The organism is Klebsiella sp. NPDC088457 (assembly GCF_044900465.1).
In the GTDB taxonomy this organism is placed as follows: domain Bacteria; phylum Pseudomonadota; class Gammaproteobacteria; order Enterobacterales; family Enterobacteriaceae; genus Klebsiella.
Genome location: NZ_JBJDNH010000009.1, coordinates 1 through 50,441, shown reverse-complemented (window position 1 = coordinate 50,441; position 50,441 = coordinate 1). Strand labels below are relative to the sequence as shown.

44 protein-coding genes, 1 rRNA gene, 1 pseudogene and 1 riboswitch are annotated in these 50,441 nt (G+C 56.7%); of the genes and pseudogenes, 24 read left to right on the top strand and 22 right to left on the bottom strand.

The features are described 5' to 3' along the window. Window positions 1-177 precede the first annotated feature (177 nt). The 3 genes from pspG to ACI2JR_RS07720 all read right to left on the bottom strand — a co-directional run bounded on the left by pspG (window position 178) and on the right by ACI2JR_RS07720 (window position 2,152). Window positions 178-420, bottom strand: coding sequence for an envelope stress response protein PspG (gene pspG, locus ACI2JR_RS07730; protein WP_132730305.1), 243 nt, complete (start codon window positions 418-420; stop codon window positions 178-180). A 141-nt stretch (window positions 421-561) separates the two neighbouring features. Beyond that, a complete protein-coding gene (dusA, locus tag ACI2JR_RS07725; RefSeq protein WP_132730306.1) occupies window positions 562-1,560 on the bottom strand; it encodes a tRNA dihydrouridine(20/20a) synthase DusA in 999 nt (332 codons plus the stop codon). A 103-nt stretch (window positions 1,561-1,663) separates the two neighbouring features. After that, on the bottom strand, window positions 1,664-2,152 hold the full coding sequence (locus ACI2JR_RS07720; protein ID WP_462478264.1) for a cupin domain-containing protein: 489 nt from the start codon (window positions 2,150-2,152) through the stop codon (window positions 1,664-1,666). A gap of 114 nt (window positions 2,153-2,266) precedes the next feature. On the opposite strand from ACI2JR_RS07720, the gene zur reads away from it, so the two are divergent. Further along, window positions 2,267-2,782 carry a zinc uptake transcriptional repressor Zur gene (gene zur, locus ACI2JR_RS07715; protein ID WP_132730308.1) on the top strand — a complete coding sequence of 172 codons (516 nt, stop codon included), beginning with the start codon at window positions 2,267-2,269 and terminating at the stop codon, window positions 2,780-2,782. A gap of 94 nt (window positions 2,783-2,876) precedes the next feature. Here the strand turns inward: zur and ACI2JR_RS07710 are convergent, their stop codons facing one another. From ACI2JR_RS07710 to ACI2JR_RS07695, 4 genes are all read right to left on the bottom strand, one after another. Continuing rightward, window positions 2,877-3,086: a CsbD family protein gene (locus tag ACI2JR_RS07710; protein WP_462478263.1), complete on the bottom strand. Its 210-nt coding sequence runs from the start codon at window positions 3,084-3,086 to the stop codon at window positions 2,877-2,879. A gap of 126 nt (window positions 3,087-3,212) precedes the next feature. After that, window positions 3,213-4,529, bottom strand: a complete 1,317-nt coding sequence (gene dinF, locus ACI2JR_RS07705) for an MATE family efflux transporter DinF (RefSeq protein WP_462478262.1) — start codon at window positions 4,527-4,529, stop codon at window positions 3,213-3,215. Between the two features lie 71 nt (window positions 4,530-4,600). After that, window positions 4,601-5,209 carry a transcriptional repressor LexA gene (lexA, locus tag ACI2JR_RS07700; RefSeq protein WP_004856448.1) on the bottom strand — a complete coding sequence of 203 codons (609 nt, stop codon included), beginning with the start codon at window positions 5,207-5,209 and terminating at the stop codon, window positions 4,601-4,603. A gap of 222 nt (window positions 5,210-5,431) precedes the next feature. Continuing rightward, window positions 5,432-5,800, bottom strand: a complete 369-nt coding sequence (locus tag ACI2JR_RS07695; protein ID WP_132730311.1) for a diacylglycerol kinase — start codon at window positions 5,798-5,800, stop codon at window positions 5,432-5,434. Window positions 5,801-5,929: 129 nt separating this feature from the next. Here ACI2JR_RS07695 and plsB point away from each other — a divergent pair, with 129 nt between their 5' ends. Continuing rightward, window positions 5,930-8,353, top strand: coding sequence for a glycerol-3-phosphate 1-O-acyltransferase PlsB (plsB, locus tag ACI2JR_RS07690; RefSeq protein WP_132730312.1), 2,424 nt, complete (start codon window positions 5,930-5,932; stop codon window positions 8,351-8,353). A gap of 57 nt (window positions 8,354-8,410) precedes the next feature. Here the strand turns inward: plsB and ubiA are convergent, their stop codons facing one another. The 5 genes from ubiA to malK all read right to left on the bottom strand — a co-directional run bounded on the left by ubiA (window position 8,411) and on the right by malK (window position 13,563). Further along, the gene (gene ubiA / locus ACI2JR_RS07685; protein ID WP_132730313.1) at window positions 8,411-9,280 is read right to left on the bottom strand and encodes a 4-hydroxybenzoate octaprenyltransferase; all 870 of its coding nucleotides are present in this window, start codon (window positions 9,278-9,280) and stop codon (window positions 8,411-8,413) included. 12 nt (window positions 9,281-9,292) lie between these two features. After that, window positions 9,293-9,790 carry a chorismate lyase gene (gene ubiC / locus ACI2JR_RS07680; RefSeq protein WP_132730314.1) on the bottom strand — a complete coding sequence of 166 codons (498 nt, stop codon included), beginning with the start codon at window positions 9,788-9,790 and terminating at the stop codon, window positions 9,293-9,295. A gap of 188 nt (window positions 9,791-9,978) precedes the next feature. Next, a complete protein-coding gene (gene malM / locus ACI2JR_RS07675; protein WP_132730315.1) occupies window positions 9,979-10,917 on the bottom strand; it encodes a maltose operon protein MalM in 939 nt (312 codons plus the stop codon). Window positions 10,918-11,028: 111 nt separating this feature from the next. Next, entirely contained in the window at window positions 11,029-12,354 is a 1,326-nt protein-coding gene (locus tag ACI2JR_RS07670; RefSeq protein WP_132730316.1) for a maltoporin, read from the bottom strand. A 99-nt stretch (window positions 12,355-12,453) separates the two neighbouring features. Next, entirely contained in the window at window positions 12,454-13,563 is a 1,110-nt protein-coding gene (gene malK / locus ACI2JR_RS07665; RefSeq protein ID WP_132730317.1) for a maltose/maltodextrin ABC transporter ATP-binding protein MalK, read from the bottom strand. 369 nt (window positions 13,564-13,932) lie between these two features. Here malK and malE point away from each other — a divergent pair, with 369 nt between their 5' ends. The 3 genes from malE to malG all read left to right on the top strand — a co-directional run bounded on the left by malE (window position 13,933) and on the right by malG (window position 17,818). Continuing rightward, window positions 13,933-15,123, top strand: a complete 1,191-nt coding sequence (gene malE / locus ACI2JR_RS07660) for a maltose/maltodextrin ABC transporter substrate-binding protein MalE (RefSeq protein WP_462478261.1) — start codon at window positions 13,933-13,935, stop codon at window positions 15,121-15,123. Between the two features lie 120 nt (window positions 15,124-15,243). Continuing rightward, on the top strand, window positions 15,244-16,788 hold the full coding sequence (gene malF, locus ACI2JR_RS07655; RefSeq protein ID WP_462478260.1) for a maltose ABC transporter permease MalF: 1,545 nt from the start codon (window positions 15,244-15,246) through the stop codon (window positions 16,786-16,788). A 139-nt stretch (window positions 16,789-16,927) separates the two neighbouring features. Next, complete coding sequence (malG, locus tag ACI2JR_RS07650) at window positions 16,928-17,818, top strand: maltose ABC transporter permease MalG (protein ID WP_041143584.1); 891 nt, start codon at window positions 16,928-16,930, stop codon at window positions 17,816-17,818. Window positions 17,819-18,011: 193 nt separating this feature from the next. Here the strand turns inward: malG and psiE are convergent, their stop codons facing one another. Next, window positions 18,012-18,422 (bottom strand): phosphate-starvation-inducible protein PsiE, encoded by a 411-nt coding sequence (gene psiE / locus ACI2JR_RS07645; protein WP_132730320.1) that lies wholly within the window; start codon window positions 18,420-18,422, stop codon window positions 18,012-18,014. 146 nt (window positions 18,423-18,568) lie between these two features. On the opposite strand from psiE, the gene ACI2JR_RS07640 reads away from it, so the two are divergent. Together ACI2JR_RS07640 and ACI2JR_RS07635 are read left to right on the top strand one after the other, a co-directional pair. Beyond that, a complete protein-coding gene (locus tag ACI2JR_RS07640; protein ID WP_462478259.1) occupies window positions 18,569-19,078 on the top strand; it encodes a GNAT family N-acetyltransferase in 510 nt (169 codons plus the stop codon). An 8-nt stretch (window positions 19,079-19,086) separates the two neighbouring features. Continuing rightward, window positions 19,087-19,545 carry an acyltransferase gene (locus ACI2JR_RS07635; protein WP_132730322.1) on the top strand — a complete coding sequence of 153 codons (459 nt, stop codon included), beginning with the start codon at window positions 19,087-19,089 and terminating at the stop codon, window positions 19,543-19,545. 67 nt (window positions 19,546-19,612) lie between these two features. Here ACI2JR_RS07635 and pgi read toward each other — a convergent pair whose 3' ends face one another. Next, entirely contained in the window at window positions 19,613-21,262 is a 1,650-nt protein-coding gene (gene pgi / locus ACI2JR_RS07630) for a glucose-6-phosphate isomerase (protein ID WP_462478258.1), read from the bottom strand. Window positions 21,263-21,612: 350 nt separating this feature from the next. Continuing rightward, a riboswitch (Lysine riboswitch) is annotated at window positions 21,613-21,845 on the top strand. A 173-nt stretch (window positions 21,846-22,018) separates the two neighbouring features. On the opposite strand from pgi, the gene lysC reads away from it, so the two are divergent. From lysC to ACI2JR_RS07615, 3 genes are all read left to right on the top strand, one after another. Continuing rightward, window positions 22,019-23,368: a lysine-sensitive aspartokinase 3 gene (gene lysC / locus ACI2JR_RS07625; protein WP_132730324.1), complete on the top strand. Its 1,350-nt coding sequence runs from the start codon at window positions 22,019-22,021 to the stop codon at window positions 23,366-23,368. A gap of 97 nt (window positions 23,369-23,465) precedes the next feature. Beyond that, entirely contained in the window at window positions 23,466-24,395 is a 930-nt protein-coding gene (gene panS / locus ACI2JR_RS07620; protein ID WP_132730325.1) for a ketopantoate/pantoate/pantothenate transporter PanS, read from the top strand. 127 nt (window positions 24,396-24,522) lie between these two features. After that, window positions 24,523-24,795 carry a DUF3811 domain-containing protein gene (locus ACI2JR_RS07615; RefSeq protein ID WP_462478257.1) on the top strand — a complete coding sequence of 91 codons (273 nt, stop codon included), beginning with the start codon at window positions 24,523-24,525 and terminating at the stop codon, window positions 24,793-24,795. On the opposite strand, the gene rluF is transcribed toward ACI2JR_RS07615, so the two are convergent. Beyond that, the gene (rluF, locus tag ACI2JR_RS07610; protein ID WP_462478256.1) at window positions 24,792-25,661 is read right to left on the bottom strand and encodes a 23S rRNA pseudouridine(2604) synthase RluF; all 870 of its coding nucleotides are present in this window, start codon (window positions 25,659-25,661) and stop codon (window positions 24,792-24,794) included. The two genes, ACI2JR_RS07615 and rluF, sit on opposite strands and share 4 nt — an antisense overlap. Before the next feature lie 343 nt (window positions 25,662-26,004). Here rluF and ACI2JR_RS07605 point away from each other — a divergent pair, with 343 nt between their 5' ends. From ACI2JR_RS07605 to pepE, 9 genes are all read left to right on the top strand, one after another. After that, window positions 26,005-26,958 carry a sugar-binding transcriptional regulator gene (locus tag ACI2JR_RS07605; protein ID WP_132730328.1) on the top strand — a complete coding sequence of 318 codons (954 nt, stop codon included), beginning with the start codon at window positions 26,005-26,007 and terminating at the stop codon, window positions 26,956-26,958. 67 nt (window positions 26,959-27,025) lie between these two features. Further along, complete coding sequence (locus tag ACI2JR_RS07600) at window positions 27,026-27,829, top strand: SDR family oxidoreductase (protein ID WP_462478255.1); 804 nt, start codon at window positions 27,026-27,028, stop codon at window positions 27,827-27,829. A 9-nt stretch (window positions 27,830-27,838) separates the two neighbouring features. Next, a complete protein-coding gene (locus ACI2JR_RS07595; RefSeq protein ID WP_462478254.1) occupies window positions 27,839-28,246 on the top strand; it encodes a mannose/fructose/sorbose PTS transporter subunit IIA in 408 nt (135 codons plus the stop codon). After that, window positions 28,246-28,740 carry a mannose/fructose/sorbose PTS transporter subunit IIB gene (locus tag ACI2JR_RS07590; RefSeq protein ID WP_462478253.1) on the top strand — a complete coding sequence of 165 codons (495 nt, stop codon included), beginning with the start codon at window positions 28,246-28,248 and terminating at the stop codon, window positions 28,738-28,740. Before ACI2JR_RS07595 ends, ACI2JR_RS07590 begins: the two co-directional genes overlap by 1 nt. Window positions 28,741-28,831: 91 nt before the next feature. After that, the gene (locus ACI2JR_RS07585) at window positions 28,832-29,629 is read left to right on the top strand and encodes a PTS mannose/fructose/sorbose transporter subunit IIC (protein ID WP_132730332.1); all 798 of its coding nucleotides are present in this window, start codon (window positions 28,832-28,834) and stop codon (window positions 29,627-29,629) included. Window positions 29,630-29,640: 11 nt separating this feature from the next. After that, the gene (locus ACI2JR_RS07580) at window positions 29,641-30,465 is read left to right on the top strand and encodes a PTS system mannose/fructose/sorbose family transporter subunit IID (protein WP_132730333.1); all 825 of its coding nucleotides are present in this window, start codon (window positions 29,641-29,643) and stop codon (window positions 30,463-30,465) included. Between the two features lie 74 nt (window positions 30,466-30,539). Beyond that, window positions 30,540-31,769: an L-sorbose 1-phosphate reductase gene (sorE, locus tag ACI2JR_RS07575; RefSeq protein WP_462478252.1), complete on the top strand. Its 1,230-nt coding sequence runs from the start codon at window positions 30,540-30,542 to the stop codon at window positions 31,767-31,769. Next, window positions 31,762-32,574 (top strand): shikimate 5-dehydrogenase, encoded by an 813-nt coding sequence (locus ACI2JR_RS07570; RefSeq protein ID WP_462478251.1) that lies wholly within the window; start codon window positions 31,762-31,764, stop codon window positions 32,572-32,574. Before sorE ends, ACI2JR_RS07570 begins: the two co-directional genes overlap by 8 nt. A 214-nt stretch (window positions 32,575-32,788) precedes the next feature. Beyond that, window positions 32,789-33,478: a dipeptidase PepE gene (gene pepE, locus ACI2JR_RS07565; RefSeq protein ID WP_462478250.1), complete on the top strand. Its 690-nt coding sequence runs from the start codon at window positions 32,789-32,791 to the stop codon at window positions 33,476-33,478. Between the two features lie 95 nt (window positions 33,479-33,573). On the opposite strand, the gene ACI2JR_RS07560 is transcribed toward pepE, so the two are convergent. Further along, the gene (locus tag ACI2JR_RS07560) at window positions 33,574-35,205 is read right to left on the bottom strand and encodes a Na/Pi cotransporter family protein (RefSeq protein WP_132730337.1); all 1,632 of its coding nucleotides are present in this window, start codon (window positions 35,203-35,205) and stop codon (window positions 33,574-33,576) included. Window positions 35,206-35,437: 232 nt separating this feature from the next. Continuing rightward, complete coding sequence (gene metH, locus ACI2JR_RS07555) at window positions 35,438-39,121, bottom strand: methionine synthase (protein ID WP_132730338.1); 3,684 nt, start codon at window positions 39,119-39,121, stop codon at window positions 35,438-35,440. Window positions 39,122-39,316: 195 nt separating this feature from the next. On the opposite strand from metH, the gene iclR reads away from it, so the two are divergent. Beyond that, window positions 39,317-40,144: a glyoxylate bypass operon transcriptional repressor IclR gene (gene iclR, locus ACI2JR_RS07550; protein WP_462478249.1), complete on the top strand. Its 828-nt coding sequence runs from the start codon at window positions 39,317-39,319 to the stop codon at window positions 40,142-40,144. Window positions 40,145-40,160: 16 nt separating this feature from the next. Next, the gene (locus ACI2JR_RS07545; protein WP_462478248.1) at window positions 40,161-40,583 is read left to right on the top strand and encodes an ASCH domain-containing protein; all 423 of its coding nucleotides are present in this window, start codon (window positions 40,161-40,163) and stop codon (window positions 40,581-40,583) included. Here ACI2JR_RS07545 and aceK read toward each other — a convergent pair. From aceK to metA, 4 genes and pseudogenes are all read right to left on the bottom strand, one after another. Continuing rightward, window positions 40,521-42,333 (bottom strand): annotated as a pseudogene (aceK, locus tag ACI2JR_RS07540) (bifunctional isocitrate dehydrogenase kinase/phosphatase). The gene ACI2JR_RS07545 and the pseudogene aceK sit on opposite strands and share 63 nt — an antisense overlap. Window positions 42,334-42,382: 49 nt before the next feature. Then, a complete protein-coding gene (gene aceA / locus ACI2JR_RS07535; RefSeq protein WP_462478247.1) occupies window positions 42,383-43,687 on the bottom strand; it encodes an isocitrate lyase in 1,305 nt (434 codons plus the stop codon). Window positions 43,688-43,721: 34 nt separating this feature from the next. Then, window positions 43,722-45,323 (bottom strand): malate synthase A, encoded by a 1,602-nt coding sequence (gene aceB, locus ACI2JR_RS07530; protein WP_462478246.1) that lies wholly within the window; start codon window positions 45,321-45,323, stop codon window positions 43,722-43,724. Window positions 45,324-45,583: 260 nt separating this feature from the next. Then, window positions 45,584-46,513, bottom strand: coding sequence for a homoserine O-acetyltransferase MetA (metA, locus tag ACI2JR_RS07525; protein ID WP_132730343.1), 930 nt, complete (start codon window positions 46,511-46,513; stop codon window positions 45,584-45,586). A gap of 390 nt (window positions 46,514-46,903) precedes the next feature. On the opposite strand from metA, the gene ACI2JR_RS07520 reads away from it, so the two are divergent. From ACI2JR_RS07520 to ACI2JR_RS07510, 3 genes are read left to right on the top strand one after another with little or no spacing between them, the layout of a single operon-like run. Then, complete coding sequence (locus tag ACI2JR_RS07520) at window positions 46,904-48,016, top strand: mandelate racemase/muconate lactonizing enzyme family protein (protein WP_462478245.1); 1,113 nt, start codon at window positions 46,904-46,906, stop codon at window positions 48,014-48,016. Window positions 48,017-48,075: 59 nt separating this feature from the next. Continuing rightward, window positions 48,076-49,446, top strand: a complete 1,371-nt coding sequence (locus tag ACI2JR_RS07515; protein ID WP_462478244.1) for an MFS transporter — start codon at window positions 48,076-48,078, stop codon at window positions 49,444-49,446. Window positions 49,447-49,498: 52 nt separating this feature from the next. Further along, a complete protein-coding gene (locus tag ACI2JR_RS07510) occupies window positions 49,499-50,245 on the top strand; it encodes a Crp/Fnr family transcriptional regulator (RefSeq protein ID WP_462478243.1) in 747 nt (248 codons plus the stop codon). Window positions 50,246-50,353: 108 nt separating this feature from the next. Here ACI2JR_RS07510 and rrf read toward each other — a convergent pair. Continuing rightward, window positions 50,354-50,441, bottom strand: a 5S ribosomal RNA gene (gene rrf / locus ACI2JR_RS07505); the annotation flags it as partial.

Here is a 50,441-nt window from a genome sequence, read left to right as displayed (position 1 = left end):
GACGGGAGAGAGGAAAAGTTTAGGGCTTCCATACGGAAGCCCTGACTTTTTTAGTTCGGCTGTATGTAGGGTACAGCGCGATGAATTCGTTAACGCGCTAATAGTGACAGATTTAATAAGCAAAACCTACGCTGTTTTATGCAAAATTCTTCAGGTTGTGACAGACCACTCACTCCCTTAATAACGCCAGCGATTGTTGCTGCGATAGCGCGTCGTTTTTGGCGAATTTATCGCCCGAATCACCCACACCACCGCCACCGCTAACAGCAGCCATGGCAGCAGTTTAATCATCATCGCAAACAGCCCGCCGACAAACATCAGCGCCGTTGCCACGACGATCGCCGCCAGGATACCCAACATGGACACACCGGTAACCAGCAGCATGACAAAAAATCCAATGACAAATAAAAGTTCCAGCATCGTCTTCTCCCCAAAAGAAATGACGTCTTCACTCATTGGGTATTACAAGAAGCGTGCCAACTTTAATTTATTGAATTTAAACAAAAATGCCCTGTTACGGAGAACAGGGCGTGGCGTATTTGACTAAATTTTAGCGCAAGATTAGCGTTTATCCGCAACCAGCCGCAGGGCATGCTCCAGCACGTTGATATCCGCACCGGCCTTATGCGCATTTTCACTCAGGTAGCGGCGCCACTGACGCGCGCCGGGGATCCCCTGGAACAGACCCAGCATATGCCGCGTGATATGGCCCAGATAGGTGCCGTTGCTCAGCTCACGTTCGATATACGGATACATGGCGCGCACCACGGCAACCGGATCGCTATCTGCGCCGTCCAGAGCAAAGATTTCCCGGTCGACCGAGGCCAGGATCCCCGGATTCTGATAGGCCTCGCGCCCCACCATCACGCCATCCATATGCTCAAGATGCTGCTTTGCCTCGGCTAACGACTTGATTCCGCCGTTGATCGCCATAGTCAGGTGGGGGAAATCACGCTTGAGCTGATACACCCGCGGGTAGTCGAGCGGTGGAATCTCCCGGTTTTCTTTTGGACTCAGACCAGAGAGCCAGGCTTTACGTGCGTGAATGATAAACATCTCACACTCGCCTTTCCCGGCGACGGTATTGATGAAATCGCACAGGAATTCATAGCTGTCCTGGTCATCAATGCCGATCCGGGTTTTCACCGTCACCGGAATCGAAACCACGTCGCGCATTGCTTTAATGCAGTCCGCCACCAGCGGTGCATTGCCCATCAGGCAAGCGCCAAACATCCCGTTCTGCACGCGGTCAGACGGACACCCGACGTTGAGATTGATCTCATCATAACCGCGTTGTTCCGCCAGTTTCGCACACTGGGCCAGGGCCGCCGGATCGCTGCCGCCCAGCTGTAAGGCCAGCGGGTGCTCTTCATCGCTATAGGCCAGATAATCGCCTTTGCCGTGAATAATCGCTCCGGTGGTCACCATTTCGGTATACAGCAGCGCCTGGCGCGACAGCAGGCGCAAAAAGTAGCGACAATGCCTATCGGTCCAGTCGAGCATCGGCGCGATGGAAAAACGATGAGCGGCAAAAGCGTGAGATGTTGATTCTGGCATCATGGCGAATAAACAGGCATCCGGATAAAAAGGGGCGCTACTATAGCACAAAGATAAACCACAGGCGCGTCACACCGGGTCGGGCGCTTCACGCCTGCTAAGACGGCTATTTTCTCCGCGGCCTGCCGTCATGCGGACCGAAGAATTGCGGCGGGTGATCGACCCAGCGATCCTGGCGCGTGGCGGCATACTCCGGGTTAAGCGGGTAGTAAATACGGTTAAATTTCTTGTTCGACTCGCCCACCACCAACAGGCGAACTTCCTGCTCGGTGTTATTCAGGAAGGTATGACACACCCCGGTTCCCGCCGGAAACCCAACGCTATCACCCGGCTCCAGTTTCCACAGATAGCCGTTAATCCACACTTCGGGATAGCCCTCCAGCACGTAGATAAACTCTTCCTCATCACTTTCAGCATGAGGGTAAGAGGTGCGGCGGCCCGGCGGTAAACGTTCATGATGGATGCCCAGCCGGTTGAGTCTTAAGCCACGCGCCAGCGGCGCGCCAATGGAAAAACGCTCGGAGGTGTTGGGATAAGTGGCATCATCTGGACCTTCCAGGTCGCGCCAATGTCGAATGCAATCAGGTCGTTTCATCGTTTTCTCCCGAAAATGAGATGCATCAGGTATAGCACAAGCCGCCGGTTCTCGGCGTTTTGCCTGGATCGTGATAAAGTAACAACTTCATACTCACGCAACCAAAGGATGCTCATGGATAAGACCACTTCGCAACAAATGTTAGCGCATGCTGAAAAGCTCTGTGCACAACGTGGCGTGCGCCTGACTCCGCAACGCCTTGAAGTGTTGCGTCTGATGAGCCTACAGGAAGGGGCAATCAGCGCCTATGATCTGCTCGACCTGCTACGCGATAAAGAGCCGCAGGCTAAGCCGCCGACGGTCTATCGCGCGCTGGAGTTTCTGCTGGAGCAGGGGTTCGTGCATAAGGTGGAATCGACCAACAGCTACGTGCTGTGCCATCTTTTCGATCAGCCGACCCACAGTTCGGCCATGTTTATCTGCGATCGCTGCGGCGTGGTGAAAGAAGAGTGCGCGGAAGGCGTTGAAGACATTATGCATACGCTGGCGGCCAAAATGGGCTTCGCCCTGCGCCATAACGTGATTGAGGCGCACGGCCTGTGCGCTGGCTGCGTCGAGGTCGAAGCCTGCAGCACGCCAGGGCACTGCCATCACGACCATACGATTCAGAGCAAAAAGAAAGCCCGCTGAGGCAATCGCCGCAGCGGGAATCAAAGGGTCGTCGGCACATCCCTGTACCGCTCTGGCAGGCAACAACAAAGGGGTAATACGCTAAAACTCTTCGCTACCAGCGGTGGTCGTTTTTGCTTTCCCAGTCAGACACTTCTTTCTCAGCCTGATCTCTGGCGTATCCGTAACGCTCCTGGATTTTCCCCACCAGCTGGCCACGCTTACCTTCAATGACCGTCATGTCATCATCGGTCAGCTTGCCCCATTGTTCTTTTGCTTTACCTTTCAACTGTTTCCAGTTACCGCCGATTTCGTCTTTGTTCATAGTGCCATCCTCATCGTTCGGTGGGTTTACAGCCCGCTGTGTGCCGGACGTACTGTTAACTATAGATGAGAATTCTGGATTAAATTTATTATTCGGAATCTTTAACCAGTTACCTGGGGAAAATCGTTACGAAAACCAGGTTCCGCGCTGCCAGTGCCGACGCCAGATGATCGCCAGCGACAGACCGCGTAGCGCCAGGAAAACCGCCAGCGCCAGCCACAAACCGTGGTTACCGAGAACCGGCAGCGTCAGCAGGGTTACGGCAAAGCCCACCGCCGCCACCGCCATGCTGTTACGCATCTCGGCCCCGCGCGTTGCGCCGATAAACATGCCATCGAGCAAATAACACCAGACGCCAATGACCGGTAAAATCATCTGCCAGAACAGGTAGCGATCGGCCAGCTGCTGAAGCGAAGGCAACGAGGTTAGCAGTGCGATAATCTGTTGCCCCGCGACGGCATAAATCAGGGCAAAGAGCAGCGCCACCATTCCCGACTGGCGGCAGGCCGCGCGCCAGACCTCAAGCAGCCGGCTGCCGTCGCGTGCGCCGTACGCCTGCCCGGAGTGGGCTTCCACCGCATAGGCAAAACCGTCCAGCGCGTAGGCGGTGAAGGTCAGCAAGGTCATCAGGAGAGCGTTGACGGCGACAATCTCGCCGCCCAGTCGGGTGCCGAAGACGGTCACCGCGCCAAAGCAGAGTTGCAGCAGCAGGGAGCGCAGCATGATATCGCGGTTCAGCGCCAGCAGGCGGCGCAAATCTCCGCGCCAGGCGCTTTTCAACATGGCAAATGAGACCCCGCGCAGCGCCAGCACACGCCTTGCCATCAGCAGCCCGATGAGAAAGGTGGCATATTCGGCCGTCACCGTCGCCAGCGCGGCCCCTTGCACATTCATATGCAGGCCCATCACCAGCCACAGGTCGAGGACGATATTCAGCAGGTTGCCAACGACCAGCAGGATTACCGGCGCACGAGCGTACTGTACTCCCAGCAGCCAGCCGAGCAGCACCAGGTTTGCCAGCGAGGCCGGGGCGCTCAGCCAACGGATGTCAAGGAAGCGCCGCGCCTGTTCCAGTACCGCGTCATTGCCGCCGACAATATGCAGCGCCAGATCGATTAGCGGAGTCCGGAACAGGACAATCAGCAGACCGGCCGCTAATGCCAGCCCAAGCGGCTGTACCAGCGCCCGCGCCAGGCGGAGGGGATCTTTTGCGCCAAAGGCCTGGGCCGTCAGCCCGGTGGTGCTCATCCGCAGGAACAGCAGCAGCATGAAGAGAAAACTGGTCGCCGTCGCACCGACCGCCACGCCGCCGAGGTAAACCGGGCTATCGAGGTGGCCAATCACGGCGGTATCAACCAGCCCCAGCAGCGGGACGGTGATATTGGAGAAAATCATCGGTAGCGCCAGGCGCCACAGGGCCTTGTCAGCGGCGTGAAAGAACATGAGAAAGAGCCTGACCGAGGAGGAAAGACGGCGCAGCATCATGCATCAGATGATGCTGCGTGGGGAAGGCGTTACAGCCACTCGCCGTTGCGAATTACGCCAACGGCCAGCCCTTCAATAGTGAAGTTTTGTTCGCGCAGATTCACCACGATAGGTGAAAATTCGCTATTTTCTGGCAGCAGTTCGACGATGTTACCCTGCTTTTTCAGCCGTTTAACGGTAACTTCTTCGTCAATGCGCGCCACGACAACCTGCCCGTTACGCACGTCCTGCGTTTTATGTACCGCCAGCAGGTCGCCATCGAGAATTCCGATGTCTTTCATCGACATGCCGCTAACCCGCAGCAGAAAATCGGCGTTCGGCTTGAACATCGCCGGGTCAACCTGGAAGTGACCTTCGATATGCTGCTGGGCCAGCAGCGGCTCACCGGCAGCGACGCGGCCAATTAGCGGCAGACCGGGTTCTTCTTCCGTCAGCAGACGAATACCGCGGGAAGCGCCGGAGATAATCTCGATCGCGCCTTTACGCGCCAGCGCTTTCAGGTGTTCTTCCGCCGCGTTGGGAGAACGGAACCCCAAGCGCTGAGCAATTTCCGCACGCGTTGGCGGCATGCCCGTCTGGCTGATGTGATCCCGAATGAGATCGAACACCTCTTGCTGCCTGGTCGTTAACGCTTTCATCCCGCCCCCTGGGTGTATATACAGTTATGCTGTGAGTATATACAGCTAACGGTGATTTTGGAATCAAATTTCACACAAAAATCAGCAGATTCTTTCCATTCTGCGCCCCTGGGAACCTATCCTGGCCGGCGTTCTGCCGCCGACGCGTGCGCACCGCGCCGCCGGGGATCGCGCTCGCCCCTGAACCAACGAGCCGACAGCAAAGCCGCGCGGGCCGCAATTTTAGTGATAGCGAGCCCACAGTAAGAGCGCCCAGGTTATTAGCGCGATCCCGATCGCCAGCAAGACCGCCGCGGACCCCATATCTTTTGCGCGTCCGGACAGCTCGTGGTGCTCCGGGCCAATTCGATCCACCACCGCCTCAATCGCGCTATTAAGAATTTCGACTATCATCACTAACAGGACCGAGCCGATCAGCAGTACCCGCGTGATGGCATCAACGTCCAACCAGCAGGCGATCGCCACGGCAATAATGGCAGCGACGCCTTCCTGACGAAATGCGGCCTCATTCATCCATGCCGCACGGAACCCTTTCCAGGAATAACCTGCCGCTTTAATGATTCGGGTTAACCCGGTGGTATTATTGGCCATCAAAAGAACCTTTTTATGTAAATGACGTCAATGAGTGTACGCGTTTGCCGCGTGGCAACGGAAATTCTGCGCGCTTTCTGTTATTCTTGCCGCGCATTTGCATGATTAACCAGAGGCTTCACATCGTTTATGTCCGGCTGGCAACGAATTTACTATAAATTACTGAATTTACCATTGCGGGTGCTGGTAAAAAGCAAGTCTATTCCCGCAGAACCTGCTCAGGAACTAGGGCTGGATACCTCGCGTCCTATCATGTACGTCCTGCCCTATAACTCGAAGGCGGACCTGCTGACCCTGCGCGCCCAGTGCCTGGAGCACGATTTACCCGATCCGCTTGAACCGCTGGAGATCGACGGCGCCCTGCTACCACGCTACGTATTTATCCACGGCGGCCCGCGCGTATTCACCTACTACACGCCGAAAGAAGAGTCCATCAAGCTGTTCCACGACTACCTGGATCTGCACCGCAACCATCCCAATCTGGACGTGCAAATGGTGCCGGTGTCGGTGATGTTTGGTCGTGCGCCAGGACGGGAAAAGGGCGAGGTGAATCCACCGCTGCGTATGCTGAACGGTATTCAGAAATTCTTCGCCGTCCTGTGGCTGGGCCGCGACAGCTTTGTCCGCTTCTCGCCGCCGGTCTCGCTGCGCAGAATGGCCACCGAGCACGGTACCGATAAAATTATCGCCCAGAAGCTGGCCCGCGTCGCACGTATGCACTTCGCACGTCAGCGCCTGGCCGCCGTAGGCCCGCGTCTGCCGGCGCGTCAGGATCTGTTCAATAAGCTGCTGGCGTCGAAAGCCATCGCCCGGGCGGTGGAAGATGAGGCGCGCAGCAAGAAAATTTCCCATGAGAAGGCGCAGCAGAACGCCATCGCGCTGATGGAAGAGATCGCCGCTAACTTCTCCTACGAGATGATTCGCCTGACCGACCGCGTGCTCGGCTTTACCTGGAACCGCCTGTATCAGGGGATTAACGTCCATAACGCCGAGCGCGTGCGTCAGCTGGCGCATGAAGGGCACGAAATTGTCTATGTCCCGTGCCACCGTAGCCACATGGACTACCTTCTGCTCTCGTATGTGCTGTATCACCAGGGTCTGGTGCCGCCGCATATCGCCGCCGGTATCAACCTGAACTTCTGGCCGGCAGGGCCGATTTTCCGCCGCGGCGGCGCGTTCTTTATTCGCCGTACCTTTAAGGGCAATAAGCTCTACTCGACGGTGTTCCGCGAATATCTCGGTGAATTGTTCAGCCGGGGTTACTCCGTAGAGTACTTCGTTGAAGGCGGGCGCTCGCGTACCGGCCGTCTGCTGGATCCGAAAACCGGCACGCTGTCGATGACCATCCAGGCGATGCTGCGCGGCGGTACCCGGCCGATTACCCTGGTGCCCATCTATATCGGCTACGAGCACGTGATGGAAGTCGGCACCTATGCGAAAGAGCTGCGCGGCGCGACCAAAGAAAAAGAGAGCCTGCCGCAGATGCTGCGTGGGCTGAGCAAGCTGCGTAATCTCGGCCAGGGCTATGTTAACTTCGGCGAACCGCTGCCGCTGATGACCTGGCTCAATCAGCACGTTCCGGACTGGCGCGAGTCTATCGACCCTATCGAAGCCGTGCGCCCGTCGTGGCTGACGCCGTCGGTGAACAGCATTGCCGCCGATCTGATGGTGCGCATCAACAACGCCGGCGCGGCGAATGCCATGAACCTGTGCTGTACCGCCCTGCTGGCTTCTCGCCAACGTTCGCTGACCCGCGAGCAGCTGACGCAGCAGCTGGAGTGCTACCTCGATCTGCTGCGTAACGTCCCGTACTCGCCAGATGCCACCACGCCAGCGGCGTCCGCCGGTGAACTGATCGATCACGCGCTGAAGATGAATAAGTTCGAGGTCGAGAAAGACACCATCGGCGACATCATCATTCTGCCGCGCGAGCAGGCGGTGCTGATGACCTACTATCGCAACAACATCGCCCATATGCTGATGATGCCGTCGCTGCTGGCGGCGATAGTGACCCAGCATCGTCGTATCACCCGCGCGGAAGTGCTGCGTCACGTTGAGATGTTCTATCCGCTGCTGAAGGCCGAGCTGTTCCTGCGTTGGGAGAAAGAAGAGCTGGCGGGCGTTATCGATGCGCTGCTGGCTGAAATGCAGCGCCAGGGGCTGATTATTCTGAGCGATGATGAGGTAAGCATCAATCCGTCTCACTCCCGCTCCCTGCAGCTGCTGGCCGCCGGCGCGCGTGAAACGCTCCAGCGTTACGCCATTACCTTCTGGCTGCTGAGCGCGAACCCGTCGATTAACCGCAGCTCGCTGGAGAAAGAGAGCCGCACCGTGGCCCAGCGTCTGTCGGTGCTGCACGGCATCAACGCGCCGGAGTTCTTCGATAAGGCGGTATTCAGTACGTTAGTGCTGACGCTGCGCGACGAGGGCTATATCAGCGATACCGGCGATGCTGAGCCGGAAGAGACGCTGAAGGTTTATCAGATGCTGGCAGCGTTGATTACCTCTGACGTTCGTTTGACGATTGAAAGCGCCACCCAGGATGAAGCGTAACGCCTGAGGCTTGCTCTCCTCTCCCCCCGCTAGCCGGGGGGAGAAGGCAGAGAGCGGCTACTGCAGATAGCTCATCGCCAGACCGAGAAACAGCACCAGCCCGACGTAGTTATTGTTTAAAAACGCTTTAAAGCAGTCATCACGTTCCCGACGGAAGATCAGCTTCTGCTGCCAGAAAAACAGCCCCGCCGCGATAAACAGCGACCAGTAATATTCCCAGTGCAGCCCATTCAGCCAGCCGATGGCGGCCATCAATACCAGCACCCCAACCTGCAGAATGCCGATAATCAGGCGGTCATGCTCACCAAACAAAATCGCCGTCGATTTAATACCGATTTTGATGTCGTCATCCCGATCGACCATCGCATACTGGGTATCATAGGCCACCGCCCACAGAATATTGGCGAGGAACATCAGCCAGCAGCTGAGCGGTAACGCTTCGCTGACCGCCGAGAAGGCCATCGGAATCGACCAGCCGAACGCCGCCCCCAGCACCACCTGCGGCAGGTGGGTATAGCGTTTCATGAACGGATACACCCACGCCAGCGCCAGCGCCGCCACCGAGAGCAGGATAGTCATAGTGTTTAAGGTCAGCACCAGCAAAAACGAAAGCACAACCAGAACGACAAACAGCAGCCGGGCTTCTTTTTCGGTGACGTCACCGCTGGGCAGCGGACGGCGGGCGGTGCGTTTAACATGGCCGTCAAACTTCCGGTCGGCATAATCATTCACCACGCAGCCGGCGGCGCGCATCAGCCAGACGCCAGCGACAAAAACGGCCAGGATCCACAGCGGCGGGATCCCCGGCGTCGCCACCCATAGCGCCCACAGCGTCGGCCACAGCAGCAGCAGCGCGCCGATCGGTTTGTCAGTCCGCATCAGGCGATGAAACGCCAACAGCTTATTCTGCGTCAGACTCCTCTCCATTTTCTCTTCCTCTTAATACAACGGCGACGCAGGCAGAAAAAGCTCTGTCAGCAGCAGCGGTTTGCCACTCAGCCGCAGGCGGGAACGACGCCCCCATAGCTCTGCATCGCGCCCAATTTCAATAAAATCGCGGGTTAACGTCGACGATGTAAACAGATAACGCCCCAGCGGCGTCTGACCCAGCTGCTGCAGAGCCAGTTCGGGACCGCACAGCGTCGACTCCGGTACGACCGTGCGCCCGGCCAGCCAGGGTTCGCCATTCGCGCAAAGAATAATTTCCCGCAGCCAGTAACGCGCGTCCTCTGGCAACAACGCCGCTTCATCAACCAACGCTTCACGTCCGACGAAACCTTCGTTGACCATGATAACGCTGACCTTTTTCCCTTGTTGCTCAAAGCGTTTGGTCATTGAGTCTTCCAGCAACAGCCAGTCACGCAGGTGCGCTTCCAGCGGGGGGATCGCGGCAAAATAGCGCAGCGCACGCAGTTGCGTAAGCGCAGGATGTGACATGCCTGATTCTCCGGTACATAACATGAGAGCATTGTATCGCAGAATCGGCGAATCAGGGCGGGCAAACCGTTAAGATACGATCATCGGCGTAACAGCCATGCAACAGAAGCCGCGCGCGAGAAAAAAAGGTGCGTCCAGGCGGACGCACCTAAAGGCTGTGCCTAAACATCAGCATTGTGGGGAGACGATCACCCCTTGCCTTTTACACTGCTGATAAAGGTGGAACGAGCAGATTTCGAGCCGAGGCGCTCAGCTTCGTTCATCAGTTTGAGGGCTTTGTCGATATCACCTTTCGCCACGGCCTGCTTGATGCCGTTGTTAAAGTAAGTTTCCGTATCATCCAGCATCGGTTCGCTTTTCGCAGCAGGCGCTGGCGCGGCGACCGGTGCGGCGACTGGCGCGCTATAGACCGGCGCCGCCGTATTACCTACGGTGACAGGACCCGGACCAGAGGAGCCAAACAGCGGCCCGACCAGGACGCTGGAACCTGACGATGTTTTCACTTTCAGGCCCAGCGTGCCTTCAGTGGTATGTTTGGCGATCGGATCCGGAATATCCGGGACCGCATTGCCGGTACCTTTGGCGTAGGCCTTCGCCGGATCGAGTAGCGTAGTCGTCTGCTGGAGGTCTTTATCAGTCGTAAAGACCAGCACATATAACTTTTGTTGCCCGAGGGCTGGCGTCAGGCGCATGACGCCTTCCAGGCGATCGGCACTCATCACCCCCGGCTGTTGGTAAGTGAAGTAGCTGCTGGGGAAAAACGCAGACGGCGTCATATTTTGATCGAAGATCAGCACATTTGGCGCATAGACGCTGGTTTGCTTGTTCACTTCGCTGGTCAGCGTAATGGTCAGCTCACCGATATTCGCCGGGACGCTGTAAGCCGCCACCGGACCGGTAATACCGGGGATATTCAGCGATTGACCTGCCGTCGCTAACCGGGTGGTTTGCGTTTTCGATTGATCGACCGGCGTCCAGGTGAGCTGTTGTAGCGCGGACGCCGGAATAGCCGGTGCGGCAGAGGTATTCTGCGGCACGAAATTCACATCAGCAAAACTGACTGCGGGTACGCTGGCCAGCAGGCCGGCGGACAGGCAGAGGGCAACGAGACTTTTCTTCATTTTCATTGTTATCACCTCAATTCCGATGGCCGAGCGGTAGCCAGGCAATAGCCCGCTGAGCCGAAGATAGAGGGGCTTGCGCCCCTCTTTTGGTCATCACACGTCAGGTTGGTTGGATTACCACCAGATTTCCATCTGGGCGCCGAAGGACCACTCGTCGTTATCACCGCGGCTGGTAGAGAATTGACCGTTGCCGGAAGAGTCAGCGATCGCATAGCGGGTAGAGTTGCCGGCGCTATCTTTGGCATAGCCCCATTTTTCATCCCACTTGGCATAGGTTGCGAAAACGCGGATTGCCGGACGGGACCAGATGCTGTCGCCCGCCTGCCACTGTTGCGCCAGGGTGATTTTGTACTGGCTGTTGCGATCGTTGGTCTGCTGGGATTTGACGTTATCGTAACCCACTTCCAACAGGGTGCTCATGATCGGCGTCCATTTATACATCGGGCGTACGCCGACGGTGTACCACTCCGTACCCAGGTTATTATCCAGATCGACGTTCTGGTACATACCCACGTACATCAGGTCCCACTTGTCGCCCAGGGAGATCGCGCCATGATCCAGCACGCGCCACAGGCTACCGTTGTTGTTAATGTTGCTGTCACTCGCATCAGAGAAAGAACCCTGAGGAATACCTTTGCCCTGAGTGGTCATGGCATCGGTACCGTACTGCAGGACAAACTTGTTATAGCCTTTCAGCATGCTTTGGGTATGTTCAGCAGTGAACATCCAGCCGTCTTTCGACGCGCCGTTCGCTAACTGGTAGTCATCGGTGGTGTTGGCGCGGCCGTAGTCAACGCCGAGTTCCAGCACGCCATCCGGGTTGGTTTCCAGACCCGCCAAACGTACGTCAAAGACGTCGTTTGCCGTATCTTTAGTGCGATCGTAGACGTGATTGCTGCTAAAGGAGGTGGAGCCACCGGCTTCCTGGGAGCGAGTTGCCGCCATGGACAGCTTACCGAAGCCCAGATCGATGTTTTCAATACCAGCGCCCGGACCAGAAATATCCCAGTAGTAGAAGTCGATCATGTGAACGTCATGACGCTGGTAGAAACGCTTACCGGCCCAGATGGTGGAACCTGGCAACCAGTCGATCAGGTTCTTACCCTGCACGTTAGCTTCACGGAATGCGGGATCGGTGCCTTCCCAGTCGTTCTGCTGAGCAACGGAGTAGGCAACGTTAGTATCGAAGTAGAAGCTCTTATCACCTTCTTTCCAGACTTCCTGGCCCAGTTTTAATTCCGCATAGGTTTCACATTCGTTACCAAGACGGTATTTACTTTGAGCACCGGTTGCCTGGAAGCACTGTTGTTCACCGCCGCTGCCGGTCCAGCCAATACCGGAACGAGCATAGCCGTGGAAATCGACGGCCAGCGCCTGAGCAGACATAACGCCTGCCGCGACGGCTACCGCCAGTGGAAGTTTGCGCAGAGTAATCATCATTCTATCTCCTGAGATCATTGCTTTTCTTTGAACACTTCGCCCGTCGTGCTGCCTGCTGCTGCAGCGCTAAGGGGTTCGCGTTTTTTTTAATGGGAAGCCTTACACGCCCGGCTCTTTATGCAACCGACGACACGCCGTGCCATCCTCACGGAATAAATGGCAACGTTCCGGCGGCAAACCGATAGCGAATGTGGCTCCCTCTTCTACCAACACCACGTCGTTCTGGCGGTAAACCAGGTTCTGACGGATGGCGGGGATCTGGATATGAATTTGCGTTTCGTGACCAAGCTGCTCAACCACCTGCACTTCCCCTTCGAGGGTCACGTCGGCGATATCGCTGGGCAGCAGATGTTCCGGGCGGATGCCTAAAGACATATTCGCGCCGACCTGAACGCGGGCGCTGTCCACCGGCAGCCAGACCTGCTGGCGGTTTGGCAGCTCCACCTGAACCTGCTCAATGGCGGTTGCCGTCACTTTTACCGGCAGGAAGTTCATCTTCGGCGAGCCAATAAAGCCCGCAACGAAGCGATCGGCCGGGTAGTGATACAGCTCAAGCGGTTTCCCGACCTGCGCCACGCGTCCGGCGTCCAGCACCACAATCTTGTCGGCCAGGGTCATGGCTTCGACCTGATCGTGGGTGACGTAAATCATCGTGCGCCCAAGGCGCTTGTGCAGACGGGAGATTTCGATACGCATCTGCACGCGCAGCGCGGCATCGAGGTTAGAAAGCGGTTCATCCAGCAGGAAAACGCGAGGTTCGGCCACCAGGGTACGACCGATCGCCACGCGCTGGCGCTGGCCGCCGGACAGCGCCTTCGGTTTACGCTCCAGCAGGTGCGCCAGCTGCAACACTTCAGCCACCTGAGTGACGCGCTGGTTGATCACATCTTTTTTGGCGCCGGCCAGCTTCAGGCCGAAGGACATATTTTCCGCGACGGAGAGGTGGGGGTAGAGCGCGTAAGACTGGAAGACCATGCCGATGCCGCGTTCGGCCGGTGGGATGTCGTTCATTCGCGTATCACCAATAAACAAATCACCACTGGTGATGGTTTCCAGCCCGGCGATCATACGCAGCAGGGTCGATTTGCCGCAGCCCGATGGCCCGACAAACACCACGAACTCCCCTTCCTGGATGTCGAGATTGATATCTTTCGATACCACCACGTCCCCCCAGGCTTTCGTTATATTCCGCAGCTGTACGTTCGCCATCCCCATCTCCCTTCGTTACAACCTGTCACTTAAAGACACATTCAAGATGGGCTGACTATGCGGCATTCATTAATCTGGTGAATCCTCCACCCCCGCCTTTTTTATGGGGGAGGAGACGGGAGGATGAGAGATTGCTCCTCGCGGCGGGGGATGGCCCGGCCAGGCCATTTTCGTGATACAGGTTGCAAAAATGGCCCCGTTTTTATGTGCTCCAGAACCCAATACTGGTATTTCTGCAACACAGATCACACAAACCACGGGTGGGGCGTAGACATAGGGAGGATGGAAAGGGGTTGTTAAAAAAGGAAACTCATCACCGTCAAGCCACCTAAGTGTATCCACGAGCACATCACCAAAAAGGACTGGTATATGAAAATCAAAACCGGCGCTCGCATCCTCGCGCTGTCTGCATTGACCACGATGATGTTTTCCGCCTCTGCCCTCGCCAAAATTGAAGAAGGTAAGCTGGTTATCTGGATTAACGGCGATAAAGGCTATAACGGTCTCGCCGAAGTGGGTAAAAAGTTTGAAAAAGATACCGGCATTAAAGTCTCCATCGAGCACCCGGATAAGCTGGAAGAAAAATTCCCGCAGGTCGCGGCGACCGGCGACGGCCCGGATATCATCTTCTGGGCACATGACCGTTTCGGTGGCTATGCACAATCCGGCCTGCTGGCTGAGATCTCCCCGGACAAAGCTTTCCAGGACAAACTCTACCCGTTCACCTGGGACGCGGTACGCTATAACGGCAAGCTGATCGCCTACCCTATCGCGGTTGAAGCGCTGTCGCTGATTTACAACAAAGACCTGGTACCGAACCCGCCAAAAACCTGGGAAGAGATCCCGGCGCTGGATAAAGAACTGAAAGCGAAAGGTAAGAGCGCGCTGATGTTCAACCTGCAGGAACCGTACTTCACCTGGCCGCTGATCGCTGCTGACGGCGGCTATGCGTTCAAGTTTGAAAACGGCAAATATGACGTCAAAAACGTGGGCGTGGACAGCGCGGGCGCGAAAGCCGGCCTGACCTTCCTGGTTGACCTCATCAAGAATAAACACATGAATGCCGATACCGATTACTCCATCGCGGAAGCAGCGTTCAACAAAGGCGAAACCGCGATGACCATCAACGGTCCGTGGGCGTGGTCAAACATCGATAAGAGCAAGGTTAACTATGGCGTGACGCTGCTGCCAACCTTCAAAGGCAACGCCTCTAAACCGTTCGTTGGCGTACTGAGCGCCGGTATCAACGCCGCCAGCCCGAACAAAGAACTGGCGAAAGAGTTCCTTGAAAACTATCTGCTGACCGACCAGGGTCTGGATGAAGTGAATAAAGACAAACCGCTGGGCGCCGTAGCGCTGAAATCCTTCCAGGAAAAACTGGAAAAAGATCCGCGTATCGCCGCCACCATGGCGAACGCCCAGAAAGGCGAAATCATGCCGAACATCCCGCAGATGTCCGCCTTCTGGTATGCCGTACGTACCGCGGTTATCAACGCAGCGAGCGGTCGTCAGACCGTCGATGCCGCGCTGAAAGACGCACAGACTCGTATCACTAAGTAATCCTGCTCGTCCCCTCTCCCTTCTCGGGAGCGGGTCGGAGTCCAGGCCCACCAGGCCCCGGTCCGACCCGCTGCCCTGAGGGGAGAGGGAGAATAAAATACGTTGTAGAGGATGATCCCCATGGATGTCGTTAAAAAGAAACACTGGTGGCAAAGCCCGCAGCTGACGTGGTCTGTGATTGGCTTGCTGTGCCTGCTGGTGGGTTACCTTGTTGTTTTGATGTACGCCCAGGGGGAGTACCTGTTCGCCATCCTGACGCTGATTTTAAGCTCGGCTGGCCTGTATATCTTTACCAACCGCAAGGCCTATGCCTGGCGTTATGTCTATCCGGGCCTTGCCGGAATGGGCCTGTTTGTTCTGTTTCCCCTGATTTGCACCATTGCTATCGCCTTCACCAACTACAGCAGCACCAACCAGCTGACCTTCGAGCGCGCTCAGGAAGTGCTGATGGATCGCTCCTTCCAGGCCGGCAAGTCTTACAACTTCTCGCTGTTCCCGGCGGGCGATGAGTGGAAGCTGGCGCTGACCGATGGCGACAGCGGCAAAAATTACGTCTCCGATGCCTTTAAACTCGGCGGCGAGCAGAAACTGGCCTTAAAAGAAGGCGATGCGCTGCCGGAAGGCGAACGCGCCAATCTGCGCGTCATTACCCAGAACCGTACCGCGCTGAACCAGCTGACTGCCGTACTGCCTGACGACAGCAAAGTGATTATGAGCTCGCTGCGCCAGTTCTCCGGCACCCAGCCGCTGTACGCGCTGGCGGCGGACGGCACGCTGACCAATAATCAGAGCGGCGTAAAATATCGCCCGAACAATGACATCGGTTTTTATCAGTCCATCAACGCTGACGGTAGCTGGAGCGCGGAGAAGCTTAGCCCAGGCTACACCGTCAGCATCGGTTGGGATAACTTCACCCACGTGTTCACCGATGAGGGTATCCAGAAGCCGTTCTTCGCCATCTTCGTCTGGACGGTGGTCTTCTCGGTACTGACGGTGATTCTGACCGTGGCCGTTGGCATGGTCCTCGCCTGCCTCGTACAGTGGGAGTCCTTGAAAGGTAAAGCGATTTACCGCGTCCTGCTGATTCTGCCCTACGCCGTTCCGTCGTTTATCTCGATTCTGATTTTCAAAGGGCTGTTCAACCAGAGCTTTGGTGAGATCAACATGATGCTCAGCGCGCTGTTCGGCATCAAGCCGGCGTGGTTCAGCGACCCGACCACCGCGCGCAGCATGATTATTATCGTCAACACCTGGCTGGGCTATCCGTACATGATGATTCTGTGCATGGGTCTGCTGAAAGCGATCCCTGACGACCTGTACGAAGCCTCGGCAATGGATGGCGCCGGACCGTTCCAGAACTTCTTTAAAATTACGCTTCCGCTGCTGATCAAACCGCTGACGCCGCTGATGATCGCCAGCTTCGCCTTTAACTTTAATAACTTCGTGCTGATTCAGCTGTTAACCAACGGCGGCCCGGACCGCCTCGGCACCACCACCCCGGCCGGTTATACCGACCTGCTGGTGAGCTACACCTACCGTATCGCCTTTGAAGGCGGCGGCGGTCAGGACTTCGGTCTGGCGGCGGCGATCGCCACCCTGATCTTCCTGCTGGTGGGCGTGCTGGCGATTGTTAACCTGAAAGCGACACGCATGAAATTTGACTAACTGGGATGGCCAGGCGTCATGGCTCGGCCAGCGCGGCAGAACCGGAACGTACAGGTCGTACGTGAGGAAACCGAGCGCTGGCCGGGTTCAACATGACAGACTCGCCCGCCTGGAGCGGTATCAAGGGGAATAAAATATTATGGCTATGGTACAACCCAAATCTCAGAAGCTGCGTTTGTTCACCACGCACCTCCTGCTGCTGATTTTCATCGCGGCGATTATGTTCCCGCTGCTGATGGTTATCGCTATCTCTCTGCGCGAGGGTAACTTCGCCACCGGTAGCCTGATCCCGGACCAGATCTCCTGGGAGCACTGGCGGCTGGCGCTGGGCTTCAGCGTCGAGCACGCTGACGGCCGCGTCACCCCGCCACCCTTCCCGGTTCTGCTGTGGTTGTGGAACTCGGTGAAAGTCGCCGGGATCACCGCCATCGGCATCGTGGCGCTGTCCACCACCTGCGCCTATGCCTTCGCCCGCATGCGCTTCCCGGGCAAAGCCACCCTGCTGAAAGGGATGCTGATTTTCCAGATGTTCCCGGCGGTGCTGTCGTTGGTGGCGTTATACGCCTTGTTTGACCGCCTCGGCCAGTATTTACCGTTCGTCGGCCTGAACACCCACGGCGGCGTCATCTTCGCCTATATGGGCGGGATTGCGCTGCACGTCTGGACGATTAAAGGCTACTTCGAAACCATCGACGGTTCGCTGGAAGAAGCGGCGGCGCTGGACGGCGCCACGCCGTGGCAGGCCTTCCGTCTGGTCCTGCTGCCGCTGTCGGTACCGATTCTGGCGGTGGTGTTTATTCTGTCGTTCATTGCCGCGATTACCGAAGTGCCGGTAGCCTCGCTGCTGCTGCGCGATGTCAACAGCTATACCCTGGCCGTCGGTATGCAACAGTATCTCAACCCGCAGAACTACCTGTGGGGCGACTTTGCCGCTGCGGCGGTGCTCTCCGCCATTCCGATTACGGTTGTCTTCCTGCTGGCCCAGCGCTGGCTGGTCAACGGCCTGACGGCGGGCGGGGTGAAAGGTTAAGTTTCATTGTTATACCCGCCCCAAATTTCAGAGGAGGGATGGTGGTTCAGTTGCTGTACACGAACCCCAACCGGGTACGGTAGCCGCCGCCCTCAGCTGAAAAAGTAAGGCAAATGCCACTGCTATCCTCAACTGGACCCTACATAAAGTAAATTTGTGACTGTTGGTCAGCGGCCCTGGAGGCCGCTTTTTTTTATTCGCGTTTCAGCCGGTTGGAGTTACATAGCCACAGCGTAATCACCAGAATCAGGATCGCCGCCGAATAGATCAGCACCGCCATCGGCGACTCATGATCGACAATGATCAGCCGCACAATCGCCGTAATGCCGATATAGACGAAATAGCGCAGCGGGAAGTGAAAACCCGACTCAAAGTACTTCACAATCAGCGCGATAAACTCAAAATAGAGAAAATAGACCACCAGCCCTTCGACCAGCTTGTACTTACTCACCGGTTCCGGAGTAAACAGAACATGCGCCAGATGGAACGTCTCTTTCCCCAGAAAAACCACCAGGATGATCCCCAGGCACAGCAGCGCCAGATTCAAAACGGCCTGCATGGCGGTCGCCACAAAATTGACCAACGGACGATAGACCGACGGCATAGGCACACCTCTTATATTCATTATTCCTGCCGATCTGTATAACGCAAAAACGTGATCCAGATCGATATTATTCGTTAACTTTTTGCGTCTGTTGCGTCAAATGTAACAATCACTTGCCAGACCGGCGGGTTAAAAAGGATACAGTAATGCTGACAATACGGACGGCGCACCGGGAAGACGCTCCCCTGCTGAATGAAATGGGGAACGCCAGCTATCGCCACCACTTCGCCCACCTCTGGCACAGCGCCAGCGAGCTGGCGCACTTCCTCCAGCAGGAGTACTCCCTGCCCGCCCTTCACCGTAGCCTCGCCGATGAGCGCAGCTGCTGGCTGATTGCCGAAGCCCGGCATCCTGTCGGCTTCGCGAAATACAGCTGCCATCAGCCGATGGCAACCGATGGTCCGCGCGGCACGTTGCTGCATAAGCTCTATTTACTGCCCGCTGAGACAGGACATGGCTACGGTGAGCAGATTTTTAGCGCCGTTGAAGCGCGGGCAAAGGCGGCGGGCGACGACTGGCTGTGGTTAGAAGTCCTCGCCAGCAACCCCGGCGCCAGGCGTTTTTATGAGCGCTCAGGTATGCAATATGTGCAAGACAGCGTATTCCGCTCCGCAACCCACATGAGCACGCTACATATTCTGGCCAAACCTATCTGAGAGGCACTATGCACACTCTTCGTGAAACCGGTATCCGCAACGTCACCTGCGGCGAGAACGTGGTGATCTACCAGCCCGCTAACCTCTACGACTGTGTGCTTGGCGATAACGTGTTCGTCGGGCCGTTCGTTGAAATTCAGGGCAATACGCGCATCGGCGCGGACAGCAAAATCCAGTCCCACACCTTTATCTGCGAGTACGTCACCCTCGGCGAGCGTTGCTTCATCGGCCATGGCGTAATGTTTGCCAACGATATGTTTCGCGAAGGGCGCCCCGATGCCAACCGGGAGAACTGGGGGCGGATTGTTATCGGCAACGATGTGTCGATCGGCAGCGGCGCGGCGATTCTGGCGGTCAACATCTGCGACGGTGCCGTCATTGGCGCGGGCAGCGTAGTCACCAAATCAATTACCGAAAAAGGCGTCTGGGCAGGGAATCCGGCGAAATTGTTGCGCCGTCTGCCATAAAAAATGCCGACCCTGGGGTCGGCACTATTGCTGCGGATTAACGCTCGCTCCGTGATCGGGGGCGTGATTATGCGCGCCAGGCCTTGTAGCGGTTAATCAGGCCGTTGGTGGAGCTATCGTGGCTGCTGATTTCTTCGCCATCTTTCAGTTCCGGCAGGATACGGTTAGCCAGCTGTTTACCCAGCTCAACGCCCCACTGGTCGAAGGTAAAGATGTTCAGAATCGCGCCCTGAGTGAAGATCTTATGTTCATACAGGGCAATCAACGCCCCCAGGCTGAACGGAGTGATTTCACGCAGCAGGATCGAGTTAGTCGGGCGGTTGCCGGCAAACACTTTGAACGGCACCACGTGATCGAGCGTGGCCGGGTCTTTACCCTGGTCACGATATTCCTGCTCAACCACTTCGCGGGATTTACCGAACGCCAGCGCTTCGGTCTGCGCGAAGAAGTTGGACAGCAGCTTCGGATGGTGATCGGACAGCGGGTTGTGGGTAATGGCCGGGGCGATGAAATCGCACGGTACCATTTTGGTGCCCTGGTGGATCAGCTGGTAGAACGCGTGCTGACCGTTAGTACCCGGCTCACCCCAGATGATGGGGCCGGTCTGGTAATCCACGACGTTGCCGTCACGGTCAACGTATTTACCGTTAGATTCCATGTTCCCCTGCTGGAAGTAGGCTGCAAAACGATGCATGTACTGGTCATACGGCAGAATCGCTTCGGTTTCTGCGCCGAAGAAATTGTTGTACCAGATACCGATCAGCGCCAGCAGCACCGGCAGGTTTTTCTCGGCCGGCGTGGTGGAGAAGTGTTTATCCATCGCGTGAGCGCCGGACAGCAGCTCCACGAAGTTGTCGAAGCCAACGGAGAGGATAATGGACAGACCAATCGCCGACCACAGGGAGTAGCGGCCGCCGACCCAGTCCCAGAATTCGAACATGTTGGCGGTGTCGATCCCGAACTCACCCACCGCTTTACCGTTCGTTGACAGCGCCGCGAAGTGTTTCGCGACGTGTTTGTCATCGCCCGCGGTGTTCAGGAACCAGTCGCGCGCGCTGTGGGCGTTGGTCATGGTCTCCTGGGTAGTAAAGGTTTTAGACGCGACCAGGAACAGGGTCGTTTCCGGGTTCACGCTCTTCAGCACTTCCGCGATGTGGGTACCATCGACGTTAGAAACGAAGTGCATGTTGAGATGATTTTTGTACGGGCGCAGCGCTTCGGTCACCATGAACGGGCCGAGGTCAGAGCCGCCGATACCGATGTTGACCACGTCAGTGATCGCCTTACCGGTATAACCTTTCCAGCTGCCGGAGATAATGGCTTCGGAGAAGGTTTTCATCTTCTCAAGCACCGCGTTCACTTCCGGCATCACATCTTTGCCGTCAACGACGATCGGAGTATTGCTACGGTTGCGCAGCGCGACGTGCAGCACCGCACGGTCTTCGGTGCGGTTGATTTTCTCGCCGGAGAACATCGATTTGATCGCGCCCGCCAGATCGGTCTCTTTCGCCAGATCCTGCAGTTTCGCCAGCGTCTCTTCGGTGATGCGGTTTTTGGAAAAATCCACCAGCATCAGATCGTCGAAAGTGGCGGAAAACTTAGAGAAACGATCGCTATCTTGCGCAAACAGCTCGCTGATAGTGACGTCTTTCATTTCATCAAAGTGTTTCTGTAATGCCTGCCAGGCAGATGTCTGCGTTGGATTGATGTTTTTCATTAGCAATACTCTTCTGATTTGAGAATTGTGACTGCGGTCGATTGTAGCGCCGGCGGCAAAAAATTGTGATGATTTTTATGTTATGCCGATGACGCGCATCAGGAATAGGGTCAGATCAGGGTAAAAAGCCTCTACTAGTATAGCCATCATAAGGCTTTTTTCTGTTAATCGCCGGTGCATGAAAAATCCGCATAACCGCAGCGTTGACATACCTGCTCTGAAGCCTTTATATAACTGCACTGCCTGCACATCTGCAGGTTTGTATTGCTCGCGCATTTCACGCTACAGCGAAAGGGTATTGCAGGGGGAACTCTCACCAGCGCCCCCAGGCAAAGTGAAAGACGTCGGTAATTGCCAGAAGAGGTGCGTTGCCCAGGTAACCGTATTGGAGGAACCAGTCCGGGGAAAATACGTGAGGGGGAGCAACGCCGAGGTGAAAAAGCGTCTGGTACGCTCTTCACCGGCTACAGGGGCTGAATCCCCTGGGTTGTCACCAGAAACGTTCGCAGTCGGGCGTTTCATACCCGCCGACTGACGCCACGCGTTGGGAAACGGGTCTACAAGGTGGAGCACTTCTGGGTGACATCGTAGCTGTTTATCGCTCTGCGCCCACCCTGTTTTTCGCTCTTCCCTTGTGCCATGGCTGAATAATTTGGCCTGGCTTATTAAGACATTTTATTACTGGCAGTTGGTGTCCAGCCCACACCGGCTCAGGAATCGTTTTAATAAGTCAGGCCCCCCTGACACGAGGTTGTTATGACAGATTTAGTTGTAGCCAAATTCGGCGGCACCAGCGTTGCCGATTTCGATGCCATGAACCGCAGCGTGGACGTTGCGCGACTCGATGAAAACACGCGCGTGGTGGTGTTGTCCGCCTCTGCGGGAGTGACGAATCTGCTGGTGGCATTGGCTGAAGGGCTGGAACCCGCTGAGCGTTTCGAAAAACTCGAATCGCTGCGCCAGATCCAATTCAATATTCTCGAACGCCTGCGCTATCCCAATGTGATTCGCGAAGAGATTGAGCGCCTGCTGGAAAACATCACCACCCTGGCGGAAGCCGCCTCTCTGGCCAGCTCCACGGCGCTGACCGATGAGCTGGTTAGCCATGGTGAACTGATGTCCACCCTGCTGTTTGTCGAAATCCTCCGCGAACGCGGTATTGCGGCGCAGTGGTTCGACGTGCGTAAAATTATGCGCACTAACGATCGTTTTGGCCGTGCCGAGCCCGATATTGCCGCCCTCTCTGAGCTGACCCAGCTGCAGCTGACTCCGCGCCTTGCCGAAGGCCTGGTGGTCACACAGGGCTTTATCGGTAGCGAAGCCAAAGGCCGTACCACCACCCTGGGCCGCGGCGGCAGCGACTATACCGCGGCGCTGCTGGGTGAAGCGCTGAACGCCAGCCGCGTCGATATCTGGACCGACGTTCCGGGCATCTACACCACCGACCCACGCGTGGCGCCGGCGGCAAAACGCATCGATGTCATCGCCTTTGCCGAAGCGGCAGAAATGGCCACCTTCGGGGCGAAAGTGCTCCATCCGGCCACCTTATTGCCTGCCGTGCGGAGCGATATTCCGGTCTTCGTTGGCTCCAGCAAAGAACCGACCGCGGGCGGAACCCTGGTGTGCAATAAAACCGACAATCCGCCGCTGTTCCGCGCGCTGGCCTTACGCCGTCGCCAGACGCTGCTGACCCTGCACAGCCTGAATATGCTGCACTCGCGCGGCTTCCTGGCGGAAGTGTTCGGCATCCTCGCGCGGCACAATATCTCGGTGGATCTGATCACCACCTCGGAAGTCAGCGTGGCGCTGACCATGGATACCACCGGTTCGACCTCCGCCACCGATACCCTGCTAACCCAGGCGCTGCTGACCGAGCTCTCCTCCCTGTGCCGCGTGGAAGTGGAGCAGGACCTGGCGCTGGTCGCCCTGATCGGCAACGAGCTGTCGCGCGCCTGCGGCGTCGGCAAAGAGGTATTCGGCGTTCTGGAGCCGTTCAATATTCGGATGATTTGCTACGGCGCCTCCAGCCATAACCTCTGCTTCCTAGTGCCAGGCGCCGATGCCGAGCAGGTCGTGCAGAAACTGCATCATAATTTGTTTGAATAATATTTCTTCACGCGATAAATATTACCTATAGCCGGGCTCGAACCCGGCTTTTTTATAACTACATCAACACAACAAACCATGCCGCAAGGAAAACAACATGCTCGCTACGCTGACGAGGCTGTTCCCGCTATGGGCGCTGCTGCTCTCTGTTCTGGCCTATTACACGCCGTCAACCTTTACGCCCGTTGGCCCCTGGGTCACCACCCTGCTGATGCTGATCATGTTCGGGATGGGCGTACACCTGAAACTAGACGACTTTAAGCGCGTTCTGTCGCGCCCGGCGCCGGTGGCGGCGGGAATTTTTCTCCACTATCTGGTGATGCCGCTTGCCGCCTGGGTGCTGGCGTGGCTGTTCCGTATGCCGCCGGAGCTGTCCGCCGGCATGGTGCTGGTCGGCAGCGTCGCCAGCGGCACGGCTTCAAACGTGATGATCTACCTGGCGAAAGGCGATGTGGCGCTGTCCGTCACCATCTCTTCCGTTTCGACGCTGGTCGGCGTGGTGGCGACGCCGCTGCTGACGCGGCTGTATGTCGATGCCCATATTCAGGTCGACGTGATGGGTATGCTGCTCAGTATCCTGCAAATCGTGGTGATCCCGATTGCGCTGGGGCTGATCATTCACCATATGCTGCCGAAAGTGGTGAAAGCGGTTGAGCCTTTCCTGCCCGCTTTCTCGATGATCTGCATTCTGGCGATCATCAGCGCGGTGGTGGCCGGTTCCGCATCGCATATCGCCTCCGTTGGCCTGGTGGTGATTGTCGCGGTGATCCTGCACAACGCCATTGGCCTGCTCGGCGGCTACTGGGGCGGGCGGCTGTTCGGTTTTGACGAATCGACCTGCCGGACGCTGGCGATTGAAGTGGGGATGCAAAACTCCGGTCTTGCTGCGGCGCTGGGGAAAATCTACTTCGGCCCGCTCGCCGCCCTGCCGGGGGCGCTGTTCTCGGTCTGGCACAACCTGTCCGGTTCGCTGCTGGCCGGCTACTGGTCCGGGAAACCGACCGTGAAAAAAGGAAATAAACGCTAACAGCGCGTCGCCCGGGCCGACGGCCCGGGTATTTTCCCCTTCGCGTCCCCTTCTGCCAGGCTAACGTGCTGTCCGTCAGCCCGTGATTACCGTACACTGGGTTATCCGGCAGACTGAGGGCACCACTATGGCACTTCCCCGCATTACGCAAAAAGAGATGACCGAGCGCGAGCAGCGCGAACTCAAAACGCTGCTTGACCGGGCCCGGATTGCACACGGCCGTCCGCTGACCAACGCCGAGACCAATGCCGTCAAAAAAGAGTACATCGACAAACTGATGGCGCTGCGTGAAGCAGAGGCCAAAAAAGCCCGCCAGGTAAAGAAAAAGCAGGCTTACAAACCCGATAGCGAAACGTCATTCTCATGGTCGGCGAGTACGCCGACGCGCGGCAGACGTTAACGCCCTTTCTTTTTACGCCCCGGCTGAGTAAAACGTTTCCCGTTTGACGCCGGGCGCCCTTTCTCATTGGCCTTTTCCACTTTCACTACCGGGCGCTTAATTCCGGCCGTTTTCGGTTTGGCCTTCGCCTTGGGTTTGGCCTCAGACGACGAATTCTCAATCAGTTTAAACAGCGCCACCAGCTCATCATCCGTCAGGTCTCGCCACTCGCCGAGCGGTAACCCCGACAGCCCGACGTTCATAATCCGCGTGCGCTCAAGCTTAGTGACTTCAAAGCCAAAGTACTCGCACATACGGCGAATCTGCCGGTTAAGCCCCTGCACCAGCGTAATGCGGAACACGAACGGCGCTTCCTTGCGGACTTTGCACTTCTTCGTCACCGTCCCAAGGATCGGCACCCCTGCGCCGAGACCACGAATAAACTCATCGGTCACCGGTTTATCGACCGTCACCAGATACTCTTTTTCGTGATCGTTCCCGGCGCGCAGGATCTTATTCACCAGATCGCCATGGTTGGTCAGGAAGATCAGCCCCTGGGAATCTTTGTCCAGTCGACCAATGGGGAAAATACGTTTGCTGTGGTTAACAAAGTCCACAATGTTGTCGCGTTCGCTGTCTTCAGTGGTACTGACAATGCCCACCGGCTTATTCAGGGCGATGAACACCAGATCTTCGGCCTCGCGCGGCTCAATCGCCTGACCGTTTACCTTCACGACATCGCCAGGGTTGACCCGATCGCCAATGGTCGCTCGCTTACCATTGATAAAAACATTGCCTTGTTCAATGTAGCGATCCGCTTCGCGACGCGAGCAGATGCCGCTTTCACTGATGTACTTATTTAATCGGGTTGATGAGTCTGGCAGCATAAATTCTCCTGTAAAAGCGAAATATACCTCAGCCTGCGGGCAATCAAAAATAATCGCGTACCTCCGCCCTGAGGCTAAATGTGATCTGCCGCGCCTTTCTACACAAAAGTGTCCCGGGCGATGGGTTGCAACTTTGCCTGGCGAAAATAAGCAGAATCAAACGATTAGCTTAAACGGCACAAACGTGCCATCTCCCGACCGCCCCATAAGCAAATGTGCAAAATAAACCACCAGCCAGAGCGGGTGAAATGGGCGAAAATTGCTTTGTCGTCCGCGACTGATGGGGTTATATCAGATCAAGAGAGCAAGAATGTCATTTGCACAAATGTGCAGGAGCCCGAAGATGGCGATCGAAAACAGCGACGATATCCGCTTAATCGTAAAAGTTGCCCAGCTCTATTATGAGCAGGACCTGACCCAGGCGCAGATTGCTCGCGAACTGGGTATTTACCGCACCACTATCAGCCGCCTGCTGAAACGCGGCCGCGAGCAGGGTATTGTCACTATCGCCATCAACTATGACTACAACGAAAATCTGTGGCTGGAGCAGCAGCTGAAGCAAAAATTTGGCCTCAAAGAGGCGGTTGTCGCCTCCTGCGGCTCCCTGCTGGAAGAGGACCAGCTGAACACCATCGGGCAACATGGCGCTCAGTTGGTCGACCGCCTGCTTGAGCCGGGCGATATCATCGGTTTTTCCTGGGGACGCGCGGTCCGGGCGCTGGTCGAAACCTTGCCGCAGGCCAGCCAGTCGCGGCAGGTCATTTGCGTGCCGATTATCGGCGGCCCCTCCGGCAAACTGGAGAGTCGCTATCATGTGAACACGCTGACCTACGGGGCGGCGGCCAGACTCAAGGCCGAGTCGCATCTGGCGGACTTTCCGGCGCTGCTGGACAACACCCTGATTCGCAACGGCATCATGCAGTCCCAGCACTATCAGACCATTTCCTCCTACTGGGAAAATCTCGACGTCGCCCTGGTGGGGATCGGCTCACCGGCGATTCGTAATGGCGCTAACTGGCATGCGTTTTATGGTAGTGAAGAGAGCGACGATCTCAATGCTCGCCACGTCGCCGGCGATATTTGCTCACGCTTTTATGATATCAACGGCAGCGCTGTGGAAACCAATATGAATGAAAAAACGCTCGCCATTGATATCGCCAGATTAAAACACGCGCGTTATTCCGTAGGTATTGCCCTTGGCGAAGAAAAATACACCGGTATTATTGGCGCATTACGCGGTGGTTATATTAATTGTCTGGTAACGAATCGAGAAACCGCAGAGCGATTACTGAAGTAACAGTCTTTTTCTATTTACGCAGCGGGCGCTGCGCGGGATCCTTTTATCTGAAAATGAGATGACTATTATGCAAACGTGGCTAAATCTGCAAGACAAAATCATTATTGTGACCGGAGGCGCGTCGGGAATTGGTCTGGCGATTGTCGACGAGTTATTAAATCTCGGGGCCAATGTCCAGATGACCGATATTCACGGCGGCGACAAATATCAGAATAGCGATCGCTACCAATTTTGGCCAACGGATATCTCCAGCGCCAGTGAGGTTAACCACACCGTAGAACAGATTATTCAGCGTTACGGGCGAATTGATGGATTGGTCAATAATGCCGGGGTGAATTTCCCGCGTCTGCTGGTCGATGAGAAAGCGCCTGCGGGTCGCTACGAGTTAAATGAAGCCGCCTTCGAGAAAATGGTCAACATCAACCAGAAAGGGGTTTTCTTCATGTCGCAGGCGGTGGCGCGGCAGATGGTGAAACAGCGCGAAGGCGTCATTGTTAACGTCTCATCGGAAAGCGGGCTGGAAGGTTCGGAAGGCCAGAGCTGCTATGCCGCGACGAAAGCGGCGCTGAATAGCTTCACCCGTTCCTGGTCGAAAGAGCTGGGGAAACACGGCATCCGCGTCGTGGGCGTTGCGCCAGGCATCCTCGAAAAAACCGGGCTACGCACGCCGGAATATGAAGAGGCGCTGGCCTGGACCCGCAATATCACCGTCGAGCAGCTCCGCGCGGGATATAGCAAAAATGCCATTCCAATCGGTCGCTCCGGCCGTCTGAGCGAGGTAGCCGACTACGTCTGCTATCTGCTGTCAGAGGGTGCCAGCTATATAACCGGAGTAACCACTAACATTGCCGGCGGGAAAACCCGCGGCTAAGGAGCCAACATGGTGAATGCTATCTTCTGCGCCCACGGTCAGCTGGCCGGCGCCATGCTAGATTCGGTACGCATGGTATATGGCGATGTCAGGGTCAGCGCGGTGGCGTTTGTGCCGGGTGAGAATGCCGGGGACATCGCCGCGAAGCTAGAAAAGTTAGTAAGTGCTCACAGCACTGAAGAGTGGCTGATTGCCGTGGATTTACAGTGCGGCAGCCCATGGAATGCCGCCGCCGGACTGGCGATGAACAACCCGCGCCTCAAGGTCATCAGCGGCCTCTCTTTGCCGCTGGCGCTGGCGCTGGTGGACAACCAGGAGACCATGAGCGCGGAGGCCCTATGCGACCACCTGACCACCATCGCCAGCCAGTGCTGCGTCGTCTGGCGGCAGCCGGAAACCATTGAGGAGGATTTCTGATGAATATCACGCTCGCCCGTATTGATGACCGGCTGATCCACGGTCAGGTCACCACCGTCTGGTCAAAAGTGGCTAACGCCCAGCGCATTATTATCTGTAACGATGAGGTCTATAACGATGAGGTGCGGCGGACTTTACTTCGTCAGGCCGCCCCGCCGGGGATGAAAGTCAACGTCGTTAATCTCGAAAAAGCGGTTGCCGTTTATCACAACCCGCAATACCAGAATGAGACCGTTTTTTACTTATTTACTAATCCCCAGGATGCTTTAACGATGGTCCGCCAGGGGGTGAAAATTGCCACCTTAAATATTGGCGGGATGGCCTGGCGACTGGGTAAAAAACAATTAACCAAGGCGGTATCCTTAGATGAGGCAGATATTCATGCATTTCGCGAACTGGATAAATCAGGGGTGAAGCTGGATTTGCGCGTCGTCGCATCGGATCCGTCGATCAATATTCTGGATAAAATAGCTGAACAATCCATTACCGAATAAAAATAGCGCCTGTATTAATCTGCGCGCCTGAAAGACGCGGTTATTAATGCCGTAACAGGCAGGGATTCGTATACCCTCAAGGTGACATATTATGGAAATAAGTACCCTACAAATCATCGCCATATTTATATTTTCCGGTATTGCCGGGATGGGCAGCGTACTGGATGAGTTCCAGACCCACCGTCCATTAATTGCCTGTACCGTGATTGGGTTAATCCTTGGTGATTTAAAAACCGGGATTATGCTCGGCGGCACTCTGGAGCTGATCGCGCTCGGCTGGATGAACGTCGGCGCCGCGCAATCGCCAGATTCGGCGCTGGCAAGCATTATTTCAGCCATTCTGGTGATTGTCGGCCAGCAAAGCATTGCCACCGGCATCGCCATCGCGCTACCGGTCGCGGCGGCAGGCCAGGTGTTAACCGTCTTCGCCCGCACCATCACCGTGGTCTTTCAACACGCGGCAGATAAGGCTGCGGAAGAGGCGCATTTCCGCACGATCGACATGCTGCACATCTCGGCGCTGGGCGTCCAGGCGCTGCGCGTCGCTATTCCGGCGCTGGTGGTCTCGCTGTTTGTCAGCGCCGACATGGTCAGCAGCATGCTGAACGCCATCCCGGAATTCGTCACCCGCGGCCTGCAAATCGCCGGAGGGTTCATTGTGGTGGTGGGTTACGCCATGGTCCTGCGCATGATGGGCGTGAAATATCTGATGCCCTTCTTTTTCCTCGGTTTTCTCGCAGGAGGCTACCTCGATTTCAGCCTGCTGGCCTTCGGCGGCGTGGGCGTCATCATCGCGCTGATCTACATCCAGCTGAACCCGCAATGGCGCAAGGCCGAGCCCCAACCAACCGCCGCCTCTTCCACTGCCCTTGACCAACTTGACGACTGATGGAGCCCATTATGGAACCGAAAAAACTGACGCAAGGCGACCTGGTGAGCATCTTTCTGCGCTCCAACCTGCAGCAGGCCTCTTTCAACTTTGAACGCATCCACGGTCTCGGGTTTTGCTACGACATGATCCCGGCGATCAAACGGCTCTATCCGCTGAAAGAGGATCAGGTAGCGGCGCTGAAACGCCATCTGGTGTTCTTCAACACCACCCCCGCCGTCTGCGGACCGGTGCTGGGTGTGACGGCGGCGATGGAAGAGGCGCGCGCTAACGGCGCGGCCATCGACGATGGGGCAATCAATGGCATCAAAGTTGGGCTGATGGGGCCGCTGGCGGGGGTCGGCGATCCGCTGGTCTGGGGCACCTTACGCCCGATCACCGCGGCCCTCGGCGCTTCGCTGGCGCTCTCCGGCAACATCCTCGGTCCACTGCTGTTCTTCTTTATTTTCAATGCGGTGCGTCTGGCTATGAAATGGTATGGCCTGCAGCTCGGCTTTCGCAAGGGGATCAATATCGTCAGCGATATGGGCGGCAACCTGCTGCAAAAACTGACCGAAGGCGCCTCGATTCTGGGCCTGTTCGTGATGGGCGTGCTGGTTACCAGGTGGACCACCATCAACGTGCCGTTGGTGGTATCGCAAACGCCGGGCGCCGATGGCGCCACCGTCACCATGACCGTACAGAACATCCTCGATCAGCTCTGCCCCGGCCTGCTGGCCCTGGGCCTGACGCTGCTGATGGTGCGCCTGCTGAACAAAAAAGTTAACCCGGTCTGGCTGATCTTCGCCCTGTTCGGCTTAGGGATTATCGGCAATGCGCTGGGCTTCTTGTCCTGATTATTCAGCCCCGGCGCTGCCGGGGCGACTTCAACAAGCTAACCCCGACAGATAAAGGGGATGAGGTGGTAAACATGAAAACAACGGCTTTACGTCTTTACGGTAAACGCGACCTGCGCCTGGAAACCTTCGAGCTACCGGCCATGCAGGATGATGAGATCCTCGCCCGCGTGGTGACCGACAGTCTGTGCCTCTCTTCCTGGAAAGAGGCCAATCAGGGCGAAAATCATAAGAAGGTGCCGGACGATGTGGCGGTCAATCCGATCATTATCGGCCATGAATTCTGCGGTGAAATCCTCGCGGTGGGGAAAAAATGGCAGCATAAATTCCATGCCGGGCAGCGCTACGTCATCCAGGCGAACCTCCAACTGCCGGATCGCCCTGATTGCCCCGGCTACTCCTTCCCGTGGATCGGCGGCGAAGCCACCCACGTGGTGATCCCCAACGAAGTCATGGAGCAAGATTGCCTGCTTAGCTGGGAGGGCGAGAGCTGGTTTGAAGGTTCGCTGGTTGAACCGCTCTCCTGTGTCATTGGCGCATTCAACGCCAACTATCACCTGCAGGAAGGTACCTACAACCACACCATGGGCATCCGGCCGCAGGGCCGCACGCTGATCCTCGGCGGTACCGGCCCCATGGGGCTGCTGGCGATCGACTACGCCCTGCATGGGCCGGTCAACCCTTCCCTGCTGGTGGTGACCGATACCAACAAACCGAAGCTGAGCTATGCCCGTCAGCATTATCCGTCAGAACCGCAGACGCTCATTCACTACCTGGACGGGCACGATGCCGGACGCGAGACGCTGATGGCGCTAACCGGCGGCCACGGCTTTGACGATATTTTCGTCTTCGTGCCGAAAGAGGAGCTGATTACCATGGCCTCTTCGCTGCTGGCCCCCGACGGCTGTCTGAACTTCTTTGCCGGCCCGCAGGACCAGCAGTTCAGCGCCCCAATCAACTTTTACGATGTCCACTATGCCTTTACTCATTACGTGGGTACCTCCGGCGGCAATACCGATGACATGCGCGCCGCCGTGGCGCTGATGCAGGCGAAAAAAGTGCAGACGGCGAAAGTCGTCACCCATATCCTTGGGCTCAATGCGGCGGGGGAAACGACTCTCGATTTACCGGCGGTCGGCGGTGGTAAAAAGCTGGTGTATACCGGGAAATCTCTGCCTCTGACGCCCCTTGGCAAGATCGCCGACCCGGATCTGGCGGCGATCGTGGAGCGCCACCATGGGATCTGGTCCGCGGAAGCGGAGCGCTATCTGCTGGCCCATGCCCCGGACATTGCCCATGATTAATCGCGAAACGCAGCTCTGTATGTCGCTGGCCGGCCGCCCGGGTAACTTCGGCACCCGTTTTCACAACTACCTGTATGAGAAACTGGGGCTCAATTATCTCTACAAAGCCTTTACCACACAGGACATCGCCGCCGCGGTAAGAGGCGTTCGGGCGCTGGGTATTCGCGGTTGCGCGGTATCTATGCCGTTTAAAGAGAGCTGCATGCCCTTTCTTGACGCCATTGACCCTTCGGCCAGGGTGATTGACTCGGTGAATACCATCGTTAACGACGACGGCAGGCTGACCGGTTTCAACACCGACTATATTGCGGTGAAGAGCCTGATCGACAGCCACCGGCTGGATAGCGCCGGCAAAGTGATGATCCAGGGCAGCGGCGGTATGGGCAAAGCGGTCATCGCCGCCTTTCGTGACGCCGGCTTTCGCGATGTGGTTATCGCCGCCCGCAATCGTGACAGCGGCCTGGCGCTGGCCAGACAGTATGGCTTTCAGTGGCAGCCGCAGCCGGATGGGATCCCGGCGGATGTTCTGGTCAACGTCACGCCGTTAGGCATGGCGGGCGGGGCGCATAGCGCCACATTGTCCTTCAGCCCGGCGATGGTGGATCGGGCCAGTATCGTCTTCGACGTGGTCGCCCTGCCGCCAGAAACGCCGCTGATTCGCCTGGCGCAGCAGCGGGGAAAACACCTCATCAGCGGGGCGGAAGTCATCGCCTTGCAGGCGGTGGAACAATTCGCCCTGTATACCGGGGTACGCCCGGATGCGGCGCTGGTCACTGAAGCCGCGGCGTTTGCTCGTACGGAATAAACCGAGGCGCCAGGGAAGGCGCGTTTTCGTTTAGCCTCTGCCGGAATCCCCACATGGTGTTCGCCGCGCCCCCTCACTCTTCCCCTTCGCCACGCGATAAGCCAGGTTCCCTGACGCCGCGACCTTGCAACAGCGTGAGCCATATCAGCAAGCGCGCAGGCAAGCGGTGGTAGGATCCGCAACCGACTCTGTAACCTGGCTAACTGGAGAAAAGATGGAACTGCTGTTATTGAGTAACTCGTCGCTGCCGGGCAAAGCATGGCTGGAACATGCGCTGCCGCTGATTGCCGGACAGCTAAATGGGCGCCGTTCCGCGGTGTTTGTCCCCTTTGCCGGGGTGACGCAAACCTGGGATGACTACACGGCGAAAGCCGCCGCGGCGCTCGCTCCGCTTGGCGTTTCAGTCACCGGCATCCACAGCGTAGCCGACCCTGTCGCGGCCATTGAGACGGCCGAAGTGGTGATTGTCGGCGGGGGGAATACGTTTCAGCTGCTGAAAACCTGCCGCGAGCGCGGGCTGCTGGCGCCGATCGTCGATGTTGTTAAGCGTGGCGCCCTGTACATCGGCTGGAGCGCGGGCGCTAACCTCGCCTGTCCGACCATCCGCACCACCAACGATATGCCGATTGTCGACCCGCAAGGTTTTGCTGCGCTGGGCCTGTTCCCGTTGCAGATCAACCCGCACTTTACCAACGCCCTGCCGGAAGGACATCAGGGTGAAACCCGTGAACAGCGTATTCGCGAACTGCTGGCGGTGGCGCCGGAGCTGACGATTATAGGTTTGCCGGAAGGCAACTGGATTCAGGTGACGCAGGGGCACGCGACGCTCGGCGGCCCGAACCCAACGCTGGTATTCCGCGCCGGTGAGGAAGCGGTGGCCCTGAAAGCCGGGCATCGCTTTTAACCACAGAGGGATCGATTCCCGGCGGGCGGCATTAGCCAGCGCCGGGCTATCGACCCTTGCCCCGGTCAGGCCGCGCGCCCGGGAAATCCTGCGCCTTAATATTCATCGCGATCGTCATCTTCATCCGGCTGCTCCATCACGCTATATGCCACCGAACAGAACAGCGAGTTCAGGCGCTTCATATCGCCAAGTAATCCGAGGTGCAGCGAGCTGGTCTCAATACTCTGCACGTTCTGCTGGTGCAGACGATCGACGTGCGCGTGCGAGTAGCGCCGGTTCATAATGCGGAAACGGTGCTTGTTACGACGCAGACGGCGGGCGCTCGGCACGTCGCTGGAGAAAAAGACCGACATCGCCAGCTGCAGGTTGCTAAGCAGCTGATCGTATAGCCCATCGAGCTCTTTAAGCCCTTCGACGGAGAAGGCGCGCCGCGCCGCCAGCGATTTATCGGCGATTTCGCTGCCCATTCTCTCCACAATATCGGAGGCCTGCTCCAGGTTGAGCGCCATTTCGATGATCTCCGCCCAACGCCGGGATTCCTCTTCCGCCAGCTCATCTTTCGGCATCCGCGCCAGATACAGCTTGATCGCGGTATAGAGCACGTTGATGTCGTCCGCCAGCCGGCGCAGCTCTTTCTCCTCCCGCGGCTCACCGTGCATCACCTTGCGCAGACCGTTCAGCATCTGCTCCATGGCATCGCCGATACGCAACGTTTCGCGCGCGGCATTCGCTAACGCCAACGCGGGGGTATCCAGCGCCGACGTGTCCAGATGCTTAGGCTTAAGATGGAGGTCCAGCTCTGGATCTTCGCGAATCAGACGTTTGCAGAGCCTGGCCATCGGTTCGGCAAAGGGGACCATCGCCACGCAGCGAATCAGGTTGTAGAAGACGTGGAAGTAAATCACCAGCTCCGATTCCGGTAACGGCATCCGGTGCATCGCGTTCGCCAGCACGTGCACAAACGGCAAAATAATCAGGCTGCCCACCAGCTTGAACAGCAGGCTGCCCAGCGCGACACGACGGGCGGACGCGTTGGCGGCACCGTTGTTGATCATCGCGAGGATCCCCGAGCCGAGGTTGGCGCCAATGACCAGACACAGCGCGACCGGGAACGAAATGACCCCGGTTGACGTCAGCGTGGCGGTGAGCAGCACCGCCGCCAGGCTGGAGTAGCTGATGATGGCGAACATGGCGCCAATCAACGCATCCAGCATAATATCGCCGGTCAACGAGGCGAAAATCACCTGAACGCCGTTGGCCTGGGTGATGGGGTGGACCGCCTGCACGATCAGTTCCAGGGCGAGTAAAATCAGCCCCAGCCCGATCCCTACCCGCCCCAGCTGGCCGGCCCGCGTCTGTTTGCGGCCGAGGAAAAAAATCACCCCGATAAAAATCAGCAGCGGCGACAGCCACGACAGGTCGAAGGTCAGTACCCGCGCCATCAGCGCGGTACCGACGTCGGCGCCGAGCACTATCACCAGCGCCGGCGTCAGCGCCACCAAATCCTGGGCGACAAACGACGTCACCAGCATGGTGGTGGCATTACTGCTCTGGACCAGCGCGGTGACGCCTATACCGGCGCAGAACGCGAGCGGTTTTTTCTCAACGCTACTACTGAGGACGGCGCGCAGACGCGCGCCAAACACGCGCATGACGCCGGTACGAACGATATGGGTGCCCCAGACCAGCAGGGCGACAGCAGAAAGCAGATGCAGCAGAGTTAACACGGATTGTTGTTCTCCTTATTACCCGACGGATAAATGCCGATAACCCCGTCCAGGATTCCCCCGGCGGCGCTGCGCTTAGCCGGGCTACATAGTCCGGGGCAATCTCAGTCAGAGCAGATCGTCCTGAATCAATACCCCAGTATAAGGGTTTAGCAGCAATAAAGAGACAGGGCGCCCACAGAGCGCCCGCGAAGTTGTAAGTTAAGATGACAGATTTGTGACAGGCCGCGATTTAGTCCGCGTCGTACCCCAGATTGGGCGCCAGCCAGCGCTCCACCTCGGCGGGGGTCATGCCTTTACGCCGGGCATAATCCTCCACCTGATCGCGCTGTATTTGCGCCACCGCGTAGTACTTGCTGTCGGGATGACTGAAATACCAGCCGGAAACCGAAGCGCCCGGCCACATGGCGAACGATTCGGTGAGTTTCATCCCGGTATGTGCTTCGACATCCAGCAGCTCCCAGATGACCGCTTTTTCCGTGTGCTCCGGGCAGGCCGGATAGCCCGGCGCCGGACGAATCCCCTGGTAGTTTTCGCGAATCAGTTCCTCGTTGCTGAGGTTCTCATTCGCCGCATAGCCCCAGTAGACTTTACGCACCCGCTCATGGAGATATTCGGCAAAGGCTTCGGCCAGGCGGTCGGCAATCGCTTTCACCATGATCTTGTTGTAATCATCGTGCTGGGCATCAAACGCCTCCGCCAGCGCGTCTTCCTCCAGCCCGCCGGTGACCGCAAAAGCGCCGAGATAGTCGGCTTTGCCGCTGAGCTTCGGCGCCACGAAATCGGCGAGGCAGTAGTTGGCGAAGCCGACTTTCTCGGTCTGCTGACGCAGATGATGGCTGACCGTCAGCACATGGGTACGGGTTTCATCGCGATAGATTTCAATATCATCCCCCACCCGGTTAGCCGGGAAGAGTCCCACCACGCCGCGCGGATTCAGCGTCTTCTCTGCGCTCAGTTTATCCAGCATGTCGTTAGCATCTTTGAACAACCGCTGCGCCTCTTCTCCCACCACCTCATCTTCCAGAATGCGCGGATACTTCCCGGCCAGCGACCAGGTCATAAAGAACGGCGTCCAGTCGATATAGTTACGCAGGGTTTCGATGCTGGCTTCAACGCTCTGCACCCCCAGGCGGTGAGCGACCGGCGGCGTATAGCTTGCCCAGTCAAAGGCCAGATCGTTCTCGCGGGCGGCCTGTAATGTGACCGGCGGCGTACGCGGCTTCTTGCGTCCATGCTGGATGCGCACGGTTTCGTACTCTTTACGGGTGCGCGCGACAAAATCGTCGTGCTGCGTCGCGGAGAGTAACGCCGAGACCACGCCCACGGTGCGCGAGGCGTTCTGCACGTAAACCGTCGGGCCGCTGTAGTTCTGCTCGATTTTGACCGCCGTATGGGCTTTCGAGGTGGTCGCGCCGCCAATCAGCAGCGGAATAGTAAAGCCCTGGCGCTCCATCTCTTTCGCCACGTTCACCATTTCGTCCAGCGACGGCGTAATCAGCCCGGAAAGACCAATCAGGTCGGCATTCACTTCGCGGGCGGTTTTGAGGATCTTATCCGCCGGGACCATCACGCCCAGATCGATGATTTCGTAGTTATTACACTGCAGCACCACGCCGACGATATTTTTGCCGATATCGTGCACATCGCCTTTAACGGTCGCAATTACCATCTTGCCGTTGCTGGAGCCCTTTTCCTTGCTGGCTTCAATATACGGTTCCAGATAGGCCACCGCCTGCTTCATCACGCGGGCCGATTTGACCACCTGCGGCAGGAACATTTTGCCCTCGCCGAACAGATCGCCAACCACGTTCATGCCGTCCATCAGCGGGCCTTCGATAACTTCAATCGGCCGGGCGGCCTGCTGGCGCGCCTCTTCGGTATCCAGCTCGATAAACTCGGTAATGCCTTTCACCAGCGAGTATTCAAGACGTTTTTTCACGTCCCAGCTGCGCCATTCCGCCTGCTGAGCGTTGGCGGAGTCGTCCGTTTTACTGCCGCGATATTTTTCCGCCAGCTCCAGCAGACGCTCGGTCCCCTCATCGTGACGGTTGAGGATCACGTCTTCGACGGCATCGCGCAGCTCGGCTGGCAGATCGTCATAAATGGCCAGCTGACCGGCGTTAACAATCCCCATATCCATGCCGTTACGAATGGCGTAGTACAGGAAGACGGCGTGAATCGCCTCGCGGACCGGATCGTTACCGCGGAATGAGAAGGAAACGTTGGAGACGCCGCCGGAAATCAGCGCGTGCGGCAGCTCGCGTTTTATGTCTTCACAGGCGCCGATAAAGTCCTGAGCATAGTTGTTGTGCTCTTCAATACCGGTGGCGACGGCGAAGATATTGGGGTCAAAAATAATATCTTCCGGCGGGAAGCCCACCTCTTCGGTCAGAATCTTGTACGCCCGGCGGCAAATTTCAATTTTACGCTGGCGGGTATCGGCCTGCCCCACTTCGTCAAAGGCCATGACCACCACGGCGGCGCCGTAACGGCGCACCTTCTTCGCATGCTCGACAAAGGCCTCGACGCCCTCTTTCATCGAGATAGAGTTGACGATGCCTTTACCCTGGATGCATTTCAGCCCCTTTTCGATGACATCCCATTTTGAGGAGTCGATCATAATCGGCACCCGGGCAATGTCGGGCTCGCCGGCAATCAGGTTGAGGAAACGCACCATCGCCGCTTCCGCGTCGAGCATCCCCTCATCCATATTGATATCAATAATCTGCGCGCCGCTTTCCACCTGCTGGCGGGCGACGTCCAACGCTTCGTTATACTTTTCTTCTTTAATCAGGCGCTTGAACTTCGCTGAGCCGGTCACGTTGGTCCGCTCGCCGACGTTCACAAACAGGCTGTCGTCACCGATATTCAGCGGCTCAAGCCCGGCCAGACGGCAGGCCACAGGAATTTCGGGAAGTCGGCGTGGCGCAAGCCCTTCCACCGCGCGGCTCATTGCTGCGATATGTTCCGGCGTGGTGCCGCAGCAGCCGCCGACGATGTTGAGGAAGCCTGACTCCGCCCACTCGCGAATCTGCGCCGCCATGGTATCGGCGTCCAGATCGTATTCGCCAAAGGCGTTGGGCAACCCGGCATTGGGGTGCGCGGTCACGTAGCATTCGGCAATCCGCGACAGCTCCTGCACGTACTGACGCAGCTCGTCTGGCCCAAGGGCGCAGTTCAGGCCGAAGGTCAGCGCATCGGCATGGCGCAGCGAGTTATAAAATGCTTCGGTGGTTTGCCCGGAGAGCGTACGCCCGGAGGCATCGGTGATGGTGCCGGAAATCATGATCGGCAGTTCCACGCCCAGCGCTTCAAACTCCTCTTTCACGGCAAAGATCGCCGCTTTGGCGTTGAGGGTATCGAACACCGTCTCAATCAGAATCAGGTCGACGCCCCCTTCCACCAGCGCTCTAGTGGACTCGCGGTAGGCTTCCACCAGACCATCGAAGGTAATGTTGCGGTAGGCCGGATCGTTGACATCCGGGGAGATGGAGGCCGTGCGGTTGGTCGGGCCGAGGACGCCCGCCACATAGCGCGGTTTTTCCGGCGTCCGGGCGGTCCACTCATCGGCGCAGGCGCGCGCCAGCTTTGCTGCGGCAAAGTTGATTTCCGCCGACAGGGATTCCATCTGGTAATCCGCCATCGCGATCGTCGTCGAGTTAAAGGTGTTGGTTTCAATGATATCCGCCCCCGCCTCAAAGTAGGCGTCATGGATGGCGGTAATCACTTCCGGCTTACTGAGCACCAGCAGGTCGTTATTGCCTTTCAGATCGCAGGGCCAGTCGGCAAAGCGCACGCCGCGGAAGTCCTGCTCACTCAGACGATAGCCCTGGATCATGGTGCCCATGCCCCCATCCAGAACCAAAATACGTTTTTTTAACTGCTGATGCAGTTGTTCAACTTTGCTGCTCACACTCGCTCCCGACAACGCTCAACCAGACCGAAAAACTCAACGAACCATACTGGCATAAAGCACAGTGGCGGGAAAGAGAACGGCGGACAATATGAGACATGTTCAGCTTCACTCCTCCGATCAGTCGGGTTGTGATTGCAAATCGGTCAAATAAAACGAAAACTATTTCCACGATACAGAAAAAAGGAATCTGCGATGGCTACCCCCGTTCCCGCTAAACGCGGCAGAAAACCCGCGACTCCCGCAGCGCCTCAGGCTGGCGGCCAGGTTCAGTCACTCACCCGTGGGTTAAAATTACTCGAATGGATTGCCGAATCTCACGGCAGCGTGGCATTGACCGAACTGGCCCAACAGGCTGGTCTGCCCAACTCCACCACCCATCGCCTGCTGACCACCATGCAACAGCTGGGCTTCGTGCACCAGGTCGGCGAACTGGGGCATTGGTCCGTGGGCGCTCACGCCTTTGTGGTCGGCAGCAGCTTTCTGCAAAGCCGCAACCTGCTGGCTATCGTCCACCCCATCCTGCGCCGGCTGATGGAAGACTCCGGCGAAACGGTTAACCTGGCGGTACTGGATCAGAGCGACCACCAGGCGATTATTATCGACCAGGTGCAGTGTACCCAGCTGATGCGCATGTCCGCGCCGATTGGCGGCAAACTGCCGATGCATGCCTCCGGGGCGGGAAAAGCGTTTCTTTCACAGCTCAGTGAAGAGCAGGTGACCAGCCTGCTGCACCGTAAAGGCCTGCACGCCTATACCCACGCCACGCTGGTCTCCCCGCTACATCTGAAAGAGGACCTGGCCCAGACGCGCAAGCGCGGCTACTCCTTTGACGATGAAGAGCATGCCCTCGGCCTGCGCTGCGTTGCGTCCTGCATTTACGACGAGCACGGCGAACCATTTGCCGCCATCTCGATCTCCGGCCCCATTTCCCGGATGACTGACGATCGCGTCACCGAGCTGGGCGCCCTGGCCATTAAAGCGGCGAAAGAGGTGACGCTGGCCTACGGCGGCAGACGTTAACAAAAAGGACACTGACATGGGCAAGCCGCTCGCGTTCTGGCAGGCAAAGTACCCGCAGGCTTTCTGCTGGTCATTTGGCGATTCGCCAGAAATGGCCGATGAACTGGTCGCACGAGTTATCGCCGGGAAAAAACGGGCCACCTGCTGCTCTTTCGCCAGCTATCAGGCCAATGAACGGCCGGTGACCCCCGGCGCCATGCATATCGTGCTTAACGGCGCGGGCGAAGCGGCCTGCGTGATACGTACCCTGGCGCTGCGGATTGTCCGCTTTCATGAAATGAGCGCCGAACTTGCCGCGCTGGAAGGGGAAGGCGATCTTAGCCTGTCATACTGGCAGCAGGCTCATCGCTCATTCTTTGAGCGGGAAGGCAGCTGGTCAGCCGATATGGAGCTGGTCTTTGAAGAGTTCGCGGTCATTGAGGTCATGGCCGCGCGCTAGCCGCAGCTTATCCGGCCTGCTGTCGTTCGCCGTAGCGCACGCAAAAGCGCTGGCGGCGGCGGTAGGCATAGACATCTTCCACATGACCGCTGCGAATTCGCGTCTGTAGCTCCCGCCAGTAGTCCGCACGCAGCAGGTCGGCATGCATCTCTTCGAGCAGCGGTCCGATCCGTGGGTCAGCGCACAGCCAGTGGCGAAACTCTTCCGGGAAGACATCTCCTGGCGCTACGCTGTACCACGGTTCGCTCGCCAGCTCATCTTCCGGGTAGCGCGCCGCCGGGATCTCGCGGAAATTCACTTCCGTCATGTAGCAAATTTCATCGTAGTCGTAGAATACCACCCGGCCATGGCGGGTCACGCCGAAGTTCTTAAACAGCATATCGCCGGGGAAGATATTGGCGGCGGCAAGCTGGCGAATCGCATTCCCGTACTCCTCCACCGCATCGCGCAGGGCCTGGCCCTCCACCTGTTCCAGCCAGAGATTAAGCGGCACCATTCGCCGCTCGATATAAAGATGGCTGATGGCGATACGATCGCCAAGATCGGTGATTTTCGCCCCCGCTTCCGCCTGTAATAACGCCATCAGCGGCGTAGAGATTTGCCGTTTATCCAGCACGAAGTTTTCAAACTCCTGGGTATCGGCCATCCGCCCGACGCGATCGTGCTCTTTTACCAGCTGATAGCAGGCGCGGACGTGGGCGGCGCTCATCTCTTTTTGCGGCGCGAAACGGTCTTTGATGACCTTAAAGACCCGGTCAAAGCCAGGGAGGGTAAAGACCAGCATCACCATCCCGCGGATGCCCGGCGCTTCAATAAACTGTTCGTCACTGCCGGCAATATAGTGCAGGTATTCGCGATAGCTTTCGGTCTTGGCATGCTTCTGGCAGCCAATGGCCATATACAGTTCAGCGGTAGTTTTACCAGGCAGGATCTCGCGCAGCCATTCTACCAGCGCGCCGGGCAGCGGGGCGTACACCATAAAATAGGAACGAGCGAAGCCAAAGACGATGCTCGCTTCGGCATGGGTGGTCAGGCAGGCATCAACAAACAGCTCGCCATCGTCGGTGCGATGGATAGGTAGCAAAAATGGCAGGGTCGCTACCGGCGTCACCAGTTTACCCACCAGCCAGGCGGCTTTATTACGATAAAAGAGTTCGTTCGCGATCTGCAGATGGGACCGGGAGAGCATCTCGCTACCCAGCGCTTCCTGCAGGCTGGCGCTGATGTAAGCAATATCGCGCGCCTTGTTTTGCCACGCCAGGCGCAGAGGTAAATCGGATAACACTTTGCTTAATAACGTCTCCCAGCCGCGCTCGGGGAAAAAATTTTTCGCCAGCGGCCGGGGAATAGAGCGGAAGCTGCGCGCCGGCTGCGAACTGAAAATAAACAGCCGCTCGGGTGTCAGCGAGCGGTGGTCAAATAACCGGCAATAGACGGAATTGAAAAAGCTCTCCGCAATTTCGAAGCGCGGATAATCCGGCAACAGATGAGTGTAGTGCTCCTTCACCCGCAGCAAAAAATCAACGTCGGTGCTTTTCCCTTCGGTGATGCAGCGCAGCTGCTCCACTACCAGGCCAACATGATGATCGTAGAGATGAATACGCTGCTTCATGGCCTGCTGCACGGCATGCCAGTCGGCCTGTTCAAAGCGCTGCTGCGCGCCTGAAGTGACTTCGAGAAAACGCCCGTACTGGGCGTCAAAACCCTGCAAAATCGTCTGGGCAATCAATAATTCCAGGCCACGCGTCATACCTTCCCCCTCACCCCGGCCCTCTCCCGGCAAGGGAGAGGGGGAAACATCAGAACTGCTCTTCTTCCGTTGAACCGGTTAACGCCGTCACCGAGGACGCGCCGCCCTGGATAATCGTCGTCACCTTGTCGAAGTAGCCGGTGCCCACCTCCTGCTGGTGAGAGACGAAGGTGTACCCTTGCCCGGCGGCGGCAAATTCCGGCTGCTGTACTTTCTCAACATAGTGCTTCATCCCTTCACCCTGCGCATAGGCGTGGGCCAGGTCGAACATGTTGAACCACATGCTGTGAATGCCCGCCAGGGTAATGAACTGATACTTGTAGCCCATATCAGACAGCGCCTGCTGGAATCTGGCGATGGTGCGGTCATCGAGATTCTTCTTCCAGTTGAACGATGGCGAACAGTTATAGGCCAGCAGCTTGCCCGGGAAGCGCGCGTGAATGGCGTCGGCAAAGCGGCGCGCCTGCTCAAGATCCGGTTTTGATGTTTCACACCACACCAGATCGGCGTACGGCGCATAGGCCAGGCCGCGGCTGATCGCCTGCTCGATCCCGGCATGGGTACGGAAAAAGCCTTCGCTGGTGCGATCGCCGGAGATAAACTCACGATCGTAGGGATCGCAGTCGGAGGTGATCAAATCCGCCGCATCGGCATCCGTTCGCGCAATAACCAGCGTTGGCACGCCCATCACATCCGCCGCCAGGCGCGCGGCTACCAGTTTCTGGATCGCTTCCTGCGTCGGTACCAGTACTTTGCCGCCCATATGGCCGCATTTCTTCACCGAAGCCAGCTGATCTTCAAAATGAACTGCCGCTGCACCGGCTTCGATCATCGATTTCATCAGCTCGAAGGCGTTGAGAACGCCGCCAAAACCGGCTTCGGCATCGGCAACGATCGGCAGAAAATAGTCGGTATAGCGCGGATCGCCCGGCTCAATTCCCGCCGCCCACTGGATCTGATCCGCGCGCCGGAAAGTGTTGTTGATCCGATCGACCACCGCCGGTACCGAGTTGGCCGGGTACAGCGATTGATCCGGGTACATGCTCGAAGCAAGGTTCGCGTCCGCCGCGACCTGCCAGCCCGAGAGATAAATCGCCTCAATCCCGGCCTTCGCCTGCTGCAATGCCTGCCCGCCGGTCAGCGCGCCGAGGCTGTTGATGTAGCCTTTTTTTGCTTCGCCGTGCAGCAGTCGCCACATTTTGGCCGCGCCAAGCTGCGCCAGCGTGCATTCCGGATTGACCGAACCGCGTAATTTCACCACATCCTCAGCGCTGTATGGACGGGTAATACCTTCCCAACGTGGCTGCGTCCACTCTTTGTTTAATTCTTCAATTTGTTGAGTACGGGTTTTCATATGCAGATGCTCCATAGGGTAACGAGTGGATGAATTACGCCAGCAGGCGGTAGCCAGGCAACGTTAAGAAATCAATCAGTTCGTCTGAGGTGGTGATCTGTTCCATCAGGAGCGCGGCATCGTCGAAACGCCCGCTGCTATAGCGGTGTTCGCCCAGCTCGTCCTGAATCACCATCAGCTCCTCCGCCAGCCACTGGCGGAATAGCGCCCTGGTGACCGGCGTACCGTCACTGAGCGTTTTCTGATGATGAATCCATTGCCAGATAGAGGTACGTGAAATCTCGGCGGTGGCCGCATCTTCCATCAGGCCATAAATCGGTACGCAGCCGTTGCCGGAGATCCAGGCTTCGATGTACTGCACCGCGACGCGGATGTTGGCGCGCATCCCCGCTTCCGTGCGTTCGCCCGCGCAGGGCGCCAGCAGCTGGTCGGCGGCGATCGGCGCATCCTCTTCCCGGCTGACGAACAGCTGGTTGGCATGTTCGCCAAGCACCCGATTGAAGACCGCCATTGCGGTGTCAGCCAGGCCGGGGTGGGCAATCCAGGTACCGTCGTGGCCATTGTTCGCTTCCAGCTCTTTATCCGCGGTAACTTTGGCGAGAACCTGACGATTGCGATCGGCGTCTTTACTGGGGATAAATGCCGCCATGCCGCCCATCGCAAACGCGCCGCGTTTATGGCAGGTCTTAATCAGCAGCCGTGAGTAGGCGCTGAGGAAAGGTTTATCCATGGTCACCACCTGACGATCGGGTAAAACACGATCGCCGTGGTTCTTTAACGTTTTGATGTAGCTGAAAATGTAGTCCCAGCGCCCGCAGTTCAGGCCGACGATATGGTCACGCAGCGCATGCAGGATTTCATCCATCTGGAATACGGCCGGCAGCGTCTCAATCAGCAGCGTGGCTTTGATCGTGCCGCGCGGCAGCGCAAACCGATCTTCGGTGTAGCTAAAGACTTCGCTCCACCACGCCGCTTCCTGCCAGGCCTGGGTTTTCGGCAGATAGAAATAGGGGCCGCTGCCTTTCGCCAGCAGGTTTTGATAGTTGTGGAAGAAATAGAGCGCGAAATCGAACAGGCTGCCGGGAATCGCCTCCCCGCGCCACGTCACATGTTTTTCCGGCAGATGCAGGCCGCGCACGCGACACACCAGCACCGCGGGGTTGGGCTTCAGCTGGTAAATTTTACCGGCCTCATTGGTGTAGCTGATGGTGCCGTTAACCGCATCGCGCAGGTTAATCTGGCCATCGATCACCTTGTCCCAGTCCGGCGCCAGCGAATCCTCAAAATCCGCCATAAACACTTTCACATTGGCATTGAGGGCGTTAATCACCATTTTGCGCTCAACGGGGCCGGTAATTTCGACCCGGCGATCCTGCAAATCGGCCGGAATACCGCGGATCGTCCAGTCACCATTTCTTATGGAATCCGTTTCCGAAATAAAATCAGGGAGCTTTCCGTCATCAATGGCCTGCTGTTGCTGGATACGCGCCGCCAGCAGTTTATTGCGCTCAGGCGTAAAGCGGCTCACCAGTTCCGTCAGGAATTCCACCGCCTCGGGCGTTAAAATCTGTTTTTCCTGCTCGCCATAGGGCCGGGTAAAGGCCAGTTCGTCAGTGATTGTCGCCTGTTGCGTCATGGTGTAGCTCCTATTGGTTGATCCAGTTGGCGCGGATGAACGATCGTTGTCTGGTTTTCGCTCAACACAATTAAGACTACTCAATAAATTTTCAAAATCAAAAACAATTTCCATTTTTAATTTAATATCAATTCAACATATTGATAACATTAAAATTAAAGTTAATATCAAACGTGAACTGAATTTCGGAAACAAAAAAGGCACCCGAAGGTGCCAGAGGCAAAATGCTGAAACGCTTTAGGATCGCGTTATCTGGAGGATTAATCCAAAGTCGGATTCATATTCCGCAGATCGTATGGCGTGATCTGGTAGACGTAATAGTTAAGCCAGTTCGCAAACAGCAAATTTCCGTGGCTGCGCCAGGTGGCACGCGGTTTGTTTTGCGGATCGTTGTGCGGGAAATAATTGTACGGAATTTCCGGACTCAAACCGGCTTCCACATCGCGGAAAAATTCACTGGCCAGGGTATTTGCATCGTATTCCGGGTGACCAGTAACGAACGCAATACGTTTGTCTTTGCTGGCAAACAGATAGGCATCGCCCTCTTCCGTTTCCGCGAGGATTTCTAAATCGGTATAGTCACGAATTAACGCGGCCGGGAAATCAGCATAGCGTGAATGCGGCGCGAGGAAGGAATCGTCAAAACCGCGGGTCAGCAGAGCATGAGGATGCAGAATGTGGTGTTCATAAACGCCAGAGATTTTTTCAGCGCGGGTCTGCTTAGGAATACCGTACAGAATATTGAGCGCGGCCTGTACCGCCCAACAGACAAAAAGCGTTGAGGTGACGTGATCTTTTGCCCACTCCAGCACCTGCTTGATCTGCGGCCAGTAGGCCACATCGTTAAACTCCACCAGACCCAGCGGCGCGCCGGTCACGATCAGTCCGTCAAAGTTCTGATCGCAGATATCCTCGAAATTACAGTAGAAGTTATTCAGATGCTCGCTGGGCGTATTGCGGGATTCACGCGCATCGATACGCAGAAGCTGGATATCAAGCTGCAGCGGAGAGTTCGATAGCAGACGCAGGAACTGGTTTTCCGTCTCGATTTTTTTCGGCATCAGGTTGAGGATGAGTACCTTCAGCGGACGAATTTCCTGGGTTGTTGCGCGCGTAGTGGTCATCACAAAGACGTTTTCATTACGCAAGAAATTGACGGCTGGCAGCTCGTCCTGCACCCGAATCGGCATAACTTTATTACCTCATAGCATACGTATAAACGTTTAGACATCCAGATAGCTAACAATAACCAGGAATAAATAAAATGTCGAGTCTGCACGTAGAAGGTGAAAAAGTTTCAACCCCATTCGGTTTAACGTGGCGAGACGTTATAGGGTTGACGGCCCGATCTGGGTCTATCCGTTACTGCTTAGCACAAGAATAAAAAAGATAAAAAGGCTATCCATCAGAACGGCCTTCCCCATCCCCGCCAGGAGGATGTGAGCAATTCGCGATCCGTATCAAATATTTTAATTAATCTCGCCAGCCGCCGGTGATGTGTAAACCGTTTGACAGCCTTCCCGAAAGACCATTGCTACATTGCGGCAATCCATCAGGTCTTACAGCGACAGGAAGCAAGCATGAAAATCACCAAACTGACGACATTTATTATGCACGTGCCGGTAACCAAAAATATCATCGGCGATTCTACACACCGCATTACACACTGGGGCATGCCCGGCGTCATGATTGAGACGGACAATGGTCTGGTCGGTTACGGTTATACGGGTACCCATGCTGATATCGCTACCGACAGATTGCTCACCACCATTATCAGCGATGTTTTCGGCCCGATGCTACTCGGAGAAGATGCCAATGAAGTTCGTTACCTGCACCGTAAATTATCCCGTAGTTCAACCAATATCTGGGTAGGACGCGGAGGATTGATGCAGATGGCGCTCTCCGCCATTGATATTGCGCTGTGGGATCTGAAAGCCAAGATGGTTGAACAGCCGCTGTGGAAAATTTTTGGCGGCTCACAGCACACTCGCGTTTCCGCCTATAACACCGATTGTGGCTGGTTAGTCAGAGAGACCGCCGAGTTGGTCGATGACTGTAAGAAGATGATTTTTGAAGAGGGCTTTAATGCCATCAAAATGAAAATCGGCAAACCAGACCCGCGAGAAGACCTCAGGCGGATTGAAGCCGTCAGAAAAGCGATCGGCGATGACGTCAATCTGATGGTGGATGCGAACGCCAGATGGGATATCAGCACTGCCAAACAGTATGGTTCACGGCTGGCTGATTTTGACATTACCTGGTTTGAAGAGCCGATGTGGCATGACGATGTATCCAGTCACCGCGCGCTGGCCAGGCATATCAGCACGCCTATCGCCCTGGGAGAACTACTTTATCATTTTGATTCTTTTAAAGAGTTTGTACTCGCTGGGGCCGTCGATTACCTACAACCAGATGCCACGCGCTGCGGTGGGCTGACGGCAGTCTGGGAAATTGCCGACCTCGGGCTGGCATTTAATCTGCCGGTGACACCGCATCACGGTGACATGATGCAAGCTCAGTTGCATCTGGTCATGGCGCACCCGGCCTGCTCGCTGCTGGAATTCATCCCCTGGACGCTGGAGTGTTTCGTCGATCCGGTAGAAGTGAAAGAGGGGTTCTATTCTCTCCCCACGGCGCCAGGCGCAGGCACCACGCTGCGGCGAGAAGCCCTTGATCGTTTCAGCGTCAGATAACCCTTACCGGTACATCGTCTGAACGACAAAAAATAATGACAAATACCAAGAGGTGAACTATGCCCGCCCCTACCGATCTTGATTTATCACAGGCAATACGTAAATCCATACGACGGATCATCCCGATGGTCACGCTGATGTTTATTCTGGCCTATCTGGATCGTTCAAATATCGGTTTTGCAAAACAAGAATTCCAGCTGGACACAGGGCTAAGCGATGCAGCCTACGCCTTTGGCGCCGGCATCTTTTTTATCGGTTATGCCCTTTTTGAAGTCCCAAGTAATATTCTGCTTTACCGCATTGGCGCCCGAGTGTGGCTGGCGAGGATCATGATCACCTGGGGTCTGGTCTCTGCGGCAATGATGTTTGCACATACCGAAACGATGTTTATCTTCTTACGTTTTCTGCTGGGGGTGAGTGAAGCAGGGTTCTTTCCCGGCGTCATTCTCTATCTGACTTTCTGGTTCCCGCAACAGATCCGCGCACGTGTTACCGGCTATTTTCTGTTTGGCGCACCGCTGGCCTTTATCATCGGCGGCCCGCTTTCCGGCTCACTGCTTTCTCTGGAAGGTACGACGCTGGCATTCGGCCTGCATGGCTGGCAGTTGATGTTCGTCGTCGAAGGTTTGTTGGCCTCAGCCGTCGGGATTTGGGTCTTTTTCTATCTGGACGATCGTCCTGACGACGCCAGGTGGTTAACGCAGCAAGAGAAAGCGGCGCTAAGCCAGACGCTTAATCATGAAGAGCAGATGAAACTGGCCCATGGTCCAAAAGGCGTATGGCAGGCCCTACTGGATGTACGCGTGCTCTACCTATGCCTGATCTGGTTCACCGTCCAGGTTTGCGGTTACGGGATCTATTTCTTCCTGCCAACCCAGATCGCCACTCTGATGGGCACGAAAGTCGGTCTGCTGGTTGGCTTTGTCACCGCGATCCCACCGTTGTGTGCCGCCATTGCGGTGTATTACGTGCCACGGATCGCCGAAAAACTGCAGGAACGCCGCTACGTTGCAGCTGTCACTTTCATGTGCGGAGCCGTGGGGATCGCGTTATCGGGTTTCGCTGAGAGTATACCGCTCATCGCGATTGTCGCCCTATGCGTTGCGGCTGCGGGACACCTTGCTATGCAGCCACTTTACTGGACATTTCCCTCATCGTACCTGGGCGGAGCAGCCGCGGCTTCGGGGATCGCCCTCATTAATTCAATGGGCAATTTAGGAGGCTTCGTCGCCCCAAATCTACGCGTCTGGGCAGAGCATTCCTTCAGCTCACCGCAGGCAGGGCTCTATTTCCTCGCGCTGGTCACGGCAGCAGGTAGCCTGATGATTCTGGCATTACGACGGTTTGGGATTGATAAAGCGCAGACGATACCCTCCCCGGCACACGCCATGAAATCCGGTGAGGCGACATATCTCCGTCACTCTGATTAATCGGAAATGATACAGTGCTGCGACAATAATCAACATCAGGACAGCAACAACGATGGTTAAGATATTGGCCGTAGCACAGGAGTCACATGAATGGAATCTTCAGCAGGATGAGATCCAGGCTATCCTGCTGACCAGTAGCTGGTTCCGGGCGCTACCTGATTATCTTAGTGGGCAGATGTTGTCCCGTGCCAGCTTTTATCAGTATGAAAACGGTGAGGTGATCCACTATCGGGGAGATGAATCACAGGCGCTGTATGCGGTCATTACCGGATCCGTCAAAGTCAGCTCCGTCTCAGCCGATGGCAAAGAGTGTATTTTTCGCTATCTTTCGCCCGGCAACTGGTTTGGTGAAATCGGTATGATTGACAAATCAGTCCGTACCCACGATGCCAGAGCGTTTGGCAAAACAATACTGCTGACGCTGAAACCGCGCGACGTGGAGTCGCTTTTGCAGCACTATCCCATCCTCCACCATTTTCTGGCACTACTGCTGTGTAAAGTGGTGCGCAACGCCTTCACGATGCTCCATGATAGCGCGCTTTTATCCGTCTCAGCCCGTCTGGCGAAACGTCTGGTGAGCCTGTCGGAAGGCTATGGCGAATGGCATGAGAAAGGCGTATTAATCAACCTTTACTTAACCCAGGACGACCTGGCAACCATTATCAATACCACCCGTCAGACCATTAATAAGCGTCTGGTTGCATGGGAAAAGTTGGGATGGATCGAGGCAAAATACGGCAAGATTTTAATCGTGAATATGAGCGCGCTCAGGCAACTCTATATCGATGAAGATGAATAGCCCAAGGGGAAGGCTTGCCTGAATGCGACTGTGCGGGAACGGTCAGATTTCCATTGGCTTAAAACGCAAAAAGCCCATCCGCGAGGATGGGCTTCTTACTGATTTGATGCCTGGCAGTTCCCTACTCTCACATGGGGAGACCCCACACTACCATCGGCGCTACGGCGTTTCACTTCTGAGTTCGGCATGGGGTCAG

Excerpts from the sequence above, each read along its gene's own strand:
- pspG (WP_132730305.1), bottom strand. The coding sequence starts at position 420 with ATGCTGGAACTTTTATTTGTCATTGGATTTTTTGTCATGCTGCTGGTT.
- dusA (WP_132730306.1), bottom strand. The coding sequence starts at position 1,560 with ATGATGCCAGAATCAACATCTCACGCTTTTGCCGCTCATCGTTTTTCC.
- ACI2JR_RS07720 (WP_462478264.1), bottom strand. The coding sequence starts at position 2,152 with ATGAAACGACCTGATTGCATTCGACATTGGCGCGACCTGGAAGGTCCA.
- zur (WP_132730308.1), top strand. The coding sequence starts at position 2,267 with ATGGATAAGACCACTTCGCAACAAATGTTAGCGCATGCTGAAAAGCTC.
- ACI2JR_RS07710 (WP_462478263.1), bottom strand. The coding sequence starts at position 3,086 with ATGAACAAAGACGAAATCGGCGGTAACTGGAAACAGTTGAAAGGTAAA.
- dinF (WP_462478262.1), bottom strand. The coding sequence starts at position 4,529 with ATGTTCTTTCACGCCGCTGACAAGGCCCTGTGGCGCCTGGCGCTACCG.
- lexA (WP_004856448.1), bottom strand. The coding sequence starts at position 5,209 with ATGAAAGCGTTAACGACCAGGCAGCAAGAGGTGTTCGATCTCATTCGG.
- ACI2JR_RS07695 (WP_132730311.1), bottom strand. The coding sequence starts at position 5,800 with ATGGCCAATAATACCACCGGGTTAACCCGAATCATTAAAGCGGCAGGT.
- plsB (WP_132730312.1), top strand. The coding sequence starts at position 5,930 with ATGTCCGGCTGGCAACGAATTTACTATAAATTACTGAATTTACCATTG.
- ubiA (WP_132730313.1), bottom strand. The coding sequence starts at position 9,280 with ATGGAGAGGAGTCTGACGCAGAATAAGCTGTTGGCGTTTCATCGCCTG.
- ubiC (WP_132730314.1), bottom strand. The coding sequence starts at position 9,790 with ATGTCACATCCTGCGCTTACGCAACTGCGTGCGCTGCGCTATTTTGCC.
- malM (WP_132730315.1), bottom strand. The coding sequence starts at position 10,917 with ATGAAAATGAAGAAAAGTCTCGTTGCCCTCTGCCTGTCCGCCGGCCTG.
- ACI2JR_RS07670 (WP_132730316.1), bottom strand. The coding sequence starts at position 12,354 with ATGATGATTACTCTGCGCAAACTTCCACTGGCGGTAGCCGTCGCGGCA.
- malK (WP_132730317.1), bottom strand. The coding sequence starts at position 13,563 with ATGGCGAACGTACAGCTGCGGAATATAACGAAAGCCTGGGGGGACGTG.
- malE (WP_462478261.1), top strand. The coding sequence starts at position 13,933 with ATGAAAATCAAAACCGGCGCTCGCATCCTCGCGCTGTCTGCATTGACC.
- malF (WP_462478260.1), top strand. The coding sequence starts at position 15,244 with ATGGATGTCGTTAAAAAGAAACACTGGTGGCAAAGCCCGCAGCTGACG.
- malG (WP_041143584.1), top strand. The coding sequence starts at position 16,928 with ATGGCTATGGTACAACCCAAATCTCAGAAGCTGCGTTTGTTCACCACG.
- psiE (WP_132730320.1), bottom strand. The coding sequence starts at position 18,422 with ATGCCGTCGGTCTATCGTCCGTTGGTCAATTTTGTGGCGACCGCCATG.
- ACI2JR_RS07640 (WP_462478259.1), top strand. The coding sequence starts at position 18,569 with ATGCTGACAATACGGACGGCGCACCGGGAAGACGCTCCCCTGCTGAAT.
- ACI2JR_RS07635 (WP_132730322.1), top strand. The coding sequence starts at position 19,087 with ATGCACACTCTTCGTGAAACCGGTATCCGCAACGTCACCTGCGGCGAG.
- pgi (WP_462478258.1), bottom strand. The coding sequence starts at position 21,262 with ATGAAAAACATCAATCCAACGCAGACATCTGCCTGGCAGGCATTACAG.
- lysC (WP_132730324.1), top strand. The coding sequence starts at position 22,019 with ATGACAGATTTAGTTGTAGCCAAATTCGGCGGCACCAGCGTTGCCGAT.
- panS (WP_132730325.1), top strand. The coding sequence starts at position 23,466 with ATGCTCGCTACGCTGACGAGGCTGTTCCCGCTATGGGCGCTGCTGCTC.
- ACI2JR_RS07615 (WP_462478257.1), top strand. The coding sequence starts at position 24,523 with ATGGCACTTCCCCGCATTACGCAAAAAGAGATGACCGAGCGCGAGCAG.
- rluF (WP_462478256.1), bottom strand. The coding sequence starts at position 25,661 with ATGCTGCCAGACTCATCAACCCGATTAAATAAGTACATCAGTGAAAGC.
- ACI2JR_RS07605 (WP_132730328.1), top strand. The coding sequence starts at position 26,005 with ATGGCGATCGAAAACAGCGACGATATCCGCTTAATCGTAAAAGTTGCC.
- ACI2JR_RS07600 (WP_462478255.1), top strand. The coding sequence starts at position 27,026 with ATGCAAACGTGGCTAAATCTGCAAGACAAAATCATTATTGTGACCGGA.
- ACI2JR_RS07595 (WP_462478254.1), top strand. The coding sequence starts at position 27,839 with ATGGTGAATGCTATCTTCTGCGCCCACGGTCAGCTGGCCGGCGCCATG.
- ACI2JR_RS07590 (WP_462478253.1), top strand. The coding sequence starts at position 28,246 with ATGAATATCACGCTCGCCCGTATTGATGACCGGCTGATCCACGGTCAG.
- ACI2JR_RS07585 (WP_132730332.1), top strand. The coding sequence starts at position 28,832 with ATGGAAATAAGTACCCTACAAATCATCGCCATATTTATATTTTCCGGT.
- ACI2JR_RS07580 (WP_132730333.1), top strand. The coding sequence starts at position 29,641 with ATGGAACCGAAAAAACTGACGCAAGGCGACCTGGTGAGCATCTTTCTG.
- sorE (WP_462478252.1), top strand. The coding sequence starts at position 30,540 with ATGAAAACAACGGCTTTACGTCTTTACGGTAAACGCGACCTGCGCCTG.
- ACI2JR_RS07570 (WP_462478251.1), top strand. The coding sequence starts at position 31,762 with ATGATTAATCGCGAAACGCAGCTCTGTATGTCGCTGGCCGGCCGCCCG.
- pepE (WP_462478250.1), top strand. The coding sequence starts at position 32,789 with ATGGAACTGCTGTTATTGAGTAACTCGTCGCTGCCGGGCAAAGCATGG.
- iclR (WP_462478249.1), top strand. The coding sequence starts at position 39,317 with ATGGCTACCCCCGTTCCCGCTAAACGCGGCAGAAAACCCGCGACTCCC.
- ACI2JR_RS07545 (WP_462478248.1), top strand. The coding sequence starts at position 40,161 with ATGGGCAAGCCGCTCGCGTTCTGGCAGGCAAAGTACCCGCAGGCTTTC.
- aceA (WP_462478247.1), bottom strand. The coding sequence starts at position 43,687 with ATGAAAACCCGTACTCAACAAATTGAAGAATTAAACAAAGAGTGGACG.
- aceB (WP_462478246.1), bottom strand. The coding sequence starts at position 45,323 with ATGACGCAACAGGCGACAATCACTGACGAACTGGCCTTTACCCGGCCC.
- metA (WP_132730343.1), bottom strand. The coding sequence starts at position 46,513 with ATGCCGATTCGGGTGCAGGACGAGCTGCCAGCCGTCAATTTCTTGCGT.
- ACI2JR_RS07520 (WP_462478245.1), top strand. The coding sequence starts at position 46,904 with ATGAAAATCACCAAACTGACGACATTTATTATGCACGTGCCGGTAACC.
- ACI2JR_RS07515 (WP_462478244.1), top strand. The coding sequence starts at position 48,076 with ATGCCCGCCCCTACCGATCTTGATTTATCACAGGCAATACGTAAATCC.
- ACI2JR_RS07510 (WP_462478243.1), top strand. The coding sequence starts at position 49,499 with ATGGTTAAGATATTGGCCGTAGCACAGGAGTCACATGAATGGAATCTT.